Here is a 48,224-nt window from a genome sequence, read left to right on the forward strand (position 1 = left end):
ACTCCAGGCCCGAGGGCTCGATGGTGAATTGCCACCCTTCCAGTCACTGCAGGAGATGGCCGCCCTCTATGTCCAGGCCGTGCGCACCGTGCAGCCACACGGTCCCTATCGACTGGGAGGTTGGTCCCTCGGGGCCGTCGTTGCCTATGAAATGGCGCGCCTGCTGAAGCAACAGGGCGAGCCCGTGGAAGTGCTCGCCCTCATCGAGCCCAGCCCGACCTCCTATGCCCGGGGAACACCGTTCGAAGGCGACGTCCACCTGCTCTCCTTCGCCGCAGACCTGGCGCGCACCGCGGGCCTTCCGCTCGTCGTGCCCGACACGCCCCTGGATACGCCAGAGGCACTGCTGACCGAAGTGCAGCGAGCCGGGCTGCTGTCCGCAGGGACCGGACTTGAGCAACTCCGTGCCTTGCTCGAAGTCTTTACGGCCAATTCGCGAGCCCTCCACCAGCACTCACTGCGCGCTGGGTCCGGCCCCCTCACCGTCATCCTCGGCGACGACTCCGCCGGGGATGAACCCTCCGTAGGGCGAGACAGAGGCTGGGCAGCGCTCGCCGCGCATGCAGTGGACGTCCTCACCCTCCCTGGCGATCACTACTCACTCCTGCAGCCACCCCATGTCGAAGCACTCGCGCGTGCCCTCACTTCTCTCCTGGAGCAGCCCTTGAGGCGCTCGATGACGGGTTGAGTCAGGAGGAAGACCATGAAGGAACGCTCGCTACGGGACCTGAAGGCGAAACGAGAGCAGACGATGAACAACGAAAGACTCGCACGGCTCCATCTTCCTTTGTCCGAGATGCACGCGCGGAGCGTGGCTGCGCTCGCAAGGGAGTCAGCATGAAGCCCGCGCCGCATATCGCCATCATCGGCGGAGGACAATCGGCGCGGTGGTTCCTGTTCGCGTTGACGGAGCAGCTCGCGAGAGGCGTGCAGGCGTTGCAAGGAAGCCGCCTCACGATCATCGAGGGTCAGTCGGAGGTCGGGACGGGCCTCGCCTGGAGCCGTCGCAACGCCCTGGAGGAGCACCTCGCCAGCCTGCCGGCGCGAATGAGCCGCTGGAGCTTCGGTGAGCGGCAGCAGGTGCAGTTCCACCGCACGCTGGGGTTCCTGCGAGAGCTGGGACTCTCTGTCGATCTACGCCTGGGTCAGGAGGCCATGACGATGGAGCAGAAAGGCGAGCGACTGGAGATCGGTCTCGCATCCGCTCCGTCGGTGAGTGCCGATGTCGTGGTGCTGGCGACCGGCTACGGGCAGCGAGCATGGAGGAACCGAGCCCTCCCGGAGGCCATGCTCGACGGCCGACCAGGGGTCCACATCTCGCCCTGGCCAGCAAGCGCGCTGCAGCAGGCGGTCTTCGACGGCTGCGACTCCATCTCCGAGGCACGCCCCAAGCACGTCCTGATTCTCGGCTCCTATCTGAATGGAATCGATGCGGCCCTGTCGCTCGCGGTCAAGGTGGGAAGGTTCCAGCCCGACGCGGACGGCCGACTGCACTTCGAAGCGCCAGCGGGCTTCCGAATCACCCTGGGCTCGCGCACCGGACAACTGCCGAAGGTCTGGGGGCGCGAACCGTCATCGCCCTATCAGCCACGCTGGTTCCATGCGGAGCGGCTCCAGCAGGTCTTCGAGAGCACGGAGCGCGGTCGCCTCCTGCCCATGGATGCAACCCTGGAGCTGCTAGGCGACGAGCTGGCGGAGGCCTCGGGAAGAAAGCGCGCGCTGCCCGTGGCGGCAGGTGGGCGACGCAATGAGCCCATGCGCCGACGAATCGGAGCCTGGCAGCGGCACCTGGCGCGCGGAGACAAGGCGGAAATGCTGCGACGGGACATCGCGGCGGTGATGACGTCTGGGAAGCCATTCGGCCGCTACGAGGACACGCATATCTGCGCATGGCAGAACTGCATCGACAGTGCGATCCAGCTGTGGAGTGAGAACTCCCCGTGGTTCTGCGCCGAGGACCATCTGTATTTCGACCGGGAACTCAGGACGACGTTCTTCAACACCATGCTGCCGATGACCCTGGGTAACGCGCTCCAGATTGAGGCCATGATGCGCTCGGGCCATCTGAACGTCGTCGCGCTGGGTCGAGGGTATGAGCTCCAGCCCGTGACGGACCGGGTCTGGCGCACGAGCGTCTCGTACGGCACGGAGCTGGGGCGTCCTGGCCTGATGAACGTCACCGACGTGGTCGACGCCACGGGACAGTATTCAGCCATCGAGGCGCATCCCTCCCCGCTGATTCAAGCCATGCTGGGCAACGGTCTCATCCAGCCTGGGCTCCGAGCGTTCAGAGGAGAAGGAACAGGGGCCTCCGAGGTACCTCCCGGCAAACGGAGATCGATTATTGAGCGCAGAGGCAAAGCATACCTGAGCACCGGTGGCATCTACGTGAATCCGAAGACGGGTGAGGTCATCCCGCGAAGCAGCCACGAGCTGGATTACGAAGGACCTGACCGGACGACCCTGTATGCCATGGGGCCAAATGTCTGCGGTCAGTTCACCGACGCGCAGAGCCTTGGTCAGACGCAACGCGACGCGCTCCGAATCGTCGCGGACCTGTGCCGGAAGCTGAGCCGGTAGTGAGTGCCCGGTTCTGCTCCCCATGATTTCTCACCAAGAACAACCCGAGGTGGCCGCTAGCGCGCCCATAGCGGGGGGCGTGTCAACGAAGTCCGAGGAGGCATCTGAACCAGCCTTCAGCGGCTTCGTACGAATCTGGCTGGGACAGCTCGTCTCGGTCCTCGGCTCCAGGTTGACGTCCTTCTCGCTCGGCGTCTGGGTCTATCAGCGCACGGGCTCGGTCACACAGTTCGCATTGATAGCGTTGTCCACCGCCCTGCCTCCTCTACTGCTCTCGCCGTTGGCGGGAGTGTTGGCTGACCGGATGGATCGCCGCCGGGTGATTCTGTGGAGCGACACAGCGGCTGCGCTTGCCACAGCGTGCCTTGCCCTGCTCCTGTGGACCGGAAGGCTCGAGGTCTGGCACATCCACGTGGCGGTGATGGTGGGCGCCATCGCTAACACGTTCCAGATCCCCGCGTTCACCTCGGCCACGACCCTGCTGGTGCCCAGGGAACAGTTGGGGCGAGCCAGTGGCATGGTGCAGTTCTCCCAGGCACTCGGGAAACTCGTGGCGCCACCACTTGCGGGCCTGTTGGTCGTCCTCATCGGAGTCGAGGGCGTGATGCTGGTGGACTTCACGACCTTCCTCATCGCGCTCGTCACACTCCTGAGCGTGCGCATTCCCCGGCCGCGCGAAGAGGTGAAGGTGGCCAGGGGGCGCGGACCGATGTGGCGCGAGGCATTCGAGGGCTGGAACTACGTCGCCGCGCGTCCCGGACTGCTGGGCATGCTGGTGTACTTCGCGCTCATCAACCTATGCGCCGCGCTCACGGAGGTGCTGGCCCAGCCGATGGTGTTGAGCCTGGCCTCGCCCGCGGCGATGGGACTCACGCTGACCATCGCCGGGTCGGGAATGCTGTGTGGCGGCGTGCTGATGAGCGTCTGGGGCGGACCGAAGCGCGGCAGGGTGTACCTGGTGCTCGGCTCGGGCGCGATGCTCGGTTGCAGCCTCGTACTCGCCGGGGTGCGACCGTCACTCCTCTTCATCCAGCTCGCCGCCTTCTCGTTCATGTTCTGGGCAGCGTTGGCCAATGCCTCCAGCCAGGCCCTCTGGCAGGCCAAGGTCGATCCGGCCGTGCAGGGGCGTGTGTTCGCGATAAGGCTGCTGGTCGCCACCAGCCCTACGCCACTGGCCTATGCGTTGGCCGGTCCACTGGTGGACTGGCTCTTCGAGCCACTGATGGCCACGGGCGGGGCATGGAGCACGAGCCTGGGCCCCTGGATCGGCGTGGGCCCTGGGAGAGGAAGCGCAGTGCTGCTCATACTCGCTGGGGCGCTGGTGCTAGGCGCTACGCTGGTCGCGCTGATTCACCCGCGAATCCGCCGGCTCGAAGACGAGCTTCCAGACGTGCTTCCAAAAAGGTGAAGGCCCTGGACTCCTCAGCTTTCGCCAAGGACTCCAGGGCCTTCGATGGTCGGGGCGACAGGATTTGAACCTGCGACCACTTGCACCCCAAGCAAGTGCGCTACCAGGCTGCGCTACGCCCCGAAAACTGCGGTTGCTGCCGCCGTCGTGAAACGGTGCGCCCTTATGCCCCTACACAACGCCCAGGTCAAGCAGGAGCAGCAGGCCGCGGTGGGAAAACTCACCCTTCTGAATCTTCCATTCCCTCTTCGTCGAAGTCCTCGCCCCGGGCCTCGGCCGCGTCCGCGGCAGCTTCCTCACGGGCGTCGATCTCCGCGTGATCTTCCGGCGGGGCCTCCCCGTTGAGGGCGCTCTTCAACACCTGGCTCGGCCGAAAGGTCAGCACCCGACGGGCCGAGATTTCAATCTCCTTGCCCGTCTGCGGGTTGCGGCCCACGCGCGCCTTCTTCTGGCGCACCTGGAAGTTGCCGAACCCGGAGACCTTGATCTTGTCCCCACGCTCCAGCGTCTCCTTGAGCGTGTCGAACACGAGCTCCACGATTTCGGCCGACTCCTTCTTCGAGAAGCCGACCTTCTCGTAGACGCCCTCGATGATGTCCGCCTTCGTCATGCGAATCCTCGGGATGCCCCCACCCGCAGCGCGGTGAACGCCCAATTACTGTGGCAGCCTTCCCGAAGGCAAGTCAACCCTCTGACTTCATTCAGGAATTCAGGCACGCAGAGCGGCACCCAGGCGCTGGTTCACCTCGCTGATGATGCGCTGGTGCGCCTCCGTGACTTCCACGTCGGTCAACGTCCGATCCGCCGAGCGGTAGCGCAGCGCGTACGCCAGGTTCTTCTTCCCCTCGGGAATCGGCTTGCCCGTGTACACGTCGAACACCAGCGCGTCCTCCACCAGCGGACGCCCCACTTCCAGGATCACCTTCCGCACCGAGTCGTTCGCCAGCTCCACCGGCACCACCACCGCCAGGTCCCGAAGCACCGCGGGGAACTTCGGCAGCGAGTGGTACTCGGGCACCAGCCGAGCCGCCGAGTACAGCGGCTCCGTGTCCAGCTCGAACACGAACACACCCTCGGGCAGCCCCAGCGCCTTCACCACGCGCGGGTGCAGCTCTCCCACATGGCCCAGCACCGTGCCGTCCGCCAACTTCACCTCCGCGCTGGCACGCGGGTGGTACGCCGACGGCCCACCGAGCGACCAGGTGACGCCCTCCACCCGCAGCGCCCCCAGCACCGCCTCCACCGCGCCCTTCGCATCGTAGAAGTCCGCCCGCGCATCCTTCTGCGTCCAACTCCGGCTCCCACCCCGCAGGCCCCACACCAGACCCGCCACGCGGTTCACCTCGCGCGCCGCCGGCCGAGTCCCCTGCCCTCCCTCCGCGTCCCGGAAGTAGGCCCGGCCCGTCTCGTAGAGGCACACCGACTCCACCTGGTGCCGGACACTGCGCGACAGGTTCTCCAACAACCCCGGAATCAGGCTGGTGCGCATCACCGACTGCTCGACACTGAGCGGGTTGAGCAGCGCCACCGGCTGCTCCTTCAGGCCCAGCACCTCCAGGCTCTTCGGCGCGACGAACGAGTAGTTCACCACCTCGTCCAGCCCCGCCCCCGACATCGCCTGCCGCAGCCGCCGCTCCGCCTCCGAGTGCGCCGGCTCCGGCGCCAGTGACGCCAATCCGCGCGGCAGCTTCGCCGGTATGTTGTCGTACCCGAAGACACGGGCGACCTCCTCCAGCAGGTCCTCCTCGCGCTCCACGTCGACTCGCGCCCTGGGCACCGAGTACGTCGCCTGCCCCGCGCTCTCCGCCAGCTTCTGGAAGCCGAGCGCCTCCAGGATGCGCCGCACCTCCGCCTCGGGCACCGCCACGCCCAGCACCTTCTCCACCCGAGCGAAGCGCAGCGTCACCTGACGCGGCGGCTTCTCCGCCGGGTAGATGTCGATGAGCCCCGGCGCCACCGTGCCACCCGCCAGCTCGATGAGCAGCTGCGCGGCCCGCTCGATGGCCGGAACCACCGCGTCCAGGTCCGCCCCACGCTCGAAGCGGTGAGACGCCTCCGTGTGCAGCGCATGACGCTTCGCCGCCCGGCGCACGCCCGAGCCCAGGAAGTTCGCCGACTCCAGCAACAGGCGCGTCGTCTTCTCCGTCACCTCGCTGTCCCCGCCACCCATGACGCCCGCGAGCGCCTGCGCCCGGTCCCGGTCACAGATGACCAGCTCCTCCTGGTCCAGCGTCCGCTCCTTGCCGTCCAGGGTGGTGAGCTTCTCGCCCTTCTTCGCCGCGCGGACGACGATCTCCTGCCCCCCGAGCTTGTCCAGGTCGAACGCGTGCAGCGGCTGTCCGAACTCGAGGTTCACGTAGTTGGTGATGTCCACCACGTTGTTGATGGCCCGCACGCCACAGGCCTTCAGCCGGTCCTGCATCCACTGCGGAGACGGCTTGATGGTGACGTTCTCCACCACGCGCGCCGCATAGCGCGGGCAGCGCACCGCGTCCTCCACTCGGACCTTCGCGCTCTGGGACGCCGGCGTCCCCGACTCCGTCAGCTTCGGCTGAGGAACCTTCAGGGGCGCCCCCGTCACCACGCTCACCTCGCGCGCCACGCCCAGGTGGCTCAGCGCGTCCGGCCGGTTCGGCGTGACGTTGACCTCCAGGACCACGTCGTCCAGCCCCAGCGCCTCGGCGATGGGCGTGCCCGGCTTCAAGTCGGGCGACAGGATGAGCAGGCCACTCGACTCCTCGCTCAGCCCCAGCTCCTTCGAGGAGCAGAGCATGCCGGAGCTGTCCACGCCTCGCAGCGCGGCCTGCTTGATCTCCATCCCGTTGGGCAGCTTCGTGCCCACCGTGGCCAGCGGCACCTTGTCGCCGACCTTGTAGTTCTTCGCGCCGCACACCACCTGCACCAGCGCGCCGCCCCCGGCGTCAATCTGCGTGACGGAGAGCTTGTCCGCGTTGGGGTGCTGCACGGACTCCTTGATCTGCGCCACCACCACGCCTCGGAGCCCATCCCCCGGACGCTCCAGGCCTTCGATCTCCAGGCCCGCGGCGGTCAACTTGCGCGCCAGCTCGTCCACCGACGGCGGCAGCGCCACGTAGTCGCCAAGCCACTTCACCGAAATCTTCACAGGTCCACCCTCTTGCTCTCGGGACGAAGACAGGAGCGCGGCCGCGCCACCCCGCCAGGCGGGAGGCTCGAGCAGCCGCGCTCGAAGGACTCAGAACTGCTCGAGAAACCGAGCGTCGTTCTCGAACATCATCCGCAGGTCGTCGATGCGGTAGCGCAGCATCGCGATGCGCTCCACGCCCATGCCGAACGCGTAACCCGTCACCTCGCCCGGGTCATACCCCGCCGAGGTGAACACGTTGGGGTGCACCATCCCGCTGCCCAGCACCTCCAGCCAGCCCGTCTGCTTGCACACGCGGCAGCCCTTGCCGCCACACGAGGTGCAGGAGATGTCCACCTCCGCCGACGGCTCGGTGAACGGGAAGAACGACGGGCGGAAGCGCGTGCGCGTGTCCGAGCCGAAGAACGCCTTCACGAACGCGTCCAGCGAGCCCTTCAGCTCCGCGAACGTCACATCCTTGTCCACCAGCAGGCCTTCCACCTGGTGGAACATCGGCGTGTGGGTGATGTCCGAGTCGCGGCGGTACACCCGCCCTGGCATCACCGCGCGGATGGGCGGCTTGCGCTGCAGCATGTACCGCACCTGCACCGGCGACGTGTGCGTGCGCAGCAGCACGGAGCTGTCCGCCTTCTTCGCGTGCCCCAGCGACGGCTCGTCCACGTAGAACGTGTCCTGCATGTCCCGCGCGGGGTGGTCCTTCGGGAGGTTCAGCGCCTCGAAGTTGAAGTAGTCCAGCTCGATCTCCGGACCGGCCGCCACGTCGAAGCCGAGCCGGGAGAACGTCCGGACGATGTCCTCCATCGTCCTCGACACCGGGTGCCGGCTCCCCGGCGCCACCGCGCGTCCAGGCAACGTCACGTCCAGCCCGGGCCCCTGGAGCTGGGCCTCCAGCGCGGCTTCCTCGGCGCGCTGCGTGGCCTCGGCGAGCAGCTTCTCCAGCTCCGCCTTGACGATGTTGGCCACCTCACCCAGCGCCCGTCGCTCCTCGGGGGGCAGCTTGCCCATGCCGCCAAGGACTCCGGACAGCTCGCCCTTCTTGCCCAGGTAGCGGACCCGAAGCGCTTCCACCGCGGGCAACTCGGACGCCCCCGCGATCTCCCGCCGAGCGGCCTCCGCCAACGCCTGCAACCTGTCCCGCATGGCCTTGTCGCCTCCGTTGCACGGCCCCTGGGCACACGGCCCTTCGGGGCAAAAAAAAGGGCCGCCCTGGAGAGGCAGCCCGTTTACTCACGCAGGTGGGCGGCCCGTGAAGGCCACCTCACCCGCTCTGTCGCTGGCCCTCACGGACCGGCGTGAATCAGGCCGCCTTCGCGATGTTGGCGATGGCCGCGAAACCCGAGGGGTCCGTGATGGCCATGTCCGACAGCACCTTGCGGTCCAGGCTGATCTTCGCCTTCGCCAGACCGGCGATCAGCTTCGAGTAGGACAGGCCGACCGTGCGGGCCGCCGCATTGATGCGGACGATCCACAGGCTGCGGAAGTTCCGCTTGCGCTGCATGCGGTCGCGGCTGGCGTAGTCCAGGGCGCGCTCAACCGCCTGGTTCGCCCGACGGAAGCAGTTCTTCCGGCGGCCACGGAAACCCTTGGCAAGCTTCAGGATCTTATTGCGACGGCGACGAGCCTTTACACCCTTCTTGACGCGCATGTTTCACTCACTCCGGACTGCGTAGGTTGTCAGCCCCCGCGCGGTGCCGGCTTCACGCCGCTCCGCCAAGGGCCACGAGGTTGCCGAGCCGTGGCTCAGGCCCCGTAGGGGAACATTTCCTTGATGACCTTCTTCGCATCCATGTCGCGAAGATGGCTGGTGCCGCGGTTGCCGCGCTTCTGCTTCGGCGTCTTGGCGTGAGTGAAGAGGTGCTTGCCGAAGGCCTTGCCGTGCTTGACCTTGCCGCTCTTCTTCACCTGGAAGCGCTTCTTCGCGCCACTGCGGGTCTTCAACTTCGGCATCGTCCTGATTCCTTCCTTACAGCGTGCCGTCAGCGTCACGGCCTCTGGCGTTTTCACCCAAGGCCACGGCGGGAGCCGGCAGCCTGTACCACTATTTCTTTTCAACTGGAATGGCTACCGCCGACCGCACGCCAAGCCGTCGACCGACCATCCCCGCGCCCCCACCCTTGCGGGCTTGGGTGCGACGATTCCTACAAAAGTGCCCCAAGATACTTGGGCATGACTGGGAGTCAAGACCTGTCCGCGAAGCGCGGGCAACCCCAGGTTCTACCCGCTACGGAAGCGCCGCTTCCTTGGCCAACAGCGCCTCGAAGTCGGTGAGCTTCATGCTCTTGAGGTCCTCGCCCCCGTACCGGCGGGGCGCCACGCCCTCCGCGGCGACCTCGTTGTCCCCCACCACCAGGGTGAAGGGGATCTTCTGCAGCTGCGCCTCGCGGATCTTCGCGTTGAGGGACAGGCCGCGGTCGTCGAAGTCCACCCGGAAGCCCTTGGCCCGCAGCGTGTCGCGCACCTGGCGGGCGTAGTCCGCCTGACGGTCCGCCACCACCACGATGACCGCCTGGATGGGCGACAGCCACGCCGGGAAGGCCCCCGCGAAGTGCTCGATGAGGATGGCGGTGAAGCGCTCGAAGGAGCCGAAGATGGCGCGGTGGAGCACGACGGGCCGGTGCTGTGCGTTGTCCTCGCCCACGTACGTCAGGTCGAAGCGCTCCGGGGCCAGGTAGTCCAGCTGCATGGTCCCCAGCTGCCAGCGGCGACCGATGCTGTCGGACACCGCGAAGTCGATCTTCGGACCGTAGAAGGCGCCGTCGCCCGGGGCCAGCTCGTAGGGGAGGCCCAGCGACTCGAGCGCCGTCTTGAGGCCCGCCTCGGCGCGATCCCACAGGGAGTCGTCTCCCAGCCGCTGCTCCGGACGCGTGGACAGCTTCACCGTGTAGGTCAGGCCCACCGCCTTGTAGACGTGGTCCAGCAGCTTCACGAAGCGCTTCACCTCGTCGGTGATCTGCGCCTCGGTGCAGTAGATGTGCGCGTCGTCCTGGGCGAACTGGCGCACGCGGGTGAGGCCGCCGAGAGAGCCCGCCGCCTCGTTGCGGTGCAGCACGTCCTGGGTGTGCAGGCGCAGCGGCAGATCGCGGTAGCTGTGCTTCTTGAAGCCGTAGAACAGGTGGTGCGACGGGCAGTTCATCGGCTTGAGCGAGAAGTCATGCTCACCCGACTCACTGTCGAGCACGAGGAACATGTTCTCCTTGTACTTGCCCCAGTGACCGCTCGTCTCCCAGAGGCCCTTGTTGAACATCAGGGGCGTCTTGATCTCCACGTAGCCGTCATTCGCCGTGAGCCGGCGCATCCAGTCGGAGAGCGTCTGGTAGAACGTCGTGCCCTTCGGGGTCCAGAAGGCGGCGCCGGGCGCGTACGGGTGGAAGTGGAAGAGGTCCAGCTCCTTGCCCAGCTTGCGGTGGTCGCGCTTCTTCGACTCCTCGATGCGCGTCAGGTACTCCTGCATCGCCTTCTTGTCGAAGAAGGCCGTGCCGTAGACGCGCTGGAGCATCGGGTTGCGGTGGTCACCGCGCCAGTAGGCTCCGCTGGAGGAGAGGATCTTGATGACGCCGATCTTCCCGGTGCTCGGGGCGTGGGGCCCCAGGCAGAAGTCCACCCAGTCGCCGTGGGTGTAGAGGGTGAGCGTCTTGGCGCCGCGCGCGGCGATGTCCTTGACGATCTCCACCTTGAACTTCTCGCCCTTCTCCTCGAAGAGGCGGATGGCGTCGTCCATGGAGATCTCGGTCCGGACGAACGCCATGTCCCGCTTCAGCTCGGCGTTCGCCTCGGCCTCGATCTTCTCCAGGTCGTCGGGCGTGAACGGCTTCTCGCGGAAGAAGTCGTAGTAGAAGCCCTCCTCCGTCGCGGGACCGATGGTCACCTGCGTGCCGGGGAAGAGCGTCTGGACGGCGCTGGCCACCACGTGGGCCGCGTCGTGCCGGATCAACTCCAGCGACTCCGGGCTCTTGGGCGTGAAGATCTGGAGCTTCGCGTCCTCGTCGAGCTTCCGGGTCAGGTCCATGTCCTGACCGTTCACCCGAGCGAACAGCGCGGCCTTCGCCAGGCCGGCACCGATGCTCTCCCGAACGAAGTCCGCGATGGTGGTCCCCCGGGCGGCCTGCTTCTGACTGCCGTCGGGGAGCGTGACCGTGATCATGTCGGACATGCGATACCTCGGAAAAACCGCGGGCGGCAGGGCTCGTGAAAGCCGTGCCGCCCGCTGGAGATCACATCAACTGTGTTGGGTCGTAGTGGGATCGAACCACTGACCCCTACCGTGTCAAGGTAGTGCTCTACCGCTGAGCTAACGACCCGGTGCTGAGGTGGCGCGGGGAATAACAGCGGGCTCCCGTAGCTGTCAAGCAAACACGCAGCAGAGCATCCGATCTTCCTCATTTCTCGTCGCGCTCGCACGGATCCGCTCCGATCAGCGCTCGGACCCTCGCCATCACCGCGTCGAACATGGCCGGCGTCAGCCTCCCCGTCTGCGTGTTCTGCTGGCTCACGTGGTAGCAGCCCAGGAGGATCCGCCCGTCCGGGAGCGCCAGCTCCGCCCCGTGACCGAAGGCGGGACGCGGAGATCCGAACTTCATTCCGGTCCGCTCCAATGACGCGAGCGCCGCGTTCCATCCGATGGCCCCCAGGGCGAGCAGCACCCGGCCGGGCAACAGGGCCATCTCCCGATCCAGGAACGGCGCGCAGCGCGCCAGCTCCTCGGGCAGCGGCTTGTTGTCCGGAGGAGCGCACCGGGCAGCCGCCACGATGAACGCGTCCTTCAGCGCCAGCCCGTCCTCCCGGTGCTCGCTGGTCCCCTGGTTCGCGAACCCCGCCCGGTGCAGCCCCGCGAAGAGGAAGTCCCCGGACCTGTCTCCCGTGAACATCCGCCCCGTCCGGTTGGCCCCATGCGCCGCCGGTGCCAACCCGACGATGATCAGCCTCGCCCGCGCATCCCCGAACCCCGGCACCGGCCGACCCCAGTAGGTCCACTCGCGGTAGGCGCGGCGCTTCACCCGGGCGACTTCCTCGCGCCACTCCACCAGCCGGGGACAGCTCCGGCACGCCGCGATCTCCTGGTGCAGCTTCTCCAGCTTCGTCACCGCGCGCTCCCGCTCACCGCGGCCTCCAGCCGCTCGACCCAAGCCCGGGCATAACCCAGGGACTCCGGGTCCGCGCCCACTTCGACTTCCAGCTCCGTGGCCGGCTCCTGGACGAACAACGACACGAGGGCGGACTCCTCCAGCAGCTCCCTCACGCGGATCCGCCGGACCACACCCGCTGGCACCCTCCCCTGCGTGTCCGCCCAGACCAGGCCCCTTGAGGTCGGAGACCTCCAGGTCCACGCGCCGCCACCCGACTCGGGCCCCTCCATCGCGATGGGTCCCATCAGCTTCGCGCCCGGGAGCTGCACGAACTCACCCCAGCCCGCCAGCGTCGCCTCATCCGGTCCGGGAAACCACGCCACCCGCCTGGGCCTCACGGCCGACACGCGGCGGGCGACGTCCCCATCCAGCGACCCGCGAATCTCCACCGCCACGGGCCTGGGCCCCAGCCGATGGTGCCACCCCGACAGGTCGAGCGTCGTCGCGTCCACCCAGAGCCCCACCCGGGGAGCCCGCCCGAGCTGCCGCGCATGGGCCTCGACGAGCGGCGGCCGGACCTGAAGCCAGACCTCGGGGAAGCTCTTGAGCGCCTCCAGCGTCGAGTCGCGCGGCATGTTCGAGCGGGTGCTCAGCCACAGCACCGTCCCACTGCCGGCGAGGGAACGCAGGGTGTCCGCGTCCACCGACTCGTCCACCAATAGGTTCAGGCGATACCGGGAGAGCGTGAGGCTGGCGGGGCCTGGAGCCTGCGCCAGCACCGCCGCCAGCAACACCGCCGCGCCTATCACCGCGAGCGAGCCTCTCCCGTGTACAGCGAGGTCCGCTGGTAGCGCTGCACCACCACGCTCAGCACCACCTTGAGGATGGCCGCCACCGGCACCGCCAGGAGGATGCCCACGAAGCCGAACAGCTCACCGAAGGCCAGGATGGCGATGATGACCGCCACCGGCGCCAGGCCCACCTTCTCGCCGACGATGCGCGGGGTGATGACGAAGCCCTCCAGCATCTGGCCGAAGATGAACGTGCCCGCCACGACGCCAAGCTGCCAGGGCCCCTGCCACGACAGCATCAACCCCACCAGTGACAGCAGGATGCCCAACCCCGTGCCCAGATACGGCACCATGTTGCCGAAGCCGGCGATCACCCCGATGACGATGGCCATGTCGATGCGCCCCACCGACAAGCCCGCCGCGTAGATGACCGACAGCAGGGCCCCCACCGTCAACTGGCCACGCACGAAGGCGGAGAGCACCTCGTCCACCTCCGCGAACCGGCGCCCCACCAGCCCCACCGCGCGACGCGGCAACAGGTCCTTCAGCCGCCCCATCAAGCGCGGGTAGTCCTGCAGGAAGAAGAAGGCCAGCACCGGCACCACCGCGAGCCCTAGCAGCGTCACGACGAACCGCGCAGTGTTGCCAGCGAAGGCCGCCAGGAGGCGCGCGGCGGCGGGGCCCGCGCTCTGCACCAGGTCCGACGCCTGCTGTCCCAGCTCCGTGGTGCGCTGCCGCACCAGGTCCGGCACCGAGGCGCCCAACAACGCCTCCAGGCGCGGCACCACCTGCGTGCTCGCTCGACTGAAGAAGTCCGGCAGCTTCAGCGCCTCGTCACGAAACACCGGGACGAGATAGAGCACCGCGCCCACCATCAGCAGCGTCCCCGCCGTGAAGACGAGCGTCGTCCCCAACGTCCGGTCCAACCCCCGTCGCTCCAGGCTCGTCACGATGGGATTGAAGATGTAGGCCCCGGACAGCGCCAACAGCACCGGCACCGCCACGCCGCCGAACACCGCCAGCAGCGCGAACACCAATCCCAACGAGCCCACCATCACCGCCGACCACCACAGGTCGATGCGCCGGGCCTCGACCTCCGTCAGCTCCCCCTCCGGCACCGGAGCCACCGTCGGCACCGCTGCGTCCTCCACCTTCACGGAGTGAAGCACGGGCGACACCGGCGCGGGACTCACGGCCGAAGGGCTGCTCTTCTTGTTGTTGCGGCGTCCGATGACCCACTCCTCATCCGCGAAGCGTCCGCGGCCTACGGCTCCTTACAAGCCGTCATTGCGCATCCCGAAAGCGTCCAGTCTAGGACGCCCCGGGTTCCTGGATGAAATCGCCGAAACGTCCCCAGCGCGCCCTCACCTGAGGACACGGCCGGTCCACGGACCTTCATCGCCCAGGCTCTCGGGGAAACCACGACGGGCGCTCCAGCGCAAGGGAGCCTGGCCGGACGCGCGGCGACCAAGAGGCCAGCCCCGACGTCACTGCGTGCGTTCCCCGGGCGCGGTCTCCGAGGAGCGGAGCTGGATGGTCAGCCTCGCGCGGGCGCCACTGGGCTCGTAGTACGTCGTGTAGGGCCAGTACCCCTGCTTCTTCACTTCGATTTGATGCAGGCCCGAGCCCAGCGTGAGGCCCCGGGGATTGCCCGAGTAGTCACTGCACAGGCCCTGGATGACACCGTCCAGATACACCTCGGCGTCCTCGGGGTCGCAGCGCAGGGCCACGTCTCCGCTCGTGCTCTGGGCACCGGCCATCAGCTCGCGCGCCCGCGCCAGCGAGTCCGGCTCCTGCCGCCCAGAACACCCCACGCACAACACCAGGATGACGCCCCTCGACACTCGTCCTACCCGCGGACCGCTCACCCCATCACCCTGTCGACCTTCCGCCTACTGCGTGACGATGACGACCCGACCCTCGGCCAGGAAGCGCGTGTTGACCTCGCCCAGCGTCTTCACGTCATCCGAGGCGAGCACCAGGTCGGAGCCCTTCAGCCCGGCGGCCTTCACCACCATGGGCTTCTCGCCCACCAACGCGGCCTTCTTCGCCGCATCCAGGCTGTTGAACCACGCGGCGACTCCGGTGGACTCGCGGAGGTCACTCGCCAGCGCGCCCGCGCCATAGAGCGCCTTGCCCGCCGCATCCAGGAGCCGGGGCGCGAGCACGGGCTTGAGCCCCAACCCTCGCGCATCCACCACCAGCCCCGTGTACTTCTTCGCGCCCTCGCTGTTGAAGACGATGGTCGCTCCCGGCGCGGGCACCACCAGCGCGGAGGTGATCGCCGCCAGCGGCACCTCCACGTCCAGCTCCACGCCACTGTCCGAGAAGAAACGCTTGGCGACGACCTTGTGGGCGCGGACCACCGTCTCCACGCGCTCACGCACCTCGTCCCGCGCCATCTCGTCGCCAACACTGCGCCCCGCGCTCACCTGCAGCGTGCGCACCTGGTCGAGGAGATTCTTGGACGCTTCCTGCCTGGCGGAGCGCTCGGCGCCCAGGCGTGCCTGGCCCGGATTCGCCGCCTTCAGGTCCGGAGCACCCGCCCCGGTCGCCCGAAGCACCTGCCCCTCCCAATTCACTCCCACACTGCCCACCGGACGGACAACCTCAACGGTGGGGGCGGGCTTCGCCGCCTTGCCCTGGCCGAACGCCGACAGAGGCACAGCCAGCAACAACCCCCATAGCGAATGCCTCATGGAGCTCCTCCCGTCCTCACCCGATACCTTGGGTAGTCCCAGGGCAGAATGGCTGCCCATTCAAGGAGCCCGCCTCCAAGGAAGTCAAGACAACCCCCGAGGAGCGACGCGACGCGTCAGTTCTCGCTGCCCGGGCGGCCGTGACGGTCGACGTAGGCGTCGATCATCTTCCGGTGCCGCTCGGTGAGGAGCGTGAACTTCACGCCGGAGCGCTCGCCCTTCTTGGCGGTGGACAGCTCCACCCACTCGCGGACGACTTCGCCTTCCGCGTAGATGATCTCCTCGGAGCCCGGGAGCTGGAACTGGAGACCTACGCGCTTCGCCTCGTGCTGGGGCTCGATCAACCGCGCCAGACTCACCCCTTCCGGGCTGATGTCCGCGGCCCGCGACATGTACGGCACGCCGCCCATGTACTTGTTCAGGTAGATGTCGAGGGGCGCCCGCTTCGCCTTACGCTTGTCGCTCATCGCTCCGTCGCCTCCGCTGCGTGCAACAGGTTGCTCCGGGGTTGAAGCAACCTGAACGCAGGGTAGAGGCAGGTGATGAACTCGCAAGAAAACGACCCACCACTCCGTGCTGGGCGCGGGCGCGTGGGGCCTATATTCCAGCCCTCATGATGAAAGGTGGAAGCATGCGAACGATGTGGATGGCGACCCTCGCGCTGGTGCTCGGCACCACCGGAGCTCACGCCCAGGCTGGCGGCGCGGCGAAGAAGGCCGAGCCCACCGCGAAGGCGCCCGCGGCCTCGACTTCTCCCGACGAGCTCTCCGAGGACGGAAAGACCATCTACGCCCTCGGCACCAGCGTGGGGAAGGACCTCTCCCTCTTCGTCCTCACACCGGAGGAGATGAAGATCCTCCAGCGCGGCATCGCCGACGGCATGGCCGGCACGTCCGCCATCGAGCCGAAGGAGTACGCGCCCAAGATTCAAGCGTTCGCGAAGTCACGCCAGGCGCAGGCCGGCAACGCGGCGCTGGAGCGCGCGGCGAAGGAGCCCGGCGCGGTGAAGCTGCCCTCGGGTGTCATCTACCGCGAGACGCAGGCGGGCAACGGCAAGAGCCCCCGCGTCACCGATACCGTGAAGGTCCACTACGAAGGCCGGCTGGTGGATGGCACCGTGTTCGACACGTCCGCCAAGCGAGGCATCCCCGTCGAGTTCCCCCTCAACGGCGTCATCGCCTGTTGGACCCAGGGCGTCGCGCGGATGAAGGTGGGCGGCAAGGCGAAGCTCACCTGCCCCGGCGCCAGCGCGTACGGCGAGCGCCCTCCTCCGGGCTCGCGAATCCCTCCCAACGCCGTCCTCATCTTCGACGTGGAGCTGGTGGACATCCCCGGCGACACGTCCCGGCAGTAAGCCGCGCGGCTCACTTCACCCGACGAATCCAGAAGCTCCCGGGCCAGTCCTCGGGAGCGCCTCGGTACGAAGGGAAGGCCTGACGCAGTCGCTCCGGCTGCGTCAGGTGCATGAAGCTGCTGCCCCAGAGCACCTCGAAGCTGTCATTGAAGGACAGGAACGCCTGGAGCAGGTACTGCTCCGTCCAGAAGCGACGGTGCTCCAGCACCCAGGACCTGGGGTACTCCGCCGGCAGGAAGATGTCGTGGATGTGCACCACCACGCCCTTCTTCAACCTTGGCAGCAGCTCCAGGAACTCCACCTGGACATCGCTGCCCACCTTCAACACGTGGCTGGAGTCGATGAAGAGGATGTCGTTCTCCTCCAGCCTCGCCACCTCCGACAACGGAATGTCCTGCGCCTTCACCGGCTCCAGGCGCGTCAGCCCGGGGAAGCCCGCACGCAGCACGTCGCTGGGGTAAGGCTCGAACGCCACCAGCTCACACGCGGGCGCGCCCTGTGCCGCGTTCATCCGGCACGCCTGCGCGGCCAGCCGCGTGGACCAGCCCGAGCCAATCTCGAAGAGCCGCCGCGGCTTCAACTCCCTCACCAGGCAGTACAACAGCTCCGCGTCCACCGTCCCGAACGCGCTGTTGTCCAGGTGGAACTCGTGGGGCACGCCCGTGGGTCCGCGCGGGAAGGCCGTGTACTCGTCGCGGTACTTCGTGGAGAGGCGCTCCAACAACTCGAGCTGACTCGACGCGCGCAGGTCCACGCCCACCAGCTCCGAGCGCGCGCCCCAGAGCGACTCCGGCAGCGAGCCCGTGTCGGGGATGGGCTGATAGAAGTGGTTCGGCGTGACGTGGTAGCCGTTGCGCTCGAAGACCTGGAACAGCCGAGGGTCGTCGAGCAGCCCGAGCCGCCGCCCTCCGTTCACCAGTCCCTGGGCCAGCAGCTCCTTGAGTCGACGCTTGATGGGCATGAGCGGCGCGGAGACTACCACCGCCGAGGCCTACGGCTTCCCCTTCAGCGCGGCCTCCGTCGCTCGCAGCAGCGGCTCCGCGCTCACCGGCGCCCCCGTCGCATGCGTCATCCACAGGTCCGGCGTCACCGAGCCATACGTGGCCATCCGCTCGAACTCCGCGCCCAGCGGGCCCTTGCGCGACAGGTGCTCCTCAATCTGGAACGCGATGAGGTGCCCCAGCGGATAGTCCGGCAGGTACAGCGGATAGCTGATCATGTGGCTGTAGACGGCGAGCAGCGTGGTTCCCTCGCCGCCCAGCACCGGCGCGAAGTAGCGGGCCCACACGTCGCGGGTGAGGGACACCACCGCCTCGCGCAGCTCCGCCGACGTGGCCTCCGGATGCGCGTACAGCCAATGCCACACACCCATGTCCACCATCGCGATGCCCGAGCGCTCCCACGTCTGCCAGAAGTCTCCGAGCACGCGCTCCCGCTCGCTGGCCGCGTCCGGCTTGCCCAGCCCGAGCAGCTCCAAATCCCGCGCCTGGAACACGAAGGCCAGCGCCTCCGTGAAGGCGTTGTTGGGCACCCCCGTGAGCAACGTGTGGTCCACGCCGTAGAGGCCGAAGGCCTGCTCCACGTTGTGCCCCAGCTCGTGCACCGCGATGTTGTAACCCTTGTAGCTCATGCCCTCCTTCTCGACGCGCGTGCGCAGTCGAGGGAAGTCACCCCGGCGCAGCGCCTGCTGGGCATGCCCCGCCCCTCGCGACGCATCCACGCGGATGTGCGCCGCGAGCCAGTCCGCCTTCTGCTCGCTGAACCCCATGCCACGAAGGATGCGCGGCATGTCCTTCGCGAACGCCTCCGCGCTCGGGTAGCGCTTGCGCGTCAGCGCATCCAGCTCCGACTCCGGCCGTTGAGCCCCCGGCTTGAACCCCGCATACCAGACATCCTGCGGCTCCAGCTTCCGGCCCAGCCGTGACTCGATCTCCTTCGCCACTCGCGGCACGAGCGGAGACTCCAGCACCTGCGTCAGCAGCGCCTTCACCCGCGCCTCGGGCAGCTCCCGCCCCAGCTCGAAGGCACGAGCGATGCGCGTGGGAGCGATGGGCACATACGCGTCCGCCTTGCGCGCGGCCTGGAAGATGGCGAGCAGCCGCGCGTAGCGCACGTCCTGCTCCCGCGTCGCGTCCGCCTTGGCTTCCTTCGACGGCGCGTCCGCCTCCACCGTGTCGGCTGGCGCCACCGCCACGACGTTGGTGTACGGGTTCCAGTCCAGCCTCGGGTTGTCGATGACGGCCGCCGGAATCGTCTGGGTGATGATGCGCTCCATCACCTGGACAATCATGCGCTGCTTCTCGCGCCCTCGCGGGTCCGCATAGTCAGCCTTCAGCTCGTCGCGCAGGTTCCAATGGCTGATGAGCCGCAACCCCTTCGGGAAGAGTCGCGCTCCGCGCTCGTCCACCAGGTGGTGCATCCACACGTTGTACTCGGCGATGTAGAGGTTCGCCGCCGCCACCTCGCGCGAGGTCTCCTGCTCGAGCTCCGCCGGCACCCGCATGCCGAAGCGCCCGGCCAGCCGCGCCTCCGCCCACTGCCTGCGTGTCCACGTGGGGCCCTTCTCCGTGCGCTCCGCCAGCGTCGTCAGCGGAAAGTTGAGCAGCGCCACGAAGGCGACCTTCGAGCGGAACAGGTCCTCGGTGACGTGCGCGCCCGGGTCATACGCCGCCACCAGCGGCTCCACCGGCAACAGCGGCCCCAGGTCCAGGTCCGTGTACCACTGCGCCTCACGGCCCAGCTCCAGCATGTGCCCATCCAACTGCTCGAACAGCCGCTCCAATCGCGCGAACGTCGCGTCCAACACCCGCGCGTCCGACACGAACTGCTCGCGCACGAAAGCGGCCAGGTCTCCGTCCTCCGCTCGCCATTGCAACGCCACCTGCGCCACGCCCCGCTCGATGCGCGCGCGCGATGTCTCCCCATGCTTCGCCACCAGCTCCGCCTTCACGGCGGACAAGTCGTACGCGGGCTTCATGGCTTGGGACTCCTCCGGCGCTGGGGCCGAGGCCGGAGGCCTTGCTTCCACGGGCGAGGACGGCTGCGTGGTGGCACAGCCCAACACAAACATCAGGGGCCAGGACCGCACGGCGGAATTGAAGCGTGGCTTCACAGAGGACATGGGGGCTCCAGAAAGCACGAAGGGCCCGACCTTGGCAGGCCGGACCCTCATGATGCATCCAGGAAGTCGTTACGAACGACGCCGGGAATCAGCCTGCGCGGACGTTCTGCGCCTGCAGACCCTTGGGGCCGCGGGCCACTTCGAACTCCACCTTCTGCCCCTCCTGGAGGGTGCGGAAGCCATCCATGTTGATGGCGGTGTGGTGGCAGAACACGTCCTCACCACCGCCGTCCTGGGTGATGAAGCCGAAGCCCTTCGCATCGTTGAACCACTTCACGGTACCAGTAGCCATTCGATTTCTTCTTCTTTCGTCACGGACGCGAAAATCCGCCGTCCGGTCCTACCGAGCGAACCCTAAAGGACCCCGGGAATCTAGACGGCAATTCCCGGGGAAGTCCACTTCACCGCGTTACCAGCCGCACTTCTGACCCTTGTTCTGGGCCTTCAACCACTGACGCAGCGGGCTGAAGTAATCCAGCAGTGGCGTTGCATCCATCTTGCGCGTTCCCGTCACCACTTGGAGCGCGTCCGGCCAGGGCTTGCTCGCGCCCAACTCCAGCATCGCCTGCAGCCGCTTTCCGGCCTCCTTGTTCCCGTAGATGGAGCACTCGTGGAGGGGGCCCTTGAACCCCGAAGCCTCACACAGCGCCTTGTGGAACTGGAACTGGAGGATGCGGGCCAGGAAGTACCGCGTATACGGGACGTTCGCAGGCACGTGGTACTTGGCGCCCGGGTCGAAGTCCTGCTCGGAGCGCGCCACCGGCGCCGCGACACCCTGGTACTTCTGGCGCAGCGTCCACCACGACTTGTTGTAGTCCGCCGGCTTCACGCGGCCGGAGAAGACCTCCCAGCGCCACTGGTCCACCAGCAGACCGAAGGGCAGGAACGCCACCTTCTCCAGTGCGTCCTTCATCTGGAGGTTGATGAGGTTCTTGTCGTTCTTCGCCACTTCCTTCAGCAGCCCCACCTGCTGGAGATAGGCGGGGGTGATGGACAGCGTCAGCGCGTCGCCAATGGCCTCGTGGAAGCCGTCGTTCGCGCCGGCCTGATACAACACAGGCAGCTTGTAATAGTAGGTGAAGTAGTAGTTGTGACCCAGCTCATGGTGGATGGTGACGAGGTCCTCCTCCGTGGGCTTGATGCACATCTTGATGCGCAGGTCGTTGTCGTACGTCACGTCCCAGGCGCTGGCGTGGCAGACGACGTCGCGGTCCTTGGGCTTGGTGAACTGGGAGCGCTCGAAGAAGGTCTCCGGCAGCGGCTTGAGGCCCAGCGAGGTGAAGAACTTCTCACCCAGCCGCACCATCTTCAGCGGCTCGTAGTCCTGCTTCTTCAGCTCGGCGTCCACGTCCAGGCTGGCCTGACCGGGGAACGGCTCCACCAGGGGGTAGATGTTGTTCCACTCCTGGGCCCACATGTTGCCCAGGAGGTGCGCCGGAATCGGCTTGCCCGTGGGCACCTTGTCGGCGCCGTACTGCTTCGCCAGCCGGCCCCGCACGTAGCAGTGCAGGTCGTCATACAGCGGCTTCACCTGGCCCCACAGACGCTGGGCCTCCTTCTCGAACTCGGCGGGCTGCATGTCGTAGCCGGAGCGCCACAGGGTGCCCAGGTCGTTGAAGCCGATGTCCTTCGCGCCGTCGTTGGAGATGCTCACCAGCTGCTGGTAGAGCGGGCGCATGGGCTTGGAGATGGAGTGCCAGCCCTGCCATGCATCCAGCAGCGCGTTGTAGTCACGGCTCTCCGCCATGACGTCGGACAGCTCCTCCAAGTCCCTGCACTTCGCCCTGCCGTCGGCGCCGCAGTACTTGCCCTTGCCGTAGAGGCCCTCCAGCTTCGCGGCCGTCGTCGCCAGCTCCGCGCGCTTCTGCGCGTCCGAGGGCGCCGGCAGCGCCTGAGACACGCGCAGCAGGTGCAGCATGCGCGCGGTGTCCGCGTCGAGCTTCAGGCCGTCGAAGCGCCGCGAGTCCTTGATGGCGCCGTTGACGTAGCCGAGCACCTCTTCGTTGACGTAGGCGGCGTTCCGCTCGGTGTCATCGGTGATGTACGTCGACTTGATCCACTCGGCGGTGGCCTGCTTCGTCCACAGCCGCTTGAGGTCCGCGTTCACCTTCTCGACGAACTGCTTCGCCTCTTCTGGGGTGGCCTTGGCGGCGGGCGCCTGGGCGAAGCCCGGGACTGCGGTCAGCACCATGGCCGCGAGGGCCGAGCGCAGCAACGACTGCGGGAGTCGGTTCCGTTTCATGGGGCGGACCGTAGAGGAACCGCCAGCCGATGACATCTCGAAAGTAGGCCCTCCGGCCCCCGCGCTCCCGTCCCACCACGTCGGCGTCCGGCGGCGGCCTCCGGGTGACGCAACGCGAAAATGGCCACGTCCTTCTGTTTGAGTGTGTTCGACGCGATGTCTTGCATCACACGTCCCCTTCGGGCCCGCCCGTGGAGCAGGCGAGTCCCCTGCCCTCTCCCTCCCATGCGCCAAGGCTGCGTTACAGCTTTGAAGGCATGCTGCTCGGACACACGAAGGACCCACACTGGCCTGCCTCCGAGGAAGCACTCCACGAGGCCCGCCAATTCCTGGCGCGACAGCGCGGGAGACGGGTGCTGGTGGCGCCGAACGCGGAGGTGGATGGGCTCGCTTCGGGCGTCCTCATGGTCCACGCCTTGAAGGCCCTGGGTGCCTCGGGCTCCCTCCGCGTCCCCGGAAAGGGAGAGCTTGCTCAATCGCCCGGGTTCCTGGAACGCGTCCGCGCCACCTCACCCGAAGCCCTCGTTCTGCTCGACCCGGGCAGCCGAGCGGCGTCCCTCCTGCCCTCGGTCCCCACGCTCATCGTGGCACCTCACCTGGCCGCTCCGCTTACTCCCGAGACCTGCCTCCTCTCCGCGCTCGGCCCTGAGCCCGCCGCGAGCACCAGCCTGCTCACCTACGTGCTCGTGTCGCCCCTCGTCGCCCCCGGGCCGCTGGAGTGGCTCGCGGTGCTCGGCACGGTGGGCGCGCTCGGCACCGACGCGCCCATGCCGCTCCTCAAGGACGCGCTGCGACGCGCGAACCGCAAGGCCGTGGTGGAGACAGTGTCCCTGATGAACGCCGCGCGACGCTCCGCGCGCTTCGCCGCACCCAGGGCGTTGGAGGTGCTCCTGCGCGCGAGGAGCGCGACGGACGTCGCCGAGGGACACGTGCCCGGCGTGGACGAACTGCGCGACTGCCGCCTGGAAGTGCGTCGGGAAGTCGAGCGCTGCGCGAAGACACCTCCGCGCCTCGCGACGAGCGTGGCGCTCCTGCTGTTCAGCTCCGAGGCCCTGGTGCATCCCCTGGTGGCCATGAGGTGGGCGCAGCGCCTCCCCGAGCACCTCGTCATCGCGGCCAACACGGGCTACCTGCCCGGGCGCGTGGACTTCGCGCTGCGCAGCCAGGCGACCAACGATCCCCTGGCCCTCCTCCAGGGACTGGCGCCCTCCGCGCTGGGAGAGGCGCTCGAAGCGGGCCACGCCCACGCCATGGGAGGGAGCTTGTCCCAGCCCGACTTCCTCCGGTTCGCGGAGGCCGTGGGCCTGCCGGGGCTGCGCGCCCAGGATGTGGAGCGTCGAGGCGCGTTCCCCGGCTGATGCGGTATGACGTGGACCGTGCCAATCAAACACGCCCTCGTGCTTCCCTCGCTGCTCGCGCTCGTGTCGCTGTCCGCGTGCGACTCCTCGGATGACCCGGAGCCTGGCGGCTGCGAACAATACAGCTTCCCGCTCTCCGCGCCGACGTCGTCCGGCCACCTGGCCGTCTGTGACAGCCCGGCCTGCGGCAACGGCGAGAATCCTCCGAACTCCGGCCCGCACTGCGGCAACGTGGCGCGCTGCGGAGTCTACAGCGAGCCCGTGTCGCGCTGTCTGTATGTCCACAACCTGGAGCACGGGCACGCGGTGTTTCTCTACAACTGTCCCGACGGCTGCCCCGATGAAGTGGCGAAGCTGGAGGCCGCCGCGGCCACCGTTCCCACGGGAGCCAACGGTGTCCGTCGCGCGCTGGTGGCCCAGGACCCGCAGCTGCCCCAGCGCGTGGCCGCGATGCTGTGGCGACGCACATACCTTTCGGACTCCGCGGATCCAGAGGCCCTGCGCTGCCTCCTCGCGCATCAGGACAAGGACGCTCCCGAGCCGGGCCTTGCCTGCCCGGGCCCATGAAAACCGGCGCATGACTCCTCCCTCGGAGCCCAGGCTCGGCTCCGGCAAGTGACTGTCATCACTCAGGGCGGGTGCCTCGAATGCGAGGGCTCGCCCCTTGGTATGGAGGGCAGGCGTCCCGACGTTGGGTGCGGGCAATCGGTATGTCGACTGCCAGCCGTTTGTAGTCAGGAGCATGAAACCAACGCTCCGACGCAACCTCGCCCTTCTGGCGGCGGCGTGGATGACAATCGCCGTGTCACCCGCCCTCGCCCAATCACAACCGCCCGGCGTGAAGGGCCCCGTTCCCACGGGGATGCCCAATCGCCTCGCCGTGGGCCTCTTCGAGGAGGCAGGCCAGAACTGGATGCGCGACAGCGGCGTCCCCTGGGACGTGCGCTACCGCTACTTCACCAAGGGCTGGGTGGACAACTGGGGCTGGGGACAGCCCGATGGCAGCTGGGGAAAGACCTTCCTCGATGAGTCCAAGACCCAGGGCTACATCCCCGCGCCCGTGTTCTACCAGCTGTTCGCCGAGCCCGGCGGCGGTGAGAGCGAGTCACTCGCCAAGGTGCAGAACGCCGCGACGATGAAGAGCTACTTCGGCGACCTGAAGATCCTGCTCCAGCGCGCGAAGGAGTTCGGACGGCCCGTGCTGCTGCTCGTGGAGCCGGACGCCGTGGGACTCCTCCAGTTCTATACGAACTCCAATCCCAACGCGTATGCCGCCATCGCCGCCTCGGGCATGCCCGAGCTGGCGGGCCTTCCCAACACCGTGGCGGGCTGGGGCCTCGCCTTCCTCCAGCTCCGCAAGTCCGTGGGCGCCAACAACGTCATCCTCGGTATCCACATCTCCGCCTGGGCCAGCGGCAAGGACATCTCCTGCTGCTCCGTCACCGACCCGCTCCAGCCAGAGGTGGACAAGGTCGTCAACTTCCTCAAGCCGCTGGGACTCGGCGCCAACACGACGGGCGCCACGTATGACGTGCTCGTCGGAGACCCATTGGACCGGGACGCGGACTTCTACAAGCTGACGCGCGCGCAGGACGTCTGGTGGGACGCCAGCGACAACGCCTCCATCTCCTCGCGCTCCTTCAATCGCTACGCGCAGTGGCTGACCCTGATGAACCAGACCTCCGGCAAGCGCTGGGTGCTCTGGCAGATTCCGCTCGGCAACTCGCAGCACCGCAACATCAACAACGACGGCAGCGCCCGCGCGGGCTACCGCGACAACCGCCCCGAGTATTTCTTCGGCCCGAGCGGCGACGCCCACCGCCGCAAGTTCGCCAACACAGGCGTCATCGCGCTCCTCTTCGGCGCGGGCGCGGGCGGACAGAGCTCCTACCCGAATGACCTGGGCGCGGATGGACAGCCGTACCTCAAGACTCGCGCCGCCCCGTTCCTCCTCGCGGGCGGACTGACGCTCCCCGCCACGGGCACCACCCTTCCCGGCGGCGGAGGCGGCACCGATGGCGGCCCGGGCGGCCCCGACGCGGGCACCGACGCAGGCGCGGATGCGGGTCCCCGAGATGGCGGCGCCGATGCAGGCACGGATGGCGGCACCCGGGACGGCGGCTCGGGCGGTGGCACCGACGCGGGCACGACCGACGGCGGCTCCGGTGGCCCCCCTCGCGGCTACGGCTTCGAGTCCGGCACCGAGGGCTGGTCGGCCTCGGGCACACCCGTCAAGGCCGCGACGTCCTCCACCACACGGGCCCAGGCGGGGACGCGCTCCCTCGCGGTGCCCTTCAGTGGAACCGCGGGCACGGGCGTCGTCTCCGTCCGCACCGCACCGGTTCCGCGCGGCGGCACCGTGACGTTCCGCGTCTGGATTCCCAGCGGCAGCGCCATCACCGCCATCCAGCCCTTCGCGCTGGAAGGTGAGACCGGCGGCTGGCGATACACCGGGCAATGGACGGCGATGAGCAGCCTCAAGCCCGCGACGTGGAACACCGTGACGGTGGTCCTGCCCTCCAACAGCACCACGCCGCTCTACCAGCTCGGCATCGAGTTCACGACCAACAGCGGCTGGACGGGCACTGTCCACATGGACGGCATCACCTGGTAGTCCTCACGGGGCCGTGGAGCTGAGCCCGGGGGTGGAACCTCCCCACCGCGCGCTCGCTCCCGGCCCCGGTTGTCTTCCCCCCACTCGACAGTCCGGACTCCCCCGCAGCCGAAGGCGCCTGCGGGGCGGGTGATACATGGCGGCTCGACATCGCCCCGCACCCGCAAGAAGCCCGCCCCTCCAATCACAAACACACCTCCCCGCACCGACACATCATGCGGGCAATCACTTTCATCCCAGAAGGCAACCCTCCGACGCATTTTCATGCGATTCAAAAACACGGCACATAGCTTGTCGCACCATGAGCACATCGAATCGTGGACTGAGTGGCTACGAAGTGGTCTTGAATGCACTGAGCGCGTGGGGCATCACGACCTGTACCGGTGTCACGGGGGGAGGTCTGCTGCATTTCCTGCGGCACCTGGAGCCGCATCCCGGCTCGGCGGCTCCTCCGTCCGACGGCGCGCTGCGCCACTTCACCGTCGGAGAGTACGTCGCGGGCTTCGTGCCGCTGGGCAGCTACCTGGCGACCGGCGAGCTGGGCTGCTGTGTCGCCACGACGGGGGCCGCGACGAAGCTGCTCACCTGCGGGCTGACCGACGCCAAGATGCACGACATCCCGTCCGTCTTCCTGGTGCCCATCTCGTCGCCGACCACGGACGGGCTCAGTCCGCTCCAGGATACCTCCGCGCTCGGCAACAACATCGCCCAGCAGTTGCAAGCGGAGCTGCCCCAGGGCGTCTTCATGCTCGACCAGCCGGGGACCCTCGTCGAGCAGCTCCTGCGAGCCCAGCGCAGACTTCAGCACTACAAGCCCGTCGTGCTCGTCATCGAGCCCACCATCCTCAAGCGCCCCACCGGCACCGAGCGCTGCCGCTTCTCCGCCATCCGCCCCACCGAGGCCAACCCCGCCCAGGTCCAGGAGATGGTGGAGTCCATCCGCTCCGAGTTGGACGGGCGCCGGGTCGTCGTCCTCGCCGGAGAGGAGCTGGCCCGCGTCCGGCATGCCCAGCGACTCACGACGCGGCTGTGCGAACAACTGGGCGCTCCGCTGGTCTGGAGCATCAACGGCGCCAATGGCGTCGAGCGCGGCAACCCGATGGGCCATGGCTACATCTCCTTCGGCGGGAACGATGCGGCCATGGCGGTGTGGAAGAGCCTCGGCGAGGACGACGTGCTCATCGTCCTCGGAGCCAGCCCGGACGAGTACACCGTGAATCTAGAGAAGTATCAGGCCGGACAGACGTTCGTGCTCACTTCCGTGGAGGACGGATACGGGCAACACAATGGGAGCTTCGCGCATCGCGCGCGCCATGGCTTCCGCCAGTGGGTGACGCCGCTGGAGAGCGCGCTTCACGCCCTCGTCGAGCACCTGGAGCACCATCCGACACGCACGCTGCGGACCCGCCCCGCCCCTCGCAACCTCAACACCTCCGAGCGCAAGCCACCCCGCCCCGGCTTCGTGGACATGCGCCAGTTCTTCAGCCAACTCGACTCGCTGTGGGCCCCCGGCACGCTCGGCTTCGACGATGTCTGTCTTTCCTACAAGGACCGCCAGTACGTCACCCAGCGCCCTCATCCGAACGCCCGCTTCTTCTCGCTCTACCGAGGCTCCGCGATGGGAAATGTCCTGGGCCTGGGCATCGGCGCGAAGCTGGCCTCTCCCCAGAGCCATGTCGTGGGCTTCACCGGCGACGGCTGCTTCCGCCTCTTCGCCGGCTGTCTGTCCGAGGCGAGCTCCCTGGACCTCCTGCTGTTCGTGCTCGACAACGCGAGCTACGGCATCGTCGAGCAGGCCCTGCCCACCATCCTCCCCGGCATGGAGCCCTCTCGTGGCCACACCCGACTCACGGCGATGGACTTCGGCGACATCGCGCGCGCGTGCGGCTGGGCGGCCTGCCACCTGAAGCCAGACCTCGCCAACCTCGAGGACATCCTCCGCCTGCATCAGGGGCGCACCGGCAAGTCCATCCTCGTGACGGTGCCCGTGGATACCGAGCAGATCCTCGGACTCAATCCTCGCGCCAACAACCTCTAAGCCCCACCTCTGCTCAAGGAGAACATCCGATGAGAGAACCGCGCCTCGTCCTGCCCATCCTCAAGTTGATCGATGCGTCCTACCAGCGCCAGCGAGGCAAGCCGCTCGGCAGCGGCTTCTGTCCTCCACATCTGGAGCAGGCACCACAAGAGGCACGCCTGGAGTGGGTCCATACCCGGGCCCCCTTCATGCTGCTCGCCCAGGACGCGAGCGAGGACCCCGTCTACTTCTACACCAACGCCTCCGCCTCCCAGCACTTCGGCTACACGCCCGAGGAGTTCCTCGCCCTGCCCTCCCGGCTCAGCGCCACCCCCGAAGGTCAGGACGACCGCAACGCCGCGGTGAAGGAGTCGCTCGAGAAGGGCTCCCTCATCGGGTATGGCTGCGTCCGCATCACCCGGGAGGGGAAGCACTTCCGCCTTCGCGACGGAGAGCTGTTCCTGCTGCGCGACAAGGACGAGGCACGCATCGGCATGGGCGCCCTCGTCTGGCCCGCTCCCTATTAGTCGCTCCAGAATTCGCACCAGGGAGCGCAACTATTTCCGGACTTCAGTGTTTCGGCCCTTGGGGGAGTCTCTTCCCCCTTCGCGAACCAACTGAAGGAGCACCTCCGGATGATTCGACGCCTCACTCTCACCCTCGCCGTGTGCGTGGCCGCTTGCGCACCCGACGAGGGCCCTCCCACACCCCACACCCCATCCCTCGACGCGCCAGGACAACAGGAGCAACGCGCCGAGCCACTCGACACGCCCACCGAGCCCAACGCCCTGCGGTTCCTGGAGCAGGCGACCTTCGGCCCCCGGCAGGCCTTTGGCGCACCGACGCCGCCCATCGACACCGTCGAGCACGTCATGACGGTGGGCATCCGTCAGGCCATCACCGACCAGATCGCCGCGCCCCGCTCCACCTTCGACGGACTGGCGACCCAGGACCTGGGCTCGCAGTTCTTCGTCCATGCCATCCACGGACAGGACCAGCTCCGGCTGCGCGTCGCCTTCGCGCTGAGCCAGATCCTCGTCGTCTCCCAGAATGGCATCCCCAACGTCATGTCCACGCCGGAGTCCGAGCCGCGCGTGGCGATGGCCAGCTACCTCAACCTCCTGTCCCAGCGCTCGTTCGGCAACTTCCGCCAGCTCATGGAGGACGTGACGCTGCACCCCGCCATGGGCACGTACCTGGACATGGCCAACAACCGGGCCTTCAAGCCCAACGGCCAGCCCATCGAGCCCAACGAGAACTACGCGCGGGAGATGCTCCAGCTCTTCACGCTCGGCCTCCACAAGCTGAATGAGAACGGCACCCCGGTGCTGGACAACCTGGGCCGGACGACGCCCTCCTACACCGAGGCGCAGGTCCAGGCGTTCGCCCACGCCCTCTCCGGTTGGACGTATGCCGCGCCCACCTGCCCCACCGTCGGCCGGACGAATCCGCCGACGTACGCGGCGCAGATGATGGACTGCGCGGTGAACCACGACGGCACGTCGAAGGAACTGCTCCGGGGCGTGTGGACCACCCCCAACGGCACACCTCGCCAGCACCTGAAGGAGGCACTCGACAACGTCTTCGACGACCCGAACCTGCCGCCCTTCATCTGCAAGCAGCTCATCCAGCACCTGGTCACCAGCAACCCCAGCCCCGAGTACGTGCAGGACGTGGTCAACATCTTCAAGAACAACGGCACCGGCGCCCGGGGAGACCTGCGCGCGGTGATCCGCCGGATCCTCCAGCACGACGAGGCTCGGGGCCCCACGGCTCCCGCCGCGCAGCTCGCGACCTTCGGTCACCTGCGCTCTCCGGCGCTCCACGTCACCACGCTCGTCCGCGGGCTGAAGGGAACACTCGACACGTCGGGCTCGCTGGACCCGGGCTCGAAGCTGAGCACCTGGAGCCAGTCCATGGGCCAATACGTTCCCCAGCCGCCGTCTGTCTTCAGCTACTACCCGCCCAACGCGCCCGCCCCGGGCGGCGGCGGACTGCTCGGTCCCGAGTTCGCCATCCTGGACACGGCCACCATCACCGCGCGCGCCAATGTGACGCACGACCTGCTCTTCGTGAACGCCACGGCCAACGCAGGGGTCCTCATCGACCTGAGCATCCTCCCCGTCAACTCCAGCGACACGGTGCAATGGCTCAACCGCTACTTCCTGCACGGCACCATGTCCCCGGAGCTGAGGGATGTCGTCCTCAATGCCATCTCCCACCCGGATGCCGGTGACACCGCGCGCAGGAAGAAGCTCGCCGTCTACCTCACGTCCCTCGCTCCCGAATTCCAGATCCAGAGGTAGCCCATGAGCTTCTCACGACGACAATTCCTCCGTGGCACCTCGCTCGGCCTGGGGTATCTGGCGGTCTCCGCCCCCATGCCTGGTTGGCTCGGGAACGCCGCCGCCGCGACGCTGTCTGGCTATGCCGGATATCGCGCGACGGTGTGTGTCTTTCTGCTGGGCGGCAATGACACCAACAACGTGCTCGTCCCCCGGGACAGCGGCACCCACGCGCAGTACCTCGACGCGCGCTCCACGCTCGGCATCCCGCTGAACGACCTGCGGCCCATCAACCCCGTGGGCATGGCGCCGGGCGCCTATGGGCTCCATCCCTCGCTGCAGAAGCTCCAGGCGCTGTTCGAGGCGGAGCGCGCGGCCTTCGTCTGCAACGTGGGGCCGCTCACCCTGCCCATGCGCAAGGTGAACTACGAGCTGGGCGACGTGCCCCGGCCCGACAACCTCTTCTCGCACAGTGACCAGCAGGACGCCTGGGCCAGCGGCATCTCCAACCCCTCCACCGTGGACCTGCCGCCAGCGCTCGAGGGCAAGGCCACCGGCTGGGGCGGACGCACCGCTGACCGACTCCACACGCTCAACCCCGGCGACTACCCGGAGGTGACGTCCTTTGGCGGCAAGGCCCTGTACACCACGGGCGCCGAGCGCCAGGCGATGATGGTGTCGTCCTCGGGAGTCCTCGAGCTGAAGCAGACGGCCGACGCGGACTTCAACACCCTGCGCACGGAGGCGCTCGCGGACGTGGTGGCGCTGCACAACAACGTCACGCTGGAGGCCTCCTACGGCGGCGTCTTCACCACCGCGCAGACGTTCTCCGCCGCGCGCGCCGCCGCACGAGACGCCGCCTGGAGCGCGCTGCCGCTGGCGACACAACAACACATCGACGGCCTCTTCACCGCGCCCCAGGGCGTGACGGGCTGGACGCTGCACACGCAGCTGTACCAGGTGGTCCGGGACCTGATCGCCGGCGCGGCGCCGTCCGCGAGCGGTGGGCTGGGCGTGCGCCGACAGATGTTCTCCGTGGGGCTCGGCGGCTTCGACACGCACGTGGGCCAGGAGGCCACGCAGAACGCCCTGCTCCTCCAGGTCGACTTCGCGCTGGACGCCTTCCAGCAGGCGATGACCCGCCTGAAGACCGAGGGCCTCTTCGGCGTGAATCCTCCCCAGGCCACGCTCTTCACCATGAGCGACTTCGGGAGGACGCTGGCCGAGAACTCAGACAAGGGCTCCGACCACGGCTGGGGCAGCCACGCCATCGTCCTGGGAGATCGCGTCCAGGGCCGCCGCCTCCACGGCACCTTCCCCAACCTGGACCTGTCCGCAGGCGCCATGAACAACCTGGACTCCGTCGACGCCAAGGGCCGCTGGTTGCCTTCACTCTCCGTGGACCAGTACGGCTTCACCCTGGCATCGTGGCTGGGGCTGGGCGGCGTGGTTGATCGCGACCACGCCTTCCCCAACCTGACCGACTACGTCGCCGCGGCGACCTCTGGGGGCTTCCCCGCCGCCGCACGCTCCTACCGGATTCCGTTCCTCCTGTCGGACCCCTGAGCGGCGGTTCCCAGAGGGGCGCGGGATCACTTTCCCCTTCATCCACCCCGCGCCCCTCGACCTCCTGCGTCACCCTGCTCCGGGGTCAACAAGGACAACCCTGAAATGGTAGGGCTCAGCGGCCGTTTCTCGGCCTACCTGATAAACCCTTGAAACCGGTGTGTTCGCTAACATACTGTGCGCATGCGTTCATGTTCCGCATGGACGCACTCATTTTCACTTGAGGGGGATACATCCATGGCAGCAGACGCAGCGACGAACGTTTCCGACGCCCTGGCCACGGTGGACAACATCGCCATCCAGGTCGAGCAGGCGTTGTACAAACTGTATCTGGCCGTGAGCGGTACGGGTTTCAAGTCGATCACCGACAAGATTGCCGTCATCTGGACGCCGGTACGCAACGTGCTGAGCTCGGTGCTCAAGCAGGTCGAAGGTCTCATCAAGCCGCTGATGGACCCGCAGGTCGTCACCTCCATCAAGGACGTCCTGGAGGCGGGCCGCGACCTGGTGAACTCCACGCTGGATCTGCTGCCTGACTCCGCGCGGAACCTGGCGCTGACGGGACAGCGGTTCCTGAACATCATCGTCGACTTCGTGGGAGCCGGTGTCGAGCACATCGTCGCCATCGTCGACCTGCTGCTCAACGTGGGCAAGGCGATCATCGGCGAGGTCTCCACGTTGGCGGCCGCCACCATCGCCGCGCTTCGCAAGACGGGCGTGCAGATTCCCGCCACCAATCCCTGATTCAACCCCAGTCGTCTGTCACAGCTCCTGGTGTGTCGCGGGCGTCTTGGCTCGCCGCCAGTGTATTCAGCGTGTCGTCACGGCCCTGAGCACGCTTTTCTCAATCCAGTGTCTATGAATTAGGACCGTGCCCCGCCAGGGGTGGGCGTGAGCCCAGGTACGCGGTCCAGGGAACCTGCACCCGGAGCAGGGTTTTCCACCCCCTCGCATGCGAGGGTCGGGGAGCGTATGGCCACAGGTCTCATCATTCCTGGTGTCCAGGTAACGGTCGTCAAGGAAGTGTTGCCCCAACAGCTTGCACCGTCTGGGGTTCTTGGAATCACAGGCTTCTTGGAGTCAGCCAACGGCACGGTCGTCCGCGCCAGCAGCTGGTCTCGCTTCCTGGAGGTGGCCGGGCGCGCGAGCGCCTACAGCCTCCCCGAGGCGCGCCAGGCGTTGGACAATGGCGTCTCCGAGCTGGTGATTTCGCCCCTGCCCGCCACGGCCGGCACCGCCGCGTCGATCGCCGTCGCGGCCGACAACAGCAAGTATCCGGCGGGACACGTCGGCGACAAGTTCGGCGCGACCTTCGTGGCGCGAGTCCCTGGCCTCTGGGCCAACGGCATCACGCTGAAGGTCACCTACCGCGACAACATCGACCTGAAGGTGTCATTCGACGTGGAGGTCACCCACCCCGGCAGCGGTTCGGTGGAGGTGCTGCGCAACATCAACTCGGCGTCGCTGACCTCGTCGCTGGACACCTCGTCGTTCATCAAGGTGGACACGACGAAGGGCGTGGGCTGGCCCACCGCGGGCACGTACACGCTCACCACGGGCAAGGACGCCACGCCGGACGAATACGCCACGGCGCTGGGCCGCCTGAAGGACCAGCCGGACGTGGACCTGGTGCTCGCGGCGGTGCAGGACTTCACCGACCGGGCCAAGCTGACGCGCATCTACGGCGACGTCATCAGCCACTGCAACACGCTGAGCGGCGAGAGCAAGGGCCGGCTCGGCTTCGGGCAGGTTCCGCCCGGCGGGACGATGACGGAGCACGCCCAGCTCGCCACCAACCTGGTCAGTGATCGCTTCGTGCTCGTGGCGCCCCACGGCACGGTGGGCGCGGTCGCCGGCCTGGTGGGAAGCCTGGCGCCGCACCAGTCACCCACGTTCAAGCGCGTCTCCGGGCTGGACGAGCTGCTGGTGGGCGTGGAGGACCAGAAGGCGCTCTTGCGCGCCTACGTCGTCCCCGTCGTCACGGAGCGCGGCCGGGGCACCATCGTCGTGCGCGGCCTGACGACGGATGGAGACCAGATCAACGTCCGCCGCGTGGCGGACCGCGCGGTGCGCACGTTGAAGATGGTGGGTGACCTGTTCATCGGGTTGCTCAACAACGCCGACGGGCGCAGCGCCCTGAAGCAGAAGCTGGTGGAGGCGCTGGTGCAGATGCAGAAGGACGGCGCCATCGTCCCCTCCACCGACGGGAAGGATCCCGCCTTCAAGGTGGAGGTCTATTCCTCGCAGGCGGACTTCGCGCTCGGAATCGTCAGGGTCAACATGGCCGTCAGACCCGTGCGTGCCATCGATTACATCTACGCGACCATCACGGTCCAGGTCTGATGAAGGAACGCACCGATGCCAACGGTATTCTCAGCCAACCGTAGCAGCATCCTCGTCGACGGAGAGGCCGTGGACGGCCTCCAGTCCATCGCATTCCGAGTGGTCACCGAGCGCGAGGACATCCGCGCCATCGGGTCCAACGAGCGCGTCGACGTCATCTTCGGCCTGCGCACCGTCATCGGTGAGCTGGTCATCCGCTCCGCGGCCGTGAAGCTGGACACCCTGCTCTCCGAGCGCGGCAAGTTCCAGCTCGTGGCGAACCTCAAGCGCACCGAGGGCACGGACGACACGCGCACCCTGTCCTTCGACGACTGCTTCGTCGAGGGCAAGTCGTTCCAGATGGACGCGCACGGCAGCGCCGCCACGACGTACGCCTTCACGGCGACGCGCATCCGCGAGGAGTAGGCCGTGAGGGAGGCGCCCGCCAGCTCACGCACGGAGTCCGGTACGGCGCCCATCTCCCTGGAGATCGACGGCCATACCTTCCACCTCCACCCCGGAGTCAGCTCCGGGGCCATGGAGGTGGAGTGCTCCACCGGCGAGCGTCTCGCACTCCATCCGTGGAGCTTCGAGGCGCACCTGCGGGCGCTCGACCTGCACGCGTGGCTGGATGGCGCGGGCCTGGCCTTCGATACGGCGGGGTTCGCTTTCGATGTGCTGCGCGATTCGGGTGTGCCGGAGTCGCTCCACGCGGAGCTGGCACCGCTCGCGCTGTGGTGGGCCCTGGGCGGGGCGAAGGAGCCTTCGCCCGTGGCACCACCACCAGGATGGGTGCAGGCGGGTGACGTGCGTGCCCGGCTGCGGCCCTGGACCTTCTCCGAGCGCTCCCGGGCGCTCGAGGACAGCCTCACCTCTCAACCGGATGGCTCGAAGGAATTGAGCCTGGAGCGCTACCTGCGCTCGATGCTCTCCGTGTCCGTCGTGGAGTGTGTTCCCTCGGCGCCCCTGGAGGCGATGGATGGAGCCAGCACCGCCGCGCTGCTGGATGCCGTGGTCACGCTCAACGCGGGGGATGAGCGCGATGAAGACCGCACCCTGCGCGCCTCCGGCAAGGAGTCGCGCGTCCTCGCGGAAGTGACGTTGAAGCTCTGTCGTGCCCTGGGGTGGATGCCATCCCAGGTCTGGGCAACTCCCGCCGCCGAGGTGGACCGGTTGCTCGCGATGTTGCAGCTCACGGAGCCCCGTGCTCCCACCCCGGCCCCGACTCCGAGGCCGAGGGGACTCTCCGACTTTCCCGACGCGGTGGTCATTCAGGTGGAGGACGACTGATGCGCACGACGTTCACCACCACCGAGCTGACCTCGCGACTCGCTCGCCCGGCGTTTCGAGCACTCGAAGGTGTCGCTCGACAGCTCGGCGTCAAGCTGCCCGCTCCCGCGCCGGAGCAGGGCTCGCGCTCGCACGAGGAGACCGCTCCGTCTGCCTCGGAGCGCGAGGCGACCACGGTGCTTCCCGCGACGGAAGCACGGGCCACGACGGCTCGTCCCTCCGCGCCTTCAGCTCCTTCGCCTGTCCACGCCGAGAGCGATGCGACCTCGGGCCCGCTCGCGGGCCGGCACTCCGAAGCGCTGATGGCTCGACCCGGGGCCGTTGCTGCCTCCGCGCAAAGGGCCGTCACGTCTTCGAGCATCCCCGTGACGCCGGTCTCTCCGCGCGCTCCCGAGGCCCTTGGGGCCGTGAGCCGTGCTCCCGTGGAGGGCCATGCGGATTCATCGCCGCGCGACCTGGCTCCTTCGGCGAAGCGCGGCGGACTGCCCACGGCCAGCGACTCGCGCGACTCCGGACCTGTGCTCGCGACCGACCCGAGCACCACGACCTCACCAGCGATTCATTCGACGTGGCCCGAGGCGGGTGCTCGACACACGTCGTCGTTGCCCGCGGAGTTCTCGGCGGGAGCGTCGCGACGCTCGGAGCTCCCGGACGGTGGCGCGCTGGCTTCGAGCCCCACAGTGGAGAGCGTGCTCGGGTCGTCACCGCACAGTGCTCCCGTCGAGCCAGCCCCGGCGAGCAACGACACGGCCACGGGGCTCCGTGTCTCCGTCAAGGCCACGGCGCCACGACCGCTTCAGCAAAAGGTCGTCCGCTTGATGCGGCCGTTGCCGCCCCCCTCCGAGGCCCCGGCGACCGAGAGTGGACCGACGCTCCAGCGCGCCAGTCCTCCCGCCGCGCTCCGCGTGGAAGCTCACTCGAGCGCTCCTCGCCACGAGGCTCCGGACTCAGGACAGGGGCCTCACTACGAGAGCGTCACGTCGACGGGCGTCGCTCCACGTCTCCCCGCCTCGAACATCGACGCCTTCGACCAGGCTCGGACGAGCATCCCGCCAGCGCTCCCCGTCCTGCGCGTGCTGTCTCCGACGCCCGCCGCGTTCCGCGCTCCGACCGGGAACGCGACGCCGCCCATCGCAACCCGTGCTCCGACCGAGGTCGCGACGCCGCCCGTCGCATCCCGCGCTCCGACCGAGGTCGCTTCGACGCCGCCCGTGGTGCGCCCCGTCGCGCCCTCGGGCTCCCGGCCCAAGTCCCGCCTCACCTTCACTCCCCCCGAGCCCGTGGCGGCGCCCTCATCGCCCGAGCCCGAGCGCGCGGTACCTCCGACCTCTCTGGCCACATCTCAGGTCGTGCGTCAGGTCAACCAGGGGATGACGCCGGTCCTGGAGCGAGCGCAGCAAGTCACGCATGCGGCCCTCACCGTCGAGCGCTCCTCGCGCCCCGCCACGACTCCGGCCGAGGACTCCGGCTCGAACGCGGCGGTCCGCAACACGTTCAACGTGAACGTGCAGGTGGGCACCGACACCGCGACGTCGGGCATGGACCGGCGCACGCTGGAAGACACGCTGGTGGACATCCTTCGCGAGACGGCACGCCGTCACGGACTGGAGGTCTGAGCCATGGCCGGCATCGGATACTCCGTGACGATCGGCTCGCTCCGCGCCTCCAACAAGGCTCGCCAGGGCCAGGCCTTCATCCGCTCCATCACCAGCGAGCTGACCATGGACGGCGCGGGCGGCCGGTGCACCGTGGAGCTGGTGCCCTCCGACGCGGGCCTCCCCACGCCGGGCGACAAGACGACCATCGACCTCGATGGCGGCGACGGCGCCATCACCGTCTTCACCGGCCTGGTGCTGGAAGCCCGAGGCTCGACGGATACGTCCCTCGTCATCGGCGGCGACGCCCTGGCGAAGCTCGCGCGGCTCGACATGTCGGGCGCCTATGAGCAGATGTCCGCGGGCTCCATCGTCCGCGACCTTGTGAAGAAGGCGGGCGGCACGCCGGGCACCATCGACGACGGGCCCAGCTTCCCCAGCTACGTGCTCCATCGCGGGCCTCGCGCCCTGCGGCACATCCTCCGGCTCGCGGAGCAGAGCGGCTTCGACGTCTTCACGGATGGCCAGGGCAAGGTGCACTTCACGGCGCCCAAGCAGGGCGGCGCGGACCACACCTTCGTCTACGACTCGCAGGTGCTGCGCACGCAGGTCGCACAGCCGCTCCCCGCCATCGACGGCTTCGAGGTGTGGGGCGAAGGCGCGGCCAGCTCCCAGGGCGAGAAGAAGGCGCACTGGCTGGTGGACGACCTGGCCCCCATCCATGGCAAGGCCGCGCTGGGCACCAGCGGCAAGGTGCAGGCGGGCTCCACGGGAAAGAGCTCGCGCGAAGTGAAGGACGGCTCGGTCCGCGCGGGCGCCGATGCGTCAGCGCAGGCCAAGGCCCGCGTGGGCGCACTCGCGGCCCGTCCGCTCCACGGCTTCATCGAAGTGCTGGGGGCTCCGGCCGTGAAGCCTGGAGACCTCGTGAAGGTGGACGACATCCCGGAGGGCCACCCCGTGGAGGCCCTGCTGTCCGGGAAGGTGCTTCGCGTCCGCTCGGTGCGTCACACCCTGAATGCCCTCACGGGCTTCACCACCCGGATGGAACTCTGACATGCCCGTCCGTATCGGAAAAATCGAGCTCATCGGGCTCACGCAGATCTACACCGAGGACGCGCGCAACCTCGTGCAGCAGCGCGTGCCCGGTCAGTCCGGCAGCGTCTTCCAGGACCTGGGCCGCGAGCCCGTCACCGTCGTCATGGAAGGCCTGCTGCTGGGCGATGACCCGCAGGCCGCGCTGGAGGAGCTGCGAACGGCGCAGATGAAGGCGACGCCGATGTCGTTCGCCTCGGACGCCATCGCCGGAGCGGACCTCACCGACGTCCTCATCGCGGACTTCCAGGTCCGTCAGCTCGCGGGCCACCAGAACCGCTTCAGCTTCTTCCTTCGCGTCAAGGAGTACGTCGAGCCCCCCGCCACCCAGGACGCGGGCGTCGGCGCGGTGAACAACGCGGTGGCGGGCGACGCGCAGTCCTGGGCCAAGGGCTCCACGGACGCCGCGGGCGTGCTCCAGAACCCCGAGTCGCTGATGGACGCCGTGGACGCGAACCCGGACCTGCTCGGCCACCTGTCTCCGGGCGAGCTGGGCTCGGTGGTCAACGGCACCAAGGGCTCGCTGTCGGGGAAGAACTTCGGAAGCCTGCTGGGCGCGCTCGGCAAGGTGAACCCCGGCGCCATCATCGGCTTCGTGCAGTCTCTCAGTCAGGCCGGCAGCCTGGGCGAGTTCATCGAGAAGCTCGCCACCGAGGGCATCAACATCCTGGAGCAGATGACGGGCCTGGACCTGGGCGCCGCGCTCAAGGTCATCAAGGGCATCGCGGGCGCCGGGGACTTCCTCGCCAAGCTCCAGGCCGTGGGCAAGGAAGCCGGCGCCCTGGGCACGGCCATCGGCGGGTTCGACCCGCTCGGACCCTTCAAGGACCTGGAGAACCTCCCGTGAGCACGACCGCCGATATCGTCGACGGCATCACCCGACTCATCGTCGCCGTGGACAACCTGCTCAAGACGGACACGGTGAACGCCATCGTCGAACTGGTGCGCGAGTTCGGCATCGGCGCGCCCGTGAAGGTGGGCATCGACGCGCTGGGCAAGGCCATGGACTTCATCATCGGGTGGATCGCCAAGCTGGAGCAGGTCGCGGCCATCCCCGACCTGCTGGAGAAGCTGGACCCCGCGCTGGAGGGTCTCAAGGCCATTGGCGACAAGTCCGAGCAGGAGATGCGCGACATGGGCATGGAGGCGCTCGCCCCGCTCGCTGGCGCGGCCCACGCGGCGCACCTGGTCATCGAGAAGATTCGCGCCGGCGCCGTCGTCATCCTCCAGGGCTATCTGCCCAAGCAGTCCCTCGCGTCCCTCCGTGAGTCCGTCATCGGAGTCAAGGCGACGCTCAAGGCGCTCGGTGAGGCGCTGGTCACCGCGCCGCCGCCCACGACGCCCGCCCCCTCGCTGGGCGCTGGCACCATGCCGCTGCTCGCGGGAGGCACGACGTGAGCGACCTGGTCACCATCATCCGCTCCATCATCCGGGACGAGCTGGCGTCGCTGCGCCTGGGCGATCTGGGCGTGGTGACGAGCGCCTTCCCGCACGCGGACGGCGACGCGAACAACCACGAGTGCCACGTGAAGCTGCGCGAGAGCGGCCTGGAGCTGCGCCGCGTCCCCATCGCCACGCCGCACATCGGCATGGTGAGCGCGCCTCACGCCGGAGACCTCGTCGTCATCACGTATCTGAATGGCGACCCCAACCGCCCGGTCATCACCGGACGCCTGTACTCGGACAAGCTCAACCCGCCCATCCATGAGGCGGACGAGTGGCGCGTCGTCTCTCCTCCGGGGGGCAAGACGTCCATCGCCATCGACCAGGACCAGTCGGTGGTCATCACCGCCGGCGAGACGGTGGTGACGGTGAAGCAGGACGACGTCATCACCATCAAGGGCAAGACGGACCTGTCGCTGGAGGTGGAAGGCAACGTGCAGCTCAAGTGCACGGACTGCACGGTGGACGCGTCCGGGAAGATCGACCTGGGCAAGGGAGGCAGTGGCGTCATCACCGAGATGAGCCACAAGTGCTACTTCACTGGCGCTCCGCTCAAGGGCTCCAAGGACGTGAAGGCCAAGTAGCCATGCCCGCCCCGACCGGAAGCGAAATAGGCGCCCTGGCGAAGAGCGCGATGCAGTCCGCGAGCCTCCGGGGAGAGAACGCCCCGGACCTGGCCACCGCGCTCGGTGACGCCTGCGGTCAGGCCTTCATGCTCTTCGCCTCCATGGCCATGGTGACGCCGGGCATCCCCGCCGCCGCGCCGCCGCCGCCGGGCGCGGGCAGCACCGCCGGCCCCGGGATGATGCTGCCTCCGCCCGCGGGAGGCCCCGGGGCGTCGCAGATAGAGCCCATCGCCAAGGGCCTGCTCGCGGCGAACAAGATCAACGGCGAGCAGCGCGACGCGCTGGCGAAGGCCATCGCGCAGACGGTGGAGCAGGCCCTCACCCTCTTCACCGTCCAGGTGATGGTGGCGCCGGGAATCGCCATCGCCGGCTTCGTGACGTCGTCGCCCGGCAGCCTCATGGGCGCCGCGCCCGCGAAGCCCATGCTCCAGCCGATTGCGTTGGGCTTCCTCATGGCCGGTGGCATCCGGGGCGAGAACGCGCCGGACCTCGCGGGCGCCATGGCCGAGACGCTGTCCAACGCGCTCACACAGATGATGTCGCGCCTCCAGGTCTCCCCGGGCATTCCCAGCTCGCCCGGGGCGACGGCGGGCCCGGGGAGGTTGCTCTGATGGCGGACGAGCTCAAGACGGACCTGCGCCTGGCCTTCAAGGAATCGGGCGGAGTGGACCTGGACTGGTCCACCGACACCGGCGCCACCACGGTGAGCGGCAAGGACAACCTCGTCCAGGCCCTGACGATGCGGCTCATCGTCTACCGGGGACACCTGGAGCAGCTGGGCCACCAACGCTACGGCAGCCGCGTGGCGGACCTCATCGGCGAGCCGATGGACCGCGCCAACCTGGAGCTGCTGCGCCGCTATGTGCGGCAGGCCATCAAGGAAGACCCTCGCGTGGACGAGGTGCTGCAGTTGAGCGTCACGGCCCGGGCGGATGTGCCGGGCGCGGTGGATGTGCGGGCCCGCATCAAGGCCATCACCGGTGACGCGGTGGAGCTGGGACTGGCGCTCGACCTGGGTTGAGCGCGGCGGCGTGGGCAACGGGTACGGACACGACTTCGGGAGAGCGAGATGAACGGCAAGGAAAAGCAGGGCATGAACGGAGTGCTGACCCTCGAGCTGCTCAACCTGGACGGCTCGCTGATGGAGCGGCGCCGGGTTCCCAACCTCATCACCACCTCGGGCAAGCGGTTGGTGGCCGAGCTGCTGATGGGCCGGGTCAATGGGCTGCCCATCAACTGGTCCATCGTCGTGGGCACTGGCACCGAGGCGCCAGCCGCTGGAGACACCGTGCTGAAGGGCCCGGCGGCCGAGGCCATTGACCCGGCGCCCAGGGTGGAGGTCATCACCCAGGGCGACGGCTCCAGCCTGGTGCGCGCCATCGTGACGGCCACACTGCCCGCCCTCACCGACGCCACGGTGCAGCCGCTCACCGAGGCCGGCATCCAGATCACCCTGGGGGAGACCACGAAGATCCTCTTCAACCGGGTCCGCTTCGAGGAGGTCAATCGAGGCTCCAACATGGTCATGAAGATGACGTGGGAGATCTCCTTTTGAGCCTCATCCCTCCCGAGACAACCACCTTCAGCGCCATCGTCGAACGGCTGCTGAAGAACATGGGGCCGGGAACGGACCCCAACGCCGGTGGCATGGCGAGAACCCTGGCCGAAGCGTATGCGCGGGAGATGGCGACCTTCTACGCCATGATGGAGCTGGCCCACCGCGCCGGCTACCTCGACACGGCGGAAGGCGCCGCGCTGGACAACGTCGTCGCGGTGCTGGGCCTCAAGCGCGCGCGCGCCGGGCGCCTCACGGGTGAAGTGGAGCTGAGCCGCGCGGCCCCCGCGCCGGAGGACATCGGCATCCCCGCGGGACGGCAGTTGACGGGCCTCGCGGCGGACGGAAAACCGCTCCCCCTCTTCGAGACTCTCGAGGACGCCACCCTGCGAAAGGGCGACACGCGGGTCCTCATTCCCGTGCAGGAGATCCAGGAGGACTCGGAGGCCGCGGCCCAGGCGCCTCCCGTCATCAATCCCTTCCGGCTGACGCTGATGCCCAGGCCCATCCTGGGAATCGAAGCCGTCACCAACCCGGCGCCCCTGCGGCGCGGCTCGGACGACGAGACGGACGAGAACCTCCGCGCGCGCGCTCGCACCGCGCTGCGGGATGGCGAGAAGGGCACGCTGGAGTCCATCGCCGCCGCCGTGCGCCAGCAGGGCGTGCAGCAGGTCACCGTGAGGGAGCCCGCGGACGCGCCTCCGGGCGTCGTCGATGTCCTCGTCGGCGACACCGACTTCGAGTCGGACGTCGAGAACGTGGGCCGCGTCGAGGCCGCCATCCGGGAGACGAAGGCCGCCGGCATCCACGTCCGGCTCCGCTACGCGAAGACCATCTTCTTCCAGCTGGGCTTCAAGGTGGAGCCCACGAATCCGGAGATGGACGAGGTGACGTTCGACCGGCTCCGCCGTGAGCTCCAGCAGGCGCTCGCGCTCCACATGAACGAGCTGCCGGTGGGCTCGCCGGTGAGTCGCCGCAAGGTGGAATCCATCCTCTTCGGCAACCCCGCGGTGCGCGGGGTGAGTGAGCTGCAGGTGGAGACGTATGTCTGGGGCAGCAACCCGGGTCCCCCCGTCAAGAAGGTCCTCGTGAAGGAGACGGCGGGCCGACTGTACGGCGCCAACCGCGATTGGAAGATGGAGCCCCTGGAGGCCGCGCGCATCGACCTGGTGCTGGTGCTGCCGAGCATCACCCGCCTGCGCGCGCCGATGTGGCGGCTGAACCTGGTCGTCTCGCTGTCCAGTGGTGAAGCGCGCACGGCCGAGCAGGTCCGCGAAGCCCTGCGAGGCGCGTTGGACGTGTATGGGGCGCGGCTCTCCGAGGACGCGCAGATGGGGCGCGAGGCGAAGCTCACCTTCGACTCCTTGCAGCAGAGCCTGAAGACGCAGGCGCGCATCGAAGCGCTGCTGGGCTGCGACGTCACCCTGGAGACCGGCCTCACGGCGACCCTGGTCCTGGCGACGAACCCCGCCCATGTCGTGCCTGACCAGGTCACCCAGCTCCTGGTGCGAGCCGACGTCCGGCTGCAGTTCGGCGGGGCGGAGCTGGTGGGGGTCGGATGAGCGCGGACCAACGCAGACGTCGCATGGTGGGCTACCTGCCGCCCGTTCTCCAATCCGGAACGAAGATCAACCTCTTCTTCTCCACGCTCGCCCATGAGCTGGAGCAGATGGAGGGAGGCCTGACGCGGCTGATGCGTTCCCGCTGGCACGCGCTCGCGCGGGGCTTCCCCGTCGAGGCGTCGCTGGAGAACAAGGCGGACTCGGAGCTGGGGCAGCTCGCCGCGCTCTACAACCTGCTGCCTCGCCGGGGAGAGTCCGCCGACTACCTCCGCCAGCGCATCGCCACCGTGGTGGAGCTGCACCGCACCGGCATGGCCTCCGCGCCCGCCCTGCTCCGACTCGTGTCCCTGGTCTACATGGCACGGCAGCCGCCGGTCATCACCTGGGAGGGGAAGCTCGCGGTCGGCGTCTTCTCCGTGCCGCGCACGGATGGCACCTACAGGACGATTCGCGTCGAGCTGGAGGACAACCCTCCGACGCCCTCGAACGCGAGCTTCCGCAACGTGAGCGGGGGCCAGCGGCTGATCGCCACGAACAGAGGGCTGACAGCCGCGTCGCCGGCCATCGTCCTCAAGGCGACGGAGCGGGAGATCGCCGTGCCCGTCTTCCGCCACGAGCAGTCCGGGCTCGACCTCATCTTCCTGGGCCGGGTGCCCCTGAACTCCACGCTGACCTTGCGTGATGCGCGAGCCGCCTTCATCGACGGCAGCCCCGTGGACTCCAAGAAGAACCCCGTCATTCGCACGCACCCCACCCGCTTCTCCAGCCTGGATGACCCAGGCGTCCTGACGCGCTTCGATGCGCCCGAGTCCCGCTTCTCCGTGTTCGAGGAGGACCAGCGCGTCCCGGACCTGGTGCTGGGCGAGAACCACTGGCGCTACGACACGCTGGACCAACAACAGGTGCGCTCCTACCTCACGAGCTGGGACACGGAGCGACGGGAAGCCGCGACGGCATGGGCCCTGCTCGTGCGAGACACGCCGCGCGCGGACGTGCGCCTCGACTGGACGGAGATCACCCCCGCGACCTGCACGCTGCGCATCCCCGTCGACTACATCCCGCCGCATCTCCAGGTGCCCAACGAGGACCAGGTGGTGCCCGGGCTGCCTGGGCTGGTGAGGGAGTTGATGCGCGCGCTGGAGTACGGCCGCTGCGCCGGAGTGCGCACGCGCATCGAGTTCACGCTGCCCCTGCCTCCGGAGGCGCTCGTCGCAAGCGAGGGACCGCTCCGGCTGGAGGTCGAGACGTCCCTGGCCGAGAAGCTGGAGCCGAAGGACGCATTGACCTCGTTCGGTTCCACCATCGAGTTGCACGAACAGTTCCCAGATCCCCAGGAGAAGCTCGCCTGGGACGGCGTCTTCTCCGCGACCCGCTTCGATACCTCGAGGTTCCAGTCATGAGTGATCCCTTCTACACCGCGAAGTCCGGTGACCCCATCCTGGCGGACACCTGGAACAACATGCAGATCAAGACGCGGGATGAGATCCGCGCCCACACCCACCATGGCGCCGACGATGGCCGGCAACTGGATGGCGACAGCATCTCCGCCACCGCCGTGTTGAAGGTGAACCGGGTGGACGCCACCGTGTCGATGTCGGTGGGTGGCGTGGACCTCGCCACCAGGCTGAGCGCCCTGGACACCCAGAAGCTGGCCCTCACCGGTGGCAGCCTCACGGGCGCATTGTCGGTGACGGCCCACAACGTGGGCATCGGAGCGGCGGCGGGGACCAAGCGGCTGCTCGTCGTCGCGCCGGGAGGCGGCAACCAGAACGCGGCCCTGGAGCTGCGGAGCAGTGGCGAGGCGGCGGGCTGGGGCATTGGCGCCGTCATCCGGACCACCGGCGGCACGGAGGGCGCGGGGCTGGTGCTGAGGAGCCGCACCAAGAGCTGGCAGCTCCGCGGTGAGCAAGGCGCCGCCGCCACCGGCCTGCAGATCACCGAGGACGGAGGCGACGCGGACACGGGCTCGGGCCTGGGCACGCCGCGCATCCACATCAAGGCCGGTGGCAGCGTGGGCCTCAACACGACGGACCCGCAGGGCGCGCTGGACATCCGCCTCGCGGGGGCCGCCGCCGGCTTCGACAGGTTCGTGGTGAACACGACGACGGACTGGGGCAGCGGCACGGCGCAGGTGACCATCGGCGCCGGCGGTGGCGCGGGCCTGATGATCAACAACCCCCACGTCGTCTGGCACAAGACGGAGAACCGCGCGTCCATCCGCTACGGCCTGAGCGGCGGCGTCGCCACGGGCCTGTTCTGGGACGTGGGCGCCCGGCCAGGCAACGCGTTCTCCTTCACCGTCAATGGCACCCAGACGATGTGGATGGGCGCGGACGGCAGCGTCGGCATCGGCACCACGACGCCGACCGCGCGGCTGGACATCCAGGGCGGCGGCCTGCGCGTCAGCGGCGCCATCATGCCCTCCATCGGCAACGCCAATGGCAATGGCATCCAGTTCCCCGAGGACGCGTGGGGTGGAACGGGTGACGCGGCCTTCATCCGCTACTACCGCGTGCCCAACCCGCTCCCGGGTGAGGAGGAGAACGGCCGGCTGGTCATCGCCTGCACGAACGAGCCGGGCGACTCCATCATCTTCAATCAGTCCGGCGCGGATCGGATGACGATGGTCAATGGCTTCGTCGGCATCGGGACGCCCCGCCCGTCCACGCCGCTGCACATCCTCCAGCAGGCATCCAACGCGGGCCTGCGCATCCAGGAGAACAGCTCCGGCCGCTTCATGGACATCTGCTACGAGGGCCAGGGCAACTTCCACCTGTTCCACAGCAACGGCCTGGGCCAGTGGATGCAGCAGGACGGCATCTGGCGCGGCCCGTCGGACGCGTCGCTGAAGGACAACATCACCTCGCTCCAGGACGTCCTCCCGCGCGTGCTGGCGCTGCGGCCGGTGAGCTTCAACTGGAAGACCACCGGGGACCTCAACCTGGGCCTGGTGGCGCAGGAGGTGGAGGCCGTGTTCCCGGAGCTGGTCAGCGAGCTGAAGCTGGAGTCCGCGGGCGGCAAGGTCATCAAGGGGCTGGCCCACCAGGCCTTCAGCGTGCTCGCCATCGCGGCCCTCAAGGAACTCAAGCAGCAGTACGACGAACGATTGGCGACGCTCGAGCAGCGTCTCCAGAACCAGGAGCTGAAGTCATGATGGATGCCATCGAGAAGCGCCTCGCGGACCTCCGGGCCGAGCACGAAGCAGGTCAGAAGATGATGGCGGAGCTGGAGGCCAGGCGCTCGCACCTGGTGCAGACGATGCTTCGCATCGAAGGCGCCATGCAGGTGCTCCAGGAGCTGCTGCCCGCGAAGGCCGAGGGCGGCACCGCCACCGTGACGGACATCAAGGAAGCCGCTCGCTGATTCCCAGCACGACGTCAGGACTCCCCCATGAGTGATACGCGCGTCGGTGCCACGCTGACCTATACCGGGACGGCCACGCCTCCCACGGCCGCACAGGTTCCGGTGGACACCGCTGGCCTCGTCGTCGCCTTGGACGTGCCGGCGGGCGTGGCGCTGGTGCGCGCGGCACTCACCGTCCGCGCGCCGTCCGATGACGTGACGGTGAACCTGGCGCCCACCGCCACGCTGGCCACCAGTGGCGGGCAGACCGTCCTGGACCCCGGACAGCCCATCACCTGGCTCAGCCTGGACTGGGGGGCTCGGCGTCCCCTGTCCTCGGTGGACGTGCGGCTGCCCGCGTCCCCCACGCAGGCGGAGAAGAAGGGGCGGCTGAGCGTCGCGGAGGGTGGCGCCTGGTATCCCCCGACGCCGTCGGACACGGTGTCGGTGAACGCCGTCGCGCCGCTGCCCGGCATCCTCGCCAGCCGCCTCCTGGTGGAGTTCGTGGAGGCCAGCAGCTCGCCGCCTCCGGTGGGCACGCCGAAGACGCTGGCGGCGACGCAGGTGGCGAGCATCGCCCTGCGCGCACCCGCACGGCCTCCCGACCTCACGGCGACCGTGGGCGTGGGAGCGGGCGCCCTGTTCTTCCACCATGCGCTGCCCCTGCTGCCCCGGCAGGAGCTGGTGTTGGAGGACGCCTTGAGCGACGCGCTCCAGCGCGCGTGGCCGGTGGACCTCAAGGCCGGCGCGGTGGCGGTGGCGCTGCGCTCGTCGGGGCTGGGCATGTTCGACCGCGTTCAGCTCGCCCTGGACACGCTGGAGGTCATCCAGCGCTGGAGCGACGGCGAGGAGCGCCAGACGCTGCCGGTGGACACGGACAGCAACGTGTCCGCGCGAGTCACCGTGCCCAGGGACCGCGCGCTCTCCGAGGTGCGATTCCACGTCCAACATCGACTGCGCGACGAGGACCTTCCCCTCGCGCCGCGCCCGCCTTCGCTGCCCGCGCTGTCTCACCACTGCGGCTCCGGGTACTCCGCCGCGCAGGCCTTCCGCGCGACGCGCGCCACGGGCCCGCTCGCGGCCCTGGACCTTCACTTGCGGCCGTTGACCCGGCGCGTGGTGGGCACCCTCGCCTTCCATGCGGACGTGCATGACCGGCCCGACGATGCGCCCCT

Annotated in this window: 44 protein-coding genes and 2 tRNA genes; 28 read left to right on the forward strand and 18 right to left on the reverse strand. The window is 68.3% G+C overall.

Annotation, left to right across the window (positions count from 1 at the left end; genetic code table 11):
- From ACN469_RS37370 to ACN469_RS37380, 3 genes are all read left to right on the forward strand, one after another.
- Nucleotides 1-688, forward strand: a 688-nt coding sequence (locus tag ACN469_RS37370; protein WP_498776119.1) for a thioesterase domain-containing protein, incomplete at its 5' end; no start/stop codon positions are given.
- A gap of 149 nt (nucleotides 689-837) precedes the next feature.
- Complete coding sequence (locus ACN469_RS37375; protein WP_498776121.1) at nucleotides 838-2,580, forward strand: FAD/NAD(P)-binding protein; 1,743 nt, start codon at nucleotides 838-840, stop codon at nucleotides 2,578-2,580.
- A gap of 22 nt (nucleotides 2,581-2,602) precedes the next feature.
- Complete coding sequence (locus tag ACN469_RS37380) at nucleotides 2,603-3,988, forward strand: MFS transporter (protein ID WP_498776123.1); 1,386 nt, start codon at nucleotides 2,603-2,605, stop codon at nucleotides 3,986-3,988.
- Between the two features lie 46 nt (nucleotides 3,989-4,034).
- Here the strand turns inward: ACN469_RS37380 and ACN469_RS37385 are convergent.
- The 14 genes from ACN469_RS37385 to ACN469_RS37450 form a co-directional block, all read right to left on the reverse strand.
- A tRNA-Pro gene (locus ACN469_RS37385) sits at nucleotides 4,035-4,111 on the reverse strand.
- 97 nt (nucleotides 4,112-4,208) lie between these two features.
- Nucleotides 4,209-4,598 (reverse strand): integration host factor subunit alpha, encoded by a 390-nt coding sequence (locus tag ACN469_RS37390; RefSeq protein ID WP_141640623.1) that lies wholly within the window; start codon nucleotides 4,596-4,598, stop codon nucleotides 4,209-4,211.
- A 99-nt stretch (nucleotides 4,599-4,697) separates the two neighbouring features.
- Nucleotides 4,698-7,112: a phenylalanine--tRNA ligase subunit beta gene (pheT, locus tag ACN469_RS37395; RefSeq protein WP_498776125.1), complete on the reverse strand. Its 2,415-nt coding sequence runs from the start codon at nucleotides 7,110-7,112 to the stop codon at nucleotides 4,698-4,700.
- Between the two features lie 90 nt (nucleotides 7,113-7,202).
- A complete protein-coding gene (gene pheS / locus ACN469_RS37400; protein WP_498776127.1) occupies nucleotides 7,203-8,252 on the reverse strand; it encodes a phenylalanine--tRNA ligase subunit alpha in 1,050 nt (349 codons plus the stop codon).
- A 157-nt stretch (nucleotides 8,253-8,409) separates the two neighbouring features.
- Nucleotides 8,410-8,757, reverse strand: a complete 348-nt coding sequence (gene rplT, locus ACN469_RS37405; protein ID WP_253996564.1) for a 50S ribosomal protein L20 — start codon at nucleotides 8,755-8,757, stop codon at nucleotides 8,410-8,412.
- 95 nt (nucleotides 8,758-8,852) lie between these two features.
- Entirely contained in the window at nucleotides 8,853-9,059 is a 207-nt protein-coding gene (gene rpmI / locus ACN469_RS37410; protein WP_498776129.1) for a 50S ribosomal protein L35, read from the reverse strand.
- A 274-nt stretch (nucleotides 9,060-9,333) separates the two neighbouring features.
- Nucleotides 9,334-11,262 (reverse strand): threonine--tRNA ligase, encoded by a 1,929-nt coding sequence (gene thrS / locus ACN469_RS37415; RefSeq protein ID WP_498776130.1) that lies wholly within the window; start codon nucleotides 11,260-11,262, stop codon nucleotides 9,334-9,336.
- Between the two features lie 76 nt (nucleotides 11,263-11,338).
- Nucleotides 11,339-11,410 (reverse strand) — tRNA-Val (locus tag ACN469_RS37420).
- A gap of 78 nt (nucleotides 11,411-11,488) precedes the next feature.
- Nucleotides 11,489-12,193: a uracil-DNA glycosylase gene (locus ACN469_RS37425; RefSeq protein ID WP_498776132.1), complete on the reverse strand. Its 705-nt coding sequence runs from the start codon at nucleotides 12,191-12,193 to the stop codon at nucleotides 11,489-11,491.
- Nucleotides 12,190-12,984 (reverse strand): hypothetical protein, encoded by a 795-nt coding sequence (locus ACN469_RS37430; RefSeq protein ID WP_498776134.1) that lies wholly within the window; start codon nucleotides 12,982-12,984, stop codon nucleotides 12,190-12,192. Before ACN469_RS37430 ends, ACN469_RS37425 begins: the two co-directional genes overlap by 4 nt.
- A complete protein-coding gene (locus ACN469_RS37435) occupies nucleotides 12,981-14,123 on the reverse strand; it encodes an AI-2E family transporter (protein ID WP_498776178.1) in 1,143 nt (380 codons plus the stop codon). The genes ACN469_RS37430 and ACN469_RS37435 overlap by 4 nt, the downstream gene beginning before the upstream one ends.
- Nucleotides 14,124-14,453: 330 nt before the next feature.
- Complete coding sequence (locus tag ACN469_RS37440; RefSeq protein ID WP_498776136.1) at nucleotides 14,454-14,780, reverse strand: PEGA domain-containing protein; 327 nt, start codon at nucleotides 14,778-14,780, stop codon at nucleotides 14,454-14,456.
- Nucleotides 14,781-14,858: 78 nt separating this feature from the next.
- Nucleotides 14,859-15,665 carry a TP0624 family protein gene (locus ACN469_RS37445; protein WP_498776138.1) on the reverse strand — a complete coding sequence of 269 codons (807 nt, stop codon included), beginning with the start codon at nucleotides 15,663-15,665 and terminating at the stop codon, nucleotides 14,859-14,861.
- 116 nt (nucleotides 15,666-15,781) lie between these two features.
- A complete protein-coding gene (locus ACN469_RS37450) occupies nucleotides 15,782-16,132 on the reverse strand; it encodes a PilZ domain-containing protein (protein ID WP_163867057.1) in 351 nt (116 codons plus the stop codon).
- A 164-nt stretch (nucleotides 16,133-16,296) separates the two neighbouring features.
- On the opposite strand from ACN469_RS37450, the gene ACN469_RS37455 reads away from it, so the two are divergent.
- The gene (locus ACN469_RS37455) at nucleotides 16,297-17,019 is read left to right on the forward strand and encodes an FKBP-type peptidyl-prolyl cis-trans isomerase (RefSeq protein WP_498776140.1); all 723 of its coding nucleotides are present in this window, start codon (nucleotides 16,297-16,299) and stop codon (nucleotides 17,017-17,019) included.
- A 10-nt stretch (nucleotides 17,020-17,029) separates the two neighbouring features.
- Here the strand turns inward: ACN469_RS37455 and ACN469_RS37460 are convergent, their stop codons facing one another.
- The 4 genes from ACN469_RS37460 to ACN469_RS37475 form a co-directional block, all read right to left on the reverse strand.
- The gene (locus ACN469_RS37460) at nucleotides 17,030-17,980 is read right to left on the reverse strand and encodes a class I SAM-dependent methyltransferase (RefSeq protein WP_498776141.1); all 951 of its coding nucleotides are present in this window, start codon (nucleotides 17,978-17,980) and stop codon (nucleotides 17,030-17,032) included.
- Nucleotides 17,981-18,010: 30 nt separating this feature from the next.
- On the reverse strand, nucleotides 18,011-20,191 hold the full coding sequence (locus ACN469_RS37465) for a hypothetical protein (protein ID WP_498776142.1): 2,181 nt from the start codon (nucleotides 20,189-20,191) through the stop codon (nucleotides 18,011-18,013).
- A gap of 37 nt (nucleotides 20,192-20,228) precedes the next feature.
- Nucleotides 20,229-20,432, reverse strand: coding sequence for a cold-shock protein (locus ACN469_RS37470; protein WP_141640610.1), 204 nt, complete (start codon nucleotides 20,430-20,432; stop codon nucleotides 20,229-20,231).
- Nucleotides 20,433-20,549: 117 nt separating this feature from the next.
- Nucleotides 20,550-22,382 (reverse strand): M2 family metallopeptidase, encoded by a 1,833-nt coding sequence (locus ACN469_RS37475; protein WP_498776144.1) that lies wholly within the window; start codon nucleotides 22,380-22,382, stop codon nucleotides 20,550-20,552.
- A gap of 257 nt (nucleotides 22,383-22,639) precedes the next feature.
- On the opposite strand from ACN469_RS37475, the gene ACN469_RS37480 reads away from it, so the two are divergent.
- From ACN469_RS37480 to ACN469_RS37595, 24 genes are all read left to right on the forward strand, one after another.
- Nucleotides 22,640-23,740: a hypothetical protein gene (locus tag ACN469_RS37480; RefSeq protein ID WP_498776146.1), complete on the forward strand. Its 1,101-nt coding sequence runs from the start codon at nucleotides 22,640-22,642 to the stop codon at nucleotides 23,738-23,740.
- A gap of 51 nt (nucleotides 23,741-23,791) precedes the next feature.
- The gene (locus tag ACN469_RS37485) at nucleotides 23,792-24,307 is read left to right on the forward strand and encodes a thioredoxin-like domain-containing protein (protein WP_498776180.1); all 516 of its coding nucleotides are present in this window, start codon (nucleotides 23,792-23,794) and stop codon (nucleotides 24,305-24,307) included.
- 175 nt (nucleotides 24,308-24,482) lie between these two features.
- Nucleotides 24,483-26,354 (forward strand): carbohydrate binding domain-containing protein, encoded by a 1,872-nt coding sequence (locus tag ACN469_RS37490; protein ID WP_498776148.1) that lies wholly within the window; start codon nucleotides 24,483-24,485, stop codon nucleotides 26,352-26,354.
- 301 nt (nucleotides 26,355-26,655) lie between these two features.
- Nucleotides 26,656-28,392, forward strand: a complete 1,737-nt coding sequence (locus tag ACN469_RS37495) for a thiamine pyrophosphate-dependent enzyme (RefSeq protein ID WP_498776149.1) — start codon at nucleotides 26,656-26,658, stop codon at nucleotides 28,390-28,392.
- Nucleotides 28,393-28,421: 29 nt separating this feature from the next.
- Nucleotides 28,422-28,898, forward strand: a complete 477-nt coding sequence (locus tag ACN469_RS37500; RefSeq protein WP_498776150.1) for an MEKHLA domain-containing protein — start codon at nucleotides 28,422-28,424, stop codon at nucleotides 28,896-28,898.
- Nucleotides 28,899-29,006: 108 nt separating this feature from the next.
- Nucleotides 29,007-30,677: a DUF1800 domain-containing protein gene (locus tag ACN469_RS37505; protein WP_498776152.1), complete on the forward strand. Its 1,671-nt coding sequence runs from the start codon at nucleotides 29,007-29,009 to the stop codon at nucleotides 30,675-30,677.
- Nucleotides 30,678-30,680: 3 nt separating this feature from the next.
- On the forward strand, nucleotides 30,681-32,222 hold the full coding sequence (locus ACN469_RS37510) for a DUF1501 domain-containing protein (protein ID WP_498776153.1): 1,542 nt from the start codon (nucleotides 30,681-30,683) through the stop codon (nucleotides 32,220-32,222).
- Between the two features lie 237 nt (nucleotides 32,223-32,459).
- Nucleotides 32,460-32,966 carry a hypothetical protein gene (locus ACN469_RS37515; RefSeq protein WP_253996579.1) on the forward strand — a complete coding sequence of 169 codons (507 nt, stop codon included), beginning with the start codon at nucleotides 32,460-32,462 and terminating at the stop codon, nucleotides 32,964-32,966.
- Nucleotides 32,967-33,296: 330 nt separating this feature from the next.
- Entirely contained in the window at nucleotides 33,297-34,565 is a 1,269-nt protein-coding gene (locus ACN469_RS37520) for a phage tail sheath C-terminal domain-containing protein (protein WP_498776154.1), read from the forward strand.
- A gap of 15 nt (nucleotides 34,566-34,580) precedes the next feature.
- Entirely contained in the window at nucleotides 34,581-34,970 is a 390-nt protein-coding gene (locus ACN469_RS37525) for a hypothetical protein (protein ID WP_141640601.1), read from the forward strand.
- Nucleotides 34,971-34,973: 3 nt separating this feature from the next.
- On the forward strand, nucleotides 34,974-35,834 hold the full coding sequence (locus tag ACN469_RS37530; protein ID WP_498776156.1) for a hypothetical protein: 861 nt from the start codon (nucleotides 34,974-34,976) through the stop codon (nucleotides 35,832-35,834).
- Nucleotides 35,834-37,450: a hypothetical protein gene (locus ACN469_RS37535; RefSeq protein WP_498776158.1), complete on the forward strand. Its 1,617-nt coding sequence runs from the start codon at nucleotides 35,834-35,836 to the stop codon at nucleotides 37,448-37,450. The genes ACN469_RS37530 and ACN469_RS37535 overlap by 1 nt, the downstream gene beginning before the upstream one ends.
- A 3-nt stretch (nucleotides 37,451-37,453) precedes the next feature.
- The gene (locus ACN469_RS37540; protein WP_498776159.1) at nucleotides 37,454-38,482 is read left to right on the forward strand and encodes a hypothetical protein; all 1,029 of its coding nucleotides are present in this window, start codon (nucleotides 37,454-37,456) and stop codon (nucleotides 38,480-38,482) included.
- Nucleotide 38,483: 1 nt separating this feature from the next.
- On the forward strand, nucleotides 38,484-39,368 hold the full coding sequence (locus tag ACN469_RS37545) for a hypothetical protein (protein WP_498776160.1): 885 nt from the start codon (nucleotides 38,484-38,486) through the stop codon (nucleotides 39,366-39,368).
- Entirely contained in the window at nucleotides 39,365-39,919 is a 555-nt protein-coding gene (locus tag ACN469_RS37550; protein ID WP_498776162.1) for a hypothetical protein, read from the forward strand. Before ACN469_RS37545 ends, ACN469_RS37550 begins: the two co-directional genes overlap by 4 nt.
- On the forward strand, nucleotides 39,916-40,548 hold the full coding sequence (locus ACN469_RS37555; protein ID WP_498776164.1) for a phage baseplate assembly protein V: 633 nt from the start codon (nucleotides 39,916-39,918) through the stop codon (nucleotides 40,546-40,548). Before ACN469_RS37550 ends, ACN469_RS37555 begins: the two co-directional genes overlap by 4 nt.
- A 2-nt stretch (nucleotides 40,549-40,550) precedes the next feature.
- Nucleotides 40,551-41,201 (forward strand): hypothetical protein, encoded by a 651-nt coding sequence (locus ACN469_RS37560; protein WP_498776166.1) that lies wholly within the window; start codon nucleotides 40,551-40,553, stop codon nucleotides 41,199-41,201.
- Nucleotides 41,201-41,611 (forward strand): contractile injection system sheath initiator, encoded by a 411-nt coding sequence (locus ACN469_RS37565; RefSeq protein WP_498776167.1) that lies wholly within the window; start codon nucleotides 41,201-41,203, stop codon nucleotides 41,609-41,611. The genes ACN469_RS37560 and ACN469_RS37565 overlap by 1 nt, the downstream gene beginning before the upstream one ends.
- A gap of 48 nt (nucleotides 41,612-41,659) precedes the next feature.
- Nucleotides 41,660-42,145 carry a hypothetical protein gene (locus tag ACN469_RS37570; RefSeq protein ID WP_498776169.1) on the forward strand — a complete coding sequence of 162 codons (486 nt, stop codon included), beginning with the start codon at nucleotides 41,660-41,662 and terminating at the stop codon, nucleotides 42,143-42,145.
- Nucleotides 42,142-43,707 (forward strand): hypothetical protein, encoded by a 1,566-nt coding sequence (locus ACN469_RS37575; RefSeq protein ID WP_498776171.1) that lies wholly within the window; start codon nucleotides 42,142-42,144, stop codon nucleotides 43,705-43,707. Before ACN469_RS37570 ends, ACN469_RS37575 begins: the two co-directional genes overlap by 4 nt.
- Nucleotides 43,704-45,107: a hypothetical protein gene (locus ACN469_RS37580; RefSeq protein WP_498776172.1), complete on the forward strand. Its 1,404-nt coding sequence runs from the start codon at nucleotides 43,704-43,706 to the stop codon at nucleotides 45,105-45,107. The genes ACN469_RS37575 and ACN469_RS37580 overlap by 4 nt, the downstream gene beginning before the upstream one ends.
- Nucleotides 45,104-46,861 carry a tail fiber domain-containing protein gene (locus tag ACN469_RS37585; RefSeq protein ID WP_498776174.1) on the forward strand — a complete coding sequence of 586 codons (1,758 nt, stop codon included), beginning with the start codon at nucleotides 45,104-45,106 and terminating at the stop codon, nucleotides 46,859-46,861. The genes ACN469_RS37580 and ACN469_RS37585 overlap by 4 nt, the downstream gene beginning before the upstream one ends.
- Complete coding sequence (locus tag ACN469_RS37590; RefSeq protein ID WP_498776175.1) at nucleotides 46,858-47,070, forward strand: hypothetical protein; 213 nt, start codon at nucleotides 46,858-46,860, stop codon at nucleotides 47,068-47,070. Before ACN469_RS37585 ends, ACN469_RS37590 begins: the two co-directional genes overlap by 4 nt.
- Nucleotides 47,071-47,097: 27 nt before the next feature.
- A partial coding sequence (locus ACN469_RS37595) for a hypothetical protein (RefSeq protein ID WP_498776176.1) occupies nucleotides 47,098-48,224 on the forward strand: 1,127 nt, incomplete at its 3' end.

Origin of the sequence: Corallococcus terminator (genome assembly GCF_049194865.1) — a bacterium.
In the GTDB taxonomy this organism is placed as follows: Bacteria; Myxococcota; Myxococcia; order Myxococcales; family Myxococcaceae; genus Myxococcus; species Myxococcus terminator_A.

What these genes read in the sequence shown, in the direction of transcription:
- ACN469_RS37375 (WP_498776121.1), top strand. Translation starts at nt 838, where the DNA reads ATGAAGCCCGCGCCGCATATCGCCATCATCGGCGGAGGACAATCGGCG.
- ACN469_RS37585 (WP_498776174.1), top strand. Translation starts at nt 45,104, where the DNA reads ATGAGTGATCCCTTCTACACCGCGAAGTCCGGTGACCCCATCCTGGCG.
- ACN469_RS37480 (WP_498776146.1), top strand. Translation starts at nt 22,640, where the DNA reads ATGCTGCTCGGACACACGAAGGACCCACACTGGCCTGCCTCCGAGGAA.
- ACN469_RS37525 (WP_141640601.1), top strand. Translation starts at nt 34,581, where the DNA reads ATGCCAACGGTATTCTCAGCCAACCGTAGCAGCATCCTCGTCGACGGA.
- ACN469_RS37510 (WP_498776153.1), top strand. Translation starts at nt 30,681, where the DNA reads ATGAGCTTCTCACGACGACAATTCCTCCGTGGCACCTCGCTCGGCCTG.
- ACN469_RS37475 (WP_498776144.1), bottom strand. Translation starts at nt 22,382, where the DNA reads ATGAAACGGAACCGACTCCCGCAGTCGTTGCTGCGCTCGGCCCTCGCG.
- ACN469_RS37465 (WP_498776142.1), bottom strand. Translation starts at nt 20,191, where the DNA reads ATGAGGGTCCGGCCTGCCAAGGTCGGGCCCTTCGTGCTTTCTGGAGCC.
- ACN469_RS37460 (WP_498776141.1), bottom strand. Translation starts at nt 17,980, where the DNA reads ATGCCCATCAAGCGTCGACTCAAGGAGCTGCTGGCCCAGGGACTGGTG.
- ACN469_RS37490 (WP_498776148.1), top strand. Translation starts at nt 24,483, where the DNA reads ATGAAACCAACGCTCCGACGCAACCTCGCCCTTCTGGCGGCGGCGTGG.
- ACN469_RS37545 (WP_498776160.1), top strand. Translation starts at nt 38,484, where the DNA reads ATGCCCGTCCGTATCGGAAAAATCGAGCTCATCGGGCTCACGCAGATC.
- ACN469_RS37500 (WP_498776150.1), top strand. Translation starts at nt 28,422, where the DNA reads ATGAGAGAACCGCGCCTCGTCCTGCCCATCCTCAAGTTGATCGATGCG.
- rpmI (WP_498776129.1), bottom strand. Translation starts at nt 9,059, where the DNA reads ATGCCGAAGTTGAAGACCCGCAGTGGCGCGAAGAAGCGCTTCCAGGTG.
- ACN469_RS37560 (WP_498776166.1), top strand. Translation starts at nt 40,551, where the DNA reads ATGCCCGCCCCGACCGGAAGCGAAATAGGCGCCCTGGCGAAGAGCGCG.
- thrS (WP_498776130.1), bottom strand. Translation starts at nt 11,262, where the DNA reads ATGTCCGACATGATCACGGTCACGCTCCCCGACGGCAGTCAGAAGCAG.
- pheS (WP_498776127.1), bottom strand. Translation starts at nt 8,252, where the DNA reads ATGCGGGACAGGTTGCAGGCGTTGGCGGAGGCCGCTCGGCGGGAGATC.
- ACN469_RS37470 (WP_141640610.1), bottom strand. Translation starts at nt 20,432, where the DNA reads ATGGCTACTGGTACCGTGAAGTGGTTCAACGATGCGAAGGGCTTCGGC.
- ACN469_RS37580 (WP_498776172.1), top strand. Translation starts at nt 43,704, where the DNA reads ATGAGCGCGGACCAACGCAGACGTCGCATGGTGGGCTACCTGCCGCCC.
- ACN469_RS37390 (WP_141640623.1), bottom strand. Translation starts at nt 4,598, where the DNA reads ATGACGAAGGCGGACATCATCGAGGGCGTCTACGAGAAGGTCGGCTTC.
- ACN469_RS37515 (WP_253996579.1), top strand. Translation starts at nt 32,460, where the DNA reads ATGGCAGCAGACGCAGCGACGAACGTTTCCGACGCCCTGGCCACGGTG.
- ACN469_RS37535 (WP_498776158.1), top strand. Translation starts at nt 35,834, where the DNA reads ATGCGCACGACGTTCACCACCACCGAGCTGACCTCGCGACTCGCTCGC.
- ACN469_RS37495 (WP_498776149.1), top strand. Translation starts at nt 26,656, where the DNA reads ATGAGCACATCGAATCGTGGACTGAGTGGCTACGAAGTGGTCTTGAAT.
- ACN469_RS37380 (WP_498776123.1), top strand. Translation starts at nt 2,603, where the DNA reads ATGATTTCTCACCAAGAACAACCCGAGGTGGCCGCTAGCGCGCCCATA.
- ACN469_RS37540 (WP_498776159.1), top strand. Translation starts at nt 37,454, where the DNA reads ATGGCCGGCATCGGATACTCCGTGACGATCGGCTCGCTCCGCGCCTCC.
- ACN469_RS37445 (WP_498776138.1), bottom strand. Translation starts at nt 15,665, where the DNA reads ATGAGGCATTCGCTATGGGGGTTGTTGCTGGCTGTGCCTCTGTCGGCG.
- ACN469_RS37590 (WP_498776175.1), top strand. Translation starts at nt 46,858, where the DNA reads ATGATGGATGCCATCGAGAAGCGCCTCGCGGACCTCCGGGCCGAGCAC.
- ACN469_RS37570 (WP_498776169.1), top strand. Translation starts at nt 41,660, where the DNA reads ATGAACGGCAAGGAAAAGCAGGGCATGAACGGAGTGCTGACCCTCGAG.
- ACN469_RS37455 (WP_498776140.1), top strand. Translation starts at nt 16,297, where the DNA reads ATGCGAACGATGTGGATGGCGACCCTCGCGCTGGTGCTCGGCACCACC.
- ACN469_RS37505 (WP_498776152.1), top strand. Translation starts at nt 29,007, where the DNA reads ATGATTCGACGCCTCACTCTCACCCTCGCCGTGTGCGTGGCCGCTTGC.
- ACN469_RS37450 (WP_163867057.1), bottom strand. Translation starts at nt 16,132, where the DNA reads ATGAGCGACAAGCGTAAGGCGAAGCGGGCGCCCCTCGACATCTACCTG.
- rplT (WP_253996564.1), bottom strand. Translation starts at nt 8,757, where the DNA reads ATGCGCGTCAAGAAGGGTGTAAAGGCTCGTCGCCGTCGCAATAAGATC.
- ACN469_RS37565 (WP_498776167.1), top strand. Translation starts at nt 41,201, where the DNA reads ATGGCGGACGAGCTCAAGACGGACCTGCGCCTGGCCTTCAAGGAATCG.